This is a genomic window from Paenibacillus sp. JGP012 (assembly GCF_014203995.1).
Classification (GTDB): domain Bacteria; phylum Bacillota; class Bacilli; order Paenibacillales; family Paenibacillaceae; genus Paenibacillus; species Paenibacillus silvae.
Map to the genome: position 1 here is coordinate 115,343 of NZ_JACHKG010000011.1, position 57,671 is coordinate 173,013.

At 48.0% G+C, this 57,671-nt stretch carries 59 protein-coding genes (2 of these 59 running past the window's edge); 48 read left to right on the forward strand and 11 right to left on the reverse strand.

All coding sequences use genetic code 11. From position 1 onward, the window contains the following. The 5 genes from pulA to HNR77_RS15325 form a co-directional block, all read left to right on the forward strand. Positions 1-965, forward strand: partial view of a type I pullulanase gene (gene pulA, locus HNR77_RS15305; RefSeq protein WP_184185862.1) — the final stretch only. It extends 1,915 nt beyond the left edge of the window; the window shows 965 of its 2,880 coding nt (coding positions 1,916-2,880); the start codon falls outside the window, past its left edge; it ends in the stop codon at positions 963-965. Positions 966-1,201: 236 nt separating this feature from the next. Then, positions 1,202-1,837, forward strand: coding sequence for a 50S ribosomal protein L25 (locus HNR77_RS15310; protein WP_111270097.1), 636 nt, complete (start codon positions 1,202-1,204; stop codon positions 1,835-1,837). Positions 1,838-2,067: 230 nt separating this feature from the next. Beyond that, positions 2,068-2,589, forward strand: coding sequence for a hypothetical protein (locus tag HNR77_RS15315; RefSeq protein WP_184185865.1), 522 nt, complete (start codon positions 2,068-2,070; stop codon positions 2,587-2,589). A gap of 313 nt (positions 2,590-2,902) precedes the next feature. Continuing rightward, complete coding sequence (locus HNR77_RS15320) at positions 2,903-3,874, forward strand: helix-turn-helix transcriptional regulator (RefSeq protein WP_184185868.1); 972 nt, start codon at positions 2,903-2,905, stop codon at positions 3,872-3,874. Between the two features lie 37 nt (positions 3,875-3,911). Next, positions 3,912-4,274 carry an HIRAN domain-containing protein gene (locus HNR77_RS15325; protein WP_184185871.1) on the forward strand — a complete coding sequence of 121 codons (363 nt, stop codon included), beginning with the start codon at positions 3,912-3,914 and terminating at the stop codon, positions 4,272-4,274. 24 nt (positions 4,275-4,298) lie between these two features. Here the strand turns inward: HNR77_RS15325 and HNR77_RS15330 are convergent, their stop codons facing one another. After that, positions 4,299-5,402, reverse strand: a complete 1,104-nt coding sequence (locus tag HNR77_RS15330; protein ID WP_184185874.1) for a glycosyltransferase family 4 protein — start codon at positions 5,400-5,402, stop codon at positions 4,299-4,301. Between the two features lie 221 nt (positions 5,403-5,623). Here HNR77_RS15330 and HNR77_RS15335 point away from each other — a divergent pair, with 221 nt between their 5' ends. The 7 genes from HNR77_RS15335 to msrA all read left to right on the forward strand — a co-directional run bounded on the left by HNR77_RS15335 (position 5,624) and on the right by msrA (position 11,735). Continuing rightward, positions 5,624-5,938 carry a DUF3817 domain-containing protein gene (locus HNR77_RS15335; protein ID WP_184185877.1) on the forward strand — a complete coding sequence of 105 codons (315 nt, stop codon included), beginning with the start codon at positions 5,624-5,626 and terminating at the stop codon, positions 5,936-5,938. Between the two features lie 274 nt (positions 5,939-6,212). Continuing rightward, entirely contained in the window at positions 6,213-7,031 is an 819-nt protein-coding gene (locus tag HNR77_RS15340; RefSeq protein WP_145406174.1) for a TerC family protein, read from the forward strand. 594 nt (positions 7,032-7,625) lie between these two features. Next, on the forward strand, positions 7,626-9,089 hold the full coding sequence (locus tag HNR77_RS15345) for an RtcB family protein (RefSeq protein ID WP_184185879.1): 1,464 nt from the start codon (positions 7,626-7,628) through the stop codon (positions 9,087-9,089). Then, positions 9,089-10,402 carry an AAA family ATPase gene (locus HNR77_RS15350; RefSeq protein ID WP_184185882.1) on the forward strand — a complete coding sequence of 438 codons (1,314 nt, stop codon included), beginning with the start codon at positions 9,089-9,091 and terminating at the stop codon, positions 10,400-10,402. Before HNR77_RS15345 ends, HNR77_RS15350 begins: the two co-directional genes overlap by 1 nt. Positions 10,403-10,715: 313 nt before the next feature. Beyond that, the gene (locus tag HNR77_RS15355) at positions 10,716-10,973 is read left to right on the forward strand and encodes a GlsB/YeaQ/YmgE family stress response membrane protein (protein ID WP_145406117.1); all 258 of its coding nucleotides are present in this window, start codon (positions 10,716-10,718) and stop codon (positions 10,971-10,973) included. A 25-nt stretch (positions 10,974-10,998) separates the two neighbouring features. Next, positions 10,999-11,193: a hypothetical protein gene (locus tag HNR77_RS15360; RefSeq protein ID WP_184185884.1), complete on the forward strand. Its 195-nt coding sequence runs from the start codon at positions 10,999-11,001 to the stop codon at positions 11,191-11,193. Between the two features lie 5 nt (positions 11,194-11,198). Beyond that, a complete protein-coding gene (msrA, locus tag HNR77_RS15365; RefSeq protein ID WP_260410585.1) occupies positions 11,199-11,735 on the forward strand; it encodes a peptide-methionine (S)-S-oxide reductase MsrA in 537 nt (178 codons plus the stop codon). 77 nt (positions 11,736-11,812) lie between these two features. Here msrA and HNR77_RS15370 read toward each other — a convergent pair whose 3' ends face one another. Next, entirely contained in the window at positions 11,813-13,084 is a 1,272-nt protein-coding gene (locus HNR77_RS15370) for a hypothetical protein (protein WP_184185890.1), read from the reverse strand. Between the two features lie 249 nt (positions 13,085-13,333). Between HNR77_RS15370 and HNR77_RS15375 the strand changes: the two genes are divergently transcribed. Beyond that, positions 13,334-13,924: a restriction endonuclease gene (locus HNR77_RS15375; RefSeq protein ID WP_184185893.1), complete on the forward strand. Its 591-nt coding sequence runs from the start codon at positions 13,334-13,336 to the stop codon at positions 13,922-13,924. A 153-nt stretch (positions 13,925-14,077) separates the two neighbouring features. Continuing rightward, positions 14,078-14,323, forward strand: a complete 246-nt coding sequence (locus HNR77_RS15380) for a hypothetical protein (protein WP_184185896.1) — start codon at positions 14,078-14,080, stop codon at positions 14,321-14,323. 102 nt (positions 14,324-14,425) lie between these two features. Here HNR77_RS15380 and fabV read toward each other — a convergent pair whose 3' ends face one another. Further along, the gene (gene fabV / locus HNR77_RS15385) at positions 14,426-15,622 is read right to left on the reverse strand and encodes an enoyl-ACP reductase FabV (RefSeq protein ID WP_184185899.1); all 1,197 of its coding nucleotides are present in this window, start codon (positions 15,620-15,622) and stop codon (positions 14,426-14,428) included. 353 nt (positions 15,623-15,975) lie between these two features. Here fabV and HNR77_RS15390 point away from each other — a divergent pair, with 353 nt between their 5' ends. The 3 genes from HNR77_RS15390 to HNR77_RS15400 all read left to right on the forward strand — a co-directional run bounded on the left by HNR77_RS15390 (position 15,976) and on the right by HNR77_RS15400 (position 19,683). Then, positions 15,976-17,259 carry an XRE family transcriptional regulator gene (locus tag HNR77_RS15390; protein WP_184185902.1) on the forward strand — a complete coding sequence of 428 codons (1,284 nt, stop codon included), beginning with the start codon at positions 15,976-15,978 and terminating at the stop codon, positions 17,257-17,259. A gap of 1,004 nt (positions 17,260-18,263) precedes the next feature. Next, positions 18,264-18,683 carry a hypothetical protein gene (locus tag HNR77_RS15395; RefSeq protein ID WP_184185905.1) on the forward strand — a complete coding sequence of 140 codons (420 nt, stop codon included), beginning with the start codon at positions 18,264-18,266 and terminating at the stop codon, positions 18,681-18,683. A gap of 205 nt (positions 18,684-18,888) precedes the next feature. After that, on the forward strand, positions 18,889-19,683 hold the full coding sequence (locus HNR77_RS15400; RefSeq protein ID WP_184185908.1) for a hypothetical protein: 795 nt from the start codon (positions 18,889-18,891) through the stop codon (positions 19,681-19,683). Between the two features lie 105 nt (positions 19,684-19,788). On the opposite strand, the gene HNR77_RS15405 is transcribed toward HNR77_RS15400, so the two are convergent. The 3 genes from HNR77_RS15405 to HNR77_RS15415 all read right to left on the reverse strand — a co-directional run bounded on the left by HNR77_RS15405 (position 19,789) and on the right by HNR77_RS15415 (position 22,485). Continuing rightward, positions 19,789-20,466: a hypothetical protein gene (locus tag HNR77_RS15405; RefSeq protein ID WP_184185911.1), complete on the reverse strand. Its 678-nt coding sequence runs from the start codon at positions 20,464-20,466 to the stop codon at positions 19,789-19,791. 32 nt (positions 20,467-20,498) lie between these two features. Then, positions 20,499-21,317, reverse strand: coding sequence for a class I SAM-dependent methyltransferase (locus tag HNR77_RS15410; protein WP_184185914.1), 819 nt, complete (start codon positions 21,315-21,317; stop codon positions 20,499-20,501). 175 nt (positions 21,318-21,492) lie between these two features. After that, positions 21,493-22,485, reverse strand: a complete 993-nt coding sequence (locus HNR77_RS15415; RefSeq protein ID WP_221443860.1) for a helix-turn-helix transcriptional regulator — start codon at positions 22,483-22,485, stop codon at positions 21,493-21,495. A gap of 133 nt (positions 22,486-22,618) precedes the next feature. Between HNR77_RS15415 and HNR77_RS15420 the strand changes: the two genes are divergently transcribed. Then, positions 22,619-24,052 (forward strand): glycoside hydrolase family 1 protein, encoded by a 1,434-nt coding sequence (locus HNR77_RS15420; RefSeq protein ID WP_184185916.1) that lies wholly within the window; start codon positions 22,619-22,621, stop codon positions 24,050-24,052. A gap of 171 nt (positions 24,053-24,223) precedes the next feature. On the opposite strand, the gene HNR77_RS15425 is transcribed toward HNR77_RS15420, so the two are convergent. Next, on the reverse strand, positions 24,224-24,892 hold the full coding sequence (locus HNR77_RS15425; protein WP_397366886.1) for a phosphatase PAP2 family protein: 669 nt from the start codon (positions 24,890-24,892) through the stop codon (positions 24,224-24,226). A 170-nt stretch (positions 24,893-25,062) separates the two neighbouring features. Between HNR77_RS15425 and HNR77_RS15430 the strand changes: the two genes are divergently transcribed. After that, complete coding sequence (locus HNR77_RS15430) at positions 25,063-25,647, forward strand: LPXTG cell wall anchor domain-containing protein (protein ID WP_184185919.1); 585 nt, start codon at positions 25,063-25,065, stop codon at positions 25,645-25,647. A 234-nt stretch (positions 25,648-25,881) separates the two neighbouring features. Here HNR77_RS15430 and HNR77_RS15435 read toward each other — a convergent pair whose 3' ends face one another. Continuing rightward, on the reverse strand, positions 25,882-26,661 hold the full coding sequence (locus HNR77_RS15435) for an AraC family transcriptional regulator (RefSeq protein WP_184185922.1): 780 nt from the start codon (positions 26,659-26,661) through the stop codon (positions 25,882-25,884). A gap of 27 nt (positions 26,662-26,688) precedes the next feature. Continuing rightward, complete coding sequence (locus HNR77_RS15440) at positions 26,689-27,276, reverse strand: LysE family translocator (RefSeq protein ID WP_184185925.1); 588 nt, start codon at positions 27,274-27,276, stop codon at positions 26,689-26,691. A 181-nt stretch (positions 27,277-27,457) separates the two neighbouring features. Between HNR77_RS15440 and HNR77_RS15445 the strand changes: the two genes are divergently transcribed. From HNR77_RS15445 to mmsB, 6 genes are all read left to right on the forward strand, one after another. Then, a complete protein-coding gene (locus HNR77_RS15445) occupies positions 27,458-28,465 on the forward strand; it encodes a substrate-binding domain-containing protein (RefSeq protein WP_184185928.1) in 1,008 nt (335 codons plus the stop codon). 88 nt (positions 28,466-28,553) lie between these two features. Continuing rightward, complete coding sequence (locus HNR77_RS15450; protein ID WP_184186079.1) at positions 28,554-30,431, forward strand: cache domain-containing sensor histidine kinase; 1,878 nt, start codon at positions 28,554-28,556, stop codon at positions 30,429-30,431. A 17-nt stretch (positions 30,432-30,448) separates the two neighbouring features. Next, the gene (locus tag HNR77_RS15455; protein ID WP_311768632.1) at positions 30,449-31,708 is read left to right on the forward strand and encodes a response regulator; all 1,260 of its coding nucleotides are present in this window, start codon (positions 30,449-30,451) and stop codon (positions 31,706-31,708) included. 228 nt (positions 31,709-31,936) lie between these two features. Further along, positions 31,937-33,022, forward strand: coding sequence for a multiple monosaccharide ABC transporter substrate-binding protein (chvE, locus tag HNR77_RS15460; RefSeq protein WP_111270778.1), 1,086 nt, complete (start codon positions 31,937-31,939; stop codon positions 33,020-33,022). Positions 33,023-33,078: 56 nt separating this feature from the next. Then, positions 33,079-34,629 carry a multiple monosaccharide ABC transporter ATP-binding protein gene (gene mmsA, locus HNR77_RS15465; RefSeq protein ID WP_184185931.1) on the forward strand — a complete coding sequence of 517 codons (1,551 nt, stop codon included), beginning with the start codon at positions 33,079-33,081 and terminating at the stop codon, positions 34,627-34,629. Continuing rightward, positions 34,613-35,776: a multiple monosaccharide ABC transporter permease gene (gene mmsB, locus HNR77_RS15470; RefSeq protein ID WP_111270776.1), complete on the forward strand. Its 1,164-nt coding sequence runs from the start codon at positions 34,613-34,615 to the stop codon at positions 35,774-35,776. Before mmsA ends, mmsB begins: the two co-directional genes overlap by 17 nt. A 47-nt stretch (positions 35,777-35,823) precedes the next feature. Here mmsB and HNR77_RS15475 read toward each other — a convergent pair whose 3' ends face one another. Next, the gene (locus tag HNR77_RS15475; protein ID WP_184186082.1) at positions 35,824-36,603 is read right to left on the reverse strand and encodes a class I SAM-dependent methyltransferase; all 780 of its coding nucleotides are present in this window, start codon (positions 36,601-36,603) and stop codon (positions 35,824-35,826) included. Positions 36,604-36,791: 188 nt separating this feature from the next. After that, a complete protein-coding gene (mgtE, locus tag HNR77_RS15480) occupies positions 36,792-38,162 on the reverse strand; it encodes a magnesium transporter (RefSeq protein WP_184185934.1) in 1,371 nt (456 codons plus the stop codon). A 194-nt stretch (positions 38,163-38,356) separates the two neighbouring features. On the opposite strand from mgtE, the gene HNR77_RS15485 reads away from it, so the two are divergent. The 23 genes from HNR77_RS15485 to HNR77_RS15595 form a co-directional block, all read left to right on the forward strand. Beyond that, entirely contained in the window at positions 38,357-39,079 is a 723-nt protein-coding gene (locus tag HNR77_RS15485; protein ID WP_184185938.1) for a DNA alkylation repair protein, read from the forward strand. Between the two features lie 86 nt (positions 39,080-39,165). Continuing rightward, on the forward strand, positions 39,166-39,720 hold the full coding sequence (locus tag HNR77_RS15490) for a methylated-DNA--[protein]-cysteine S-methyltransferase (RefSeq protein ID WP_184185941.1): 555 nt from the start codon (positions 39,166-39,168) through the stop codon (positions 39,718-39,720). Positions 39,721-39,740: 20 nt separating this feature from the next. Beyond that, positions 39,741-40,973 carry an amidohydrolase gene (locus tag HNR77_RS15495; protein ID WP_184185944.1) on the forward strand — a complete coding sequence of 411 codons (1,233 nt, stop codon included), beginning with the start codon at positions 39,741-39,743 and terminating at the stop codon, positions 40,971-40,973. 185 nt (positions 40,974-41,158) lie between these two features. Then, positions 41,159-41,563, forward strand: coding sequence for a GNAT family N-acetyltransferase (locus HNR77_RS15500; RefSeq protein ID WP_184185947.1), 405 nt, complete (start codon positions 41,159-41,161; stop codon positions 41,561-41,563). A 26-nt stretch (positions 41,564-41,589) separates the two neighbouring features. Then, positions 41,590-42,057, forward strand: a complete 468-nt coding sequence (locus HNR77_RS15505) for a GNAT family N-acetyltransferase (protein ID WP_184185950.1) — start codon at positions 41,590-41,592, stop codon at positions 42,055-42,057. Between the two features lie 13 nt (positions 42,058-42,070). Continuing rightward, positions 42,071-42,499, forward strand: coding sequence for a GNAT family N-acetyltransferase (locus HNR77_RS15510; protein ID WP_184185953.1), 429 nt, complete (start codon positions 42,071-42,073; stop codon positions 42,497-42,499). A gap of 23 nt (positions 42,500-42,522) precedes the next feature. Then, entirely contained in the window at positions 42,523-43,251 is a 729-nt protein-coding gene (locus tag HNR77_RS15515; RefSeq protein WP_184185956.1) for a DUF1361 domain-containing protein, read from the forward strand. Next, the gene (locus HNR77_RS15520; RefSeq protein ID WP_184185959.1) at positions 43,248-43,553 is read left to right on the forward strand and encodes a beta clamp domain-containing protein; all 306 of its coding nucleotides are present in this window, start codon (positions 43,248-43,250) and stop codon (positions 43,551-43,553) included. The genes HNR77_RS15515 and HNR77_RS15520 overlap by 4 nt, the downstream gene beginning before the upstream one ends. Before the next feature lie 59 nt (positions 43,554-43,612). Continuing rightward, positions 43,613-44,230 carry a hypothetical protein gene (locus HNR77_RS15525; RefSeq protein WP_184185962.1) on the forward strand — a complete coding sequence of 206 codons (618 nt, stop codon included), beginning with the start codon at positions 43,613-43,615 and terminating at the stop codon, positions 44,228-44,230. 12 nt (positions 44,231-44,242) lie between these two features. Further along, positions 44,243-45,187, forward strand: coding sequence for a GNAT family N-acetyltransferase (locus HNR77_RS15530; protein ID WP_184185964.1), 945 nt, complete (start codon positions 44,243-44,245; stop codon positions 45,185-45,187). Further along, positions 45,184-45,765 carry a metallophosphoesterase family protein gene (locus HNR77_RS15535; RefSeq protein ID WP_184185967.1) on the forward strand — a complete coding sequence of 194 codons (582 nt, stop codon included), beginning with the start codon at positions 45,184-45,186 and terminating at the stop codon, positions 45,763-45,765. The genes HNR77_RS15530 and HNR77_RS15535 overlap by 4 nt, the downstream gene beginning before the upstream one ends. A gap of 374 nt (positions 45,766-46,139) precedes the next feature. After that, the gene (locus tag HNR77_RS15540) at positions 46,140-46,664 is read left to right on the forward strand and encodes a cysteine hydrolase family protein (protein WP_184185970.1); all 525 of its coding nucleotides are present in this window, start codon (positions 46,140-46,142) and stop codon (positions 46,662-46,664) included. Positions 46,665-46,682: 18 nt separating this feature from the next. After that, positions 46,683-46,871, forward strand: coding sequence for a hypothetical protein (locus HNR77_RS15545; protein WP_184185973.1), 189 nt, complete (start codon positions 46,683-46,685; stop codon positions 46,869-46,871). Further along, positions 46,871-47,161 (forward strand): hypothetical protein, encoded by a 291-nt coding sequence (locus tag HNR77_RS15550; protein ID WP_184185976.1) that lies wholly within the window; start codon positions 46,871-46,873, stop codon positions 47,159-47,161. The genes HNR77_RS15545 and HNR77_RS15550 overlap by 1 nt, the downstream gene beginning before the upstream one ends. Positions 47,162-47,397: 236 nt before the next feature. Further along, positions 47,398-47,892, forward strand: coding sequence for a DinB family protein (locus HNR77_RS15555; RefSeq protein ID WP_184185979.1), 495 nt, complete (start codon positions 47,398-47,400; stop codon positions 47,890-47,892). Between the two features lie 5 nt (positions 47,893-47,897). After that, complete coding sequence (locus tag HNR77_RS15560; protein ID WP_260410589.1) at positions 47,898-48,764, forward strand: phosphotransferase family protein; 867 nt, start codon at positions 47,898-47,900, stop codon at positions 48,762-48,764. Between the two features lie 55 nt (positions 48,765-48,819). Beyond that, on the forward strand, positions 48,820-49,170 hold the full coding sequence (locus tag HNR77_RS15565; protein WP_311768633.1) for a hypothetical protein: 351 nt from the start codon (positions 48,820-48,822) through the stop codon (positions 49,168-49,170). Between the two features lie 133 nt (positions 49,171-49,303). After that, on the forward strand, positions 49,304-50,302 hold the full coding sequence (locus HNR77_RS15570; RefSeq protein WP_184185985.1) for an endo-1,4-beta-xylanase: 999 nt from the start codon (positions 49,304-49,306) through the stop codon (positions 50,300-50,302). 206 nt (positions 50,303-50,508) lie between these two features. Continuing rightward, the gene (locus HNR77_RS15575) at positions 50,509-51,627 is read left to right on the forward strand and encodes a helix-turn-helix domain-containing protein (protein WP_184186088.1); all 1,119 of its coding nucleotides are present in this window, start codon (positions 50,509-50,511) and stop codon (positions 51,625-51,627) included. Between the two features lie 76 nt (positions 51,628-51,703). After that, positions 51,704-53,380, forward strand: coding sequence for a sensor histidine kinase (locus HNR77_RS15580; protein WP_311768634.1), 1,677 nt, complete (start codon positions 51,704-51,706; stop codon positions 53,378-53,380). A 23-nt stretch (positions 53,381-53,403) separates the two neighbouring features. Next, entirely contained in the window at positions 53,404-54,957 is a 1,554-nt protein-coding gene (locus HNR77_RS15585) for a response regulator transcription factor (protein ID WP_184185988.1), read from the forward strand. A 143-nt stretch (positions 54,958-55,100) separates the two neighbouring features. Continuing rightward, positions 55,101-56,759 carry an ABC transporter substrate-binding protein gene (locus HNR77_RS15590; protein ID WP_184185991.1) on the forward strand — a complete coding sequence of 553 codons (1,659 nt, stop codon included), beginning with the start codon at positions 55,101-55,103 and terminating at the stop codon, positions 56,757-56,759. Between the two features lie 112 nt (positions 56,760-56,871). After that, positions 56,872-57,671, forward strand: partial view of an ABC transporter permease gene (locus HNR77_RS15595; protein ID WP_184185994.1) — the 5' portion only. The gene runs 166 nt beyond the window's last position; the window shows 800 of its 966 coding nt (coding positions 1-800); the start codon lies at positions 56,872-56,874; its stop codon lies beyond the right edge, outside the window.

Sequence of the window (57,671 nt, forward strand, 5' to 3'; positions counted from 1 at the left end):
AATGGAAGGTTGTTGTGAACCACCATACGGCTGGCACGGATGTACTGGAGACAGTCACAGGAGAGGTTCAGGTGGAACGATGGTCGCTTATGGTCCTGTATGATCAGGAGCATGCAATCGGGGCAGAACCTGCTGCGCTGGAGATTGGCATTCCGCGGCGGGTATTTGCACCACAGGAGATAACGCAGCTGCGAGCCGTTGTAAGAGACAGTACGGGAAATGTATTGGAAAATATGCACGTGCTGTGGAGTTCGTCCGACCCGGACATTGTGCATATGGATAACGACGGTACGATGCATACGAAGACCCGGGGGACCGCGACAATCACTGCCGTTTGCGGCCCGATCACAGCGTCCTGCACGGTGCAGGTCGAGGCCCGGTTTGCGGATCGAATCGAGATTGTAGGTGAACCGGTATTATACACAACCCGAATCAGTCGTTTTCGGGCACTGGTGCTGGATCAATACGGGCAGCCTCTGACAGATGCACATATCCGCTGGAGTTCTTCACATTCGGATATAGCGGCTGTGAGCCATGCTGGCCTTGTTAGAGGGGGGACGGCAGGCACGTCACATATTATCGCAGAAGCCGGGAATGTCCGGGCTGTATATAATGTAACGGTTCACAGACATCTGTCGCGAGTGATCACCATCCGATATGAACGAGAGGATCGCTGTTACGATGGCTGGGATGTCTGGGTATGGGGTACAGGCATGCAGGACGGTGCGTTTCGTTTGGAACGGGCAGGCAGTGGGGCTGAGGCGCGATTCCGTGTGGCTCCAGGTCTGCATCATTTGGGCTTTATCATTCGCCTGAATGAATGGGAGGCCAAGGATACGTGTGGAGACCGCTATGTGGATATCGCGCCTGAGGATGGGGATGTGCAGATTAACGTGCAGAGCGGATCAGATGAGATGCACATTATACGCGATTCGCGTGACAATGATGACCTGAATAGCGCTTGATTGATCTGACAGCTGGAAGCAATTCCAGCTGTTTTTTTGTGCATAAAAAAGAGCGAAATAACAAAAAAAAGGGTAAAAATCTTCGGTTTAATGTTTTAGATGCGAGGTCATTGGGGTAAATATAGATATGGCCCAACATACGGCCTCCGAAAAAAGGCCATTCTGGTCTATTAGAGAAGATGCAGAGCTTGCCAACAAAACCAAAGTAGGGAACCCTTGAAGGAGGATGTTCAATCATGAAATCCAACGGAAAAATGGCTCAACTTACAGCAACTCCAAGAACAGAAAAGAAGGGTGCAGCACTGCGCCTGTTAAGACAAGGTGGACGAGTTCCTGCCGTTGTATACGGACCGGGACAAGAAGGCGCCGCCATACATGTGGACGAAAAAGAAGTGCTTAAAGTAGCACGCACAGGCCGCTCCGAGATGTTTAACCTGAATGTGGAGGGCGGCAAAACGATTCCTGTGCTGATCAAGGATCAGCAGGAGCGCAACGGTCGTTTGCTGCACGTAGACTTTTTGCAGATTTCCAAAAACAAACCGATCACTGTAAGTGTATCGATTGATTTTCAGGGAACTGCTGCCGGCTCCAAAGCAGGCGGTGTATTCCAGACACAGGAAACGCAGCTGGAAGTGGAAGGTTTGCCAGCTGACCTGCCAACCTCCATTGAAGTTGACGTCAGCGGTCTGGAGATTGGTGACCGTCTTACCGCAGGTGAGATCAAGCTCGATAAGGGCCTGACTTTGGTTACGTCACCCGATTCTATTGTGGCTTCGGTGATGCCGCCGCAAGCTGCTGAAGAGGAGCCAACAGCTTCTGCTGATGAAGCGCAGCCGGAGGCCAAGGCAGAGGGCGAAGCTGCAGAAGAATAATTGAACGCTGCCTTCCTGCCAGATGCTCGTTGAACAGATCAAGCTCAGTCCACAATTTGTGGGCTGGGCTTTTTCTTCTTTTTACAGCAGGGTTCAGCTATCATTGGAATAACGGAGGGAATTGTGGTACAACGTGAAGACGGACGAAATTGAGAAAACGAAGCAAGCAAAGGAAAAAGAAATGGAAAAAGATAAAGATAAAGATAAAGAAAAGAAAGCAGGTTTGCTGTATGTTTGATCCTACTATCTACGATAATCTCAAAGTAGCCATTGAAAATTATATTTACGATCTGGACAATCTGGATGAACGCATTCACGTCACTCATCGAAGAGATCAGCTCGACATGGCCAGCATGTCCAGAGTGTTTACCCTGCAATTTTGTCTCAGAGAGCAAGCCGGCATTACTGCTGAACTGGTGCTGAAAAGTGCGCTGGAGGATACGGCTGCAGAAATTCTGGAGACACCAGGCAGCCAACCTGGTTGTGGTCTGGAGCTTCGCTTTGAACTTGTTACGACGAAGCAGCCGGATCTTCTTTGTCATGACATTCAGGCTATCCTGCAGGAAAATTGGCCGACTCAGCGGACCGTACAACAGATTCATTACGTGTTTGGCGAGACGCCGATAACATTCACCATCGCCTCAAGCGTGTATTTTGATCGCAAAGTGAATGAAGAGCAGATGCAGGATATCCCGGATCTATGTGATCACATGCTTCACGCGCTGCACAGTTTGGGTAAAATGGAAAAATAAAGAATCTTAAAGAAGATGAACAACAAAAATGAATCCAATAAATTGAACTTTTCAAAGCCCTGCCTCGTTTAGGATCAGGGCTTTTTGCATTATTTTTAGATTTTTGTATAGGCTTTCAGGCTTAGTTAAACTCGATTTTGGGTTATTAATTTACGCAAGCGAGTAAGAGAATGTATATTAAAAGGGGGGAAAAGTGCAACTGAACTAGCAATAAAAGGTGAATTTGCGAAAACTTATTTGGGACTAAAGATTTAGATATGAACTAAAGGAACTAGTTTTCCTTGCCGATAAAATATCGAAGGGGAGAAACTACATGACAGAGAAATTAATTCGTCTGCTGCGTATACTTCAGGCTATACAAGCTAATCCCGGAATCTCTGCTAAGGAATTGGCCCTGAAATGCGGTACAACTGTACGTACAATTTATCGTGATCTCCGGATTTTGGACAGGGTTGCTCCCATAATGAACGAAGGATATGGAAAGGGCTATCGATTTATTGGTGAATTCGCGATGTATCCGCTAGATTTTACCCAACAGGAGGCCATGCTTTTTTGCATGCTTCCGGCCTTGGTCGATACTTCTAAATTACCGGCTGAGTTTGATTCAGCTTTTGATAAAGTTATATCGGCACACACCAAACTTAAAACAAGGAACAGTGAAATTGTGGAAAATATTGCCGGCATCATCCGAATGGGAATACCTGCATACCGGGAGGAAGGGAAGGACCCCAACCTGTTAATCCCTATCATGGAGGCAATTATAGATGGGAGGACAATCCAGGCTCAATATCATACGCTCGCCGATAATGAGATTACATTTCGACATATTGACCCTTATTATCTGGTGCCGCGCGATCAACGTTTCTATCTGATAGGATATTGTCATCTGCAGCAGAGAGTTCGTTTGTTTCGCATCAGCCGTTTTCTGGATGTTACGAAAACCAATGCTGTATTTGATATGGGTGATTTCAACATAAATCAGTATATGAAAAATACCTGGTCCGTGGATCGGGGTGACGAACATATTCATTTTAAGGTGAGATTCTCTGAAAAAGTTGCCCCCTACATAAAAGAAGAAGAGATGTTTGTTCGTCCGCGCATGACAGATCTTGCGGATGGTGGATTGTTATTCGAGGTAACTCTGAATAGCAGTCGTGAATTTTTGAAGTGGTTATATCAGTTTGGTCCTGAGGCGGAGGTGCTTGAACCCCGCGAGTATCGAAAAGAGATTCGTAAACAACTTTTGGCATGGCTGGAACGATATGAAGATGAAGAGGCACTCTAGTCACCATAGGAAATAACGGAATAAAAGGAGTAGTTATATGAGTGTGAAAATATTTGCGGCAGTAAATGGCATGGATAATTATTATGGAGCTCAGGCATTTCAAGTAGGAGATACGCTGTATCTTGTAAAAGACCCCGATAATCGCCGGGATCACCAGGCAATTAAAGTGGTTGTTCCACCGATCGGAGAGGTAGGATATATTATCAACCATCCGGGCAAGGTCCCTCATGGCTGCTGGACCGGGGCAGGGTTCTATGATGCCTTCTATCAGCAAACCTGTGCAAAAGTGAGATTTATGATGAAGGATATGCTCATTATTGAACTGATCGAAATAACACATGTACCCGTGCCACAGATGGATTCAATGATCGCGGATTGGCAGTTTCGTGAGAAAGCCTGAGTATTGATGAAAATATAAAAAGGCTCATGGACGAATGAGCCTTGTGTAGGCAGCCTCCAGATGCATGGCTGTCCTTGCCCAGCTGAATTGGGCAGCAGCGGTTTCACGTCCGCATTCCCCAAGCGATTGTGCAAGAGCAGGGCTGCTTGCCAGCTGAGATAAAGCGGCTGCGAACGGCTGCGGCTTTCCGTAGCCGGATATCAAATATCCGTTCTTTCCTGATTGAATGATTTCACGAATCCCCCCATTATCGGAAGCAATTACGGGAATGCCGGAGGCCATCGCTTCTACATTCACGAGGCCAAAGGCTTCATGGTTCTGTGATGGGCATACGAGACAGTCCACGCTTCGGTAGAGCTGATCTATCTGCTCATGTCTCATCTGACCGAGAAAGTACGCCTGCACATTATATTTACGTGCCAATTTACGCAGATAGCGTATAAATTGCTGAGGTCCCTTACCTGCAATGACCAGCTGGACAGTCAGATGTTTCTGTAAGAGAGCAATGGCACGGATAAGAACATCGACCCCTTTGCCTGGAATGACTCTACCGGCATACAGCACAGTGAAACGATCGGTTAAGCCAACATTTTTGCGCAAACGAAGCTGTTCCTCTCTGTTGACTGCTGGTCTGAATCGCTCAACATCCGTACCTAGGGGAACAACATGCAGACGCGACTTGATAGCAGGAAAACGCTGAAAGAGTCTTCGCTTTAAGGATTGGCTGTTCACAGCAATGCAATCCGCTTTTTTGAGTGCGGCGACTTTCCCTGGGCCGGGTTGAACGAATGTAAGAGAGTGAAGATAGAGCACAACGGGGATGTGGGGAAATGCCTTTTTAATCGCTGCCATACTGTGAGGTCTGTTATCCACTTGAATAACGTCCACCTCCAGTGTATGCAGCAAACGAATAACAGATCGTGTATAGTCAGCTGCATTTGTACCGGAGACACGCCTGATGGTGATCTGGTCAATCTGCTCTATCGCCGGAGAACCTTTTACAGAACGACTTATAATGGTGACCTGATGACGACGGGCAAGCTCGCGTGCAATGCTCAAAATACAGATTTCGACTGAACCATTGCCGGGTAGAGGCAGTTTCTCTGGTGCTATCATGACGATTTGCATGTTTCGCTCCTCCTTGTCCGACCTGGGTAACAAACTTCGTTATGTATTGTATGTGTGAATCAGCAATTTGGCTCCTGTGTGGTGCTCGAACGCAGCAGGGGTCAACGTTTCATATATGGAATTTTCTGCTGTCGACCTGTGCTGCAGATCGGACGTGCTTTTGTGATATACTGTACAGGATATACTATGCGTTTTTTGCATATAGAAGCAGGGGGATAAAAATGTTACGTTCAATGCTGGGTCGTTTCCGGCTGCTGTTGTGGTTACAGGGAATTTCGTATCTGTTATTATTATTTGTTGCCTTTCCTCTCCGGGATGCAGGCATCATGTCTCAAGCCGTCACGTGGTTTGGCAATTTATACGGTTTTCTGTTTTTGATGTACCTTTTGTTTATGGTGTCCTTATACACTGTTCAGAAATGGCGATTGCGCCGTCCCATTGCGCTCTTCTTCGTGTCATTCGTACCACTGGGCAACATGATTTACGACTTTTTTGTTTTTCGAAAATTGTACCGTGAATCCGTAAATAAAGCTTGACTTTATTTTATGTTATGAAATATGATGTTTACATGTTATTCATCGGTTGTACTAAAACTACATATTCCTGTTAAAGGGGAGTAGCTTTTACAATAAAGTCGTCAATTCGGGATCACATCCCCGGCTTTATTGGCAGCATTTCGTTGTTAGCGAGACCTTTACCAAGTATACATGCTCGGTAAAGGTTTCTTTTTGTGGTAATAAAAGGACCTTGCCAGTAATGGTAAAGGTCCTTTTTTTTGTACATTATAAGGATATTAAGGAGGAGTCAATATTGGATGCAGCATTATTATTGGAATACGGGTGGGTGCTTCTGGTTCTAGTAGTCCTTGAAGGATTGCTTGCAGCAGATAATGCTTTGGTGCTTGCAATTATGGTCAAGCATTTGCCAGAGGAGAAGCGTAAAAAAGCGTTGTTTTATGGTTTGCTGGGCGCATTTATTTTCCGTCTTGGTTCTTTGTTCCTCATTTCGTTCCTGGTTGATGTATGGCAGGTCCAAGCGATTGGAGCACTTTATCTCCTGTACATCTCGATTAACCATATCGTTAAGAAGATTATGGGCAGCCGCAATAAAACGGATGAAGCTGTGGACGATACACCTAAAAAGCCGAAAAAACAATCCGGTTTCTGGATGACCGTGTTTAAGGTTGAAGTAGCGGATATTGCCTTTGCAGTGGACTCGATCCTGGCTGCTGTAGCGTTGGCAGTGGCTCTGCCTCCGAGTGGTTTGCCGCCAATAGGCGGATTGGATGGCGGTCAGTTTATCGTCATTTTCCTGGGTGGTTTTATCGGACTTGTGATTATGCGTTTTGCCGCTTCTTTTTTCGTAAAATTGCTTCATTCCCGTCCGGGTCTCGAAGTAGCTGCTTTTGTCATCGTAGGTTGGGTAGGGGTCAAGTTATCCGTAATTACGCTGGCTCACCCGGCACTCGGTGTTCTGGATGAGCATTTCCCCGAAAACAAAATATGGAAATTCGGATTTTATATTGTGTTAATTGCGATCGCTGTGTGTGGGTGGTTCCTGTCATCCAAGGTTCCAGCGAAGGAGAATGAAAACCCGGTTGAAGAACTGGAGAAGCAGACTGAATTGTAATGTTCTCCTGAAGAAAAATGGCTATGGAGGAGGCGTCTTCGGACGATCTCCTCTTTTTGCGCAGGTGCACACGGGTCTCACGTGTACATCAATATTTTCCAAGGAAAGGGTTGACAACCGAAAAGAAGTGCCCTTAATATAATACTATCAATGATGAAGGGAGGCCGAGAGACATGACGCTTGGTTATGATTTGAATTCGACACACCGTAACTTGGACACAACTGCATATCCGGCTCATCGTCTTTTTGGCCTCATACGGTCGACATAAAAGAAAAGGCATATTGATTATGGAGTGATCTGACATGACATTCTATGAGCAATATGTGTTCTTCGCGATATCAAGCGATGGATGACAGGTACAGACTCGATTTGTCCTGTTACCCATTATTGTCATGCAGTATAAGCCATGGACGACGAGTCCATGGTTTTTTATATTTTTTTTAAAAATTATTACACAAGTTGAATGATTCTTTTACACGTTAACAGCGATTGGAAGTTTATTCTGTCATTGGAGTGTAGCGTGTAAAGTCTTTAATTCAACTTGTATAACAGCAAATGGAATTTGCTGAACGTACAGGAAGGAATAAATTTTTATGAATAATGAGAACAATCCATTTACAAACTTGAGCGAGCCAGCGGAAGGCTTCCGCCATCAAGTTTATCTACCAGCGGGAGAACTCACAGTATATGCTGCTCAGCAGCTGTTCTCTTCTCTGGACTATAAAGTATTCGAGATGGCCAACAATAATCTGCAAATTCCCGGCATTTCTTATATGGGGTACACTCCGGATGTGCATGTCGGCGTAGGTACATGTATTGGCACAACGGCTGTCTGGGAGGCACAGGGTGGATATGTATCGCCTTCCATCGTAGGAAGTGACATTGGCTGCGGCATGCGTGTGCATCTGACGAATCTGCACAAGGATGATCTGAAAGAGGTCAAGCTGCGGCGCAAACTGGTCAAAGCCATTGAAAAGGTACTGCCGATGGAGGCAAACCAGCGGGGGCATTACTCGGATATCAGACTAGAGCACGTCGTACGTAAAGGACTGCATGGACTCCCGAAAAAATACATTCCCGACAGCTACACTCCCAAAAAGTCCACTTCACTTACACATGTGGAAAGAAGCAAGTTCACTTACGATGAAAATGTGTTAAACCTTGTCCCGGATATGACCTGGCATCGGTCTCATCGTCAGCTTGGCACATTGGGTGGCGGGAATCACTTTGCCGAGATTCAGGCGATTGAGATTGCTGAGGAAAATCGTGAAGTGGCCGAGGCTTGGGGACTGGTGGATGGACAGATCGTGATTATGATCCACTCAGGCTCCCGCGCATGGGGCGGGCATGTGAGCCAGACGAGCTCGGCTGCCATTGCCAAAGTGATGCAGCGGCTGGGACTTGGAACTTCTGATCCGAGACTGGTATTCGCCCCGCTGGAGCACGCCGAAGCACGACACTATGTAAACATGATGTACTCTGCGTTGAATTATGCTGTGGTGAATCGTCATCTGATTGCTTATTCCATTCGCGAAGCATTTCGTGATGTATTCGGGTCTAAATGTGAATTCCGAACCTTGTACGACCTGATGCATAATTATGCTTGGGAGGAATCCCATGCAGAGCGAGGCTCCGTGTTTGTACACCGCAAAGGGGCAACTCGCGCATTGCCTGCGGGTCATCCTGATAATCCCAAACCTTACATGGCTACAGGCCATCCGGCATTGATTCCGGGGTCTATGGGCACGGCCTCCTACATCATGGTGGGTCAGCCTGAAGGAGCAGACAACTATTATTCGATATGTCATGGTGCGGGCCGTGCCCGGTCTCGTACAGCGACCAAACGTCTGGTAACTGTTGAGGATTTTGCCGGAGCATTAGGGGTAGGTACAGCTGACGAGATTGTTGTAAATCAGAGGTCTCTGGAGTCGATTATTGATGAATCACCTCAGGCTTATAAAAATGTCGATGAAATTATAGATAGTGTTACTGGTGCCGGATTAGCACAAGTGGTAGCCAAATGCAAGCCGCTTGCTGCGGTAAAAGGAGCGAAATGATGAACCAAAATGAACTAAAGATAAAACAAGAAGAAGCATTGAAGGCCATCTACACTTATGACGAGCAGCATGATAACCGAATTCGGGTTGAAGGATATGCGGTTTATTCCAGACTGATCCGTGGCATCGGTGAAGCCCTGTTGAAGCGGTACGGCGTGGAATACAAGCTATATTCAAGCTCGGACCCGAATAACGAATATTGGGAGCTGCTGCGTGAGGATTTACAGAACGGCAGCGAAGAGGTGGAGCTGGTCGCTCGTATCTTCGAGGACCTTGAGCTTCAAACCCTGCATTATGATGACGATGGGGATGTGCCTAAGTATGGTGTGCATTACTCCATCCGCAACAACGTGTTTGCTTATCCGAAGTGGGGTGTAGCTTTGGTCCGTGTTCCTTTTTTTCGCGAGAACGGGATCTACAGTGAGGACTTTGTGTTTGCTATCGGCGATGAAGAGATGAAGCAGTTTCTCGGCAGTGTACGGGAACGGGAACGTCAGCAAAATATGAAAAAGGTCACGGTATATACGGATGCCCGCAACGGGAGTGACCGTCATGTGGAGTCCATCACACGTTCAGTAAGCAGGGAAGATGTAGTCCTTTCTGCACAGATCAAGCAGGATATATTCCGCTCGCTGGACCAGTTCTTTGAAGCGGATCGCTCCTTCTATCGTGATTATGATATACCTTATAAACGCGGCATACTGCTCTATGGTCACCCCGGAAACGGAAAGACCACACTGGTAAAATCAATCGCAGGCAGCATTCCCGGACCGGCTGCTTACTGGCAAATTACCGAATACACCAACAGCGAGTCGGTACGCGAAGTGTTTGACGCAGCCAAACGACTGGCACCGATGGTGCTGATTATCGAGGACATTGATTCGATGCCGGATGAGGTGCGTTCCTTTTTCCTGAATACATTGGATGGCGCGACGTCCAAGGAAGGTATTTTCCTCATTGGCACAACCAATTATCCTGAGAAAATCGATCCGGGCCTGATGAACCGTGCTGGTCGTTTCGACCGGGCTTATGAAATTCCATTGCCAGACGAGGCCTTGCGTCTGCAATATTTGCGTCAGCGAGGATTTAGCGCATTTGCGGGTGAAGAAGGCACCATAGAGGCGGCACGTCTGACAGATACGTTCTCGCTTGCACAACTCGGGGAATTGTATGTCAGTGCAGCGCTGGAGTGGCATCAAAATGGGCGCACAGACATTGTTCAGGTGATTCAGTCCATGCGTGGAGAACTGGACAAGAGCCATAAGCACAACTGGCTAGCTCAGCCGGGCAAGGGTCGAGCAGGATTTTATTGATCTTACGAAGATGAGGGGTCTTCGCCACAATTGTACCTGCCATAAATATAAATTCATCTGGTCTGGGTATACTAACCTTGTCTCTGATAACATAGAATGACTTTCGGGAGGTACCTATCGCAGCTATGTGCTGATGAAATGCCGGATACTGACACGGCCTGTTGCCATGCCTCAACGGAACGTCTGTTTAGCAGAGAAGGAAGCATTTGGACTATGGTAATATGCAACAATTTTTATGCCAATTGTTTAAATGCCTCTGGAGCGGTTAATAGTAGTCAGACGCAACAAAAACTTAAAATTAGAGGTGAATGATATGGGTTGGTTATGGTCATTAATTATCGGTGGTATCATTGGTTGGCTCGCAGGTCTGATTGTTGGTCGTGACATCCCAGGCGGTGTTATCGGTAATATCGTTGCCGGATTTATCGGTGGATGGTTAGGCGGAGTGATTCTGGGAGACATGGGACCGGAGATGGGTGGATTTCACATTGTACCTGCATTGATTGGTGCGATCGTGCTTGTAGCCATCGTCAGCTTGATCTTCCGTTCCATGGGACGCAGCCGCGGATAAACGGCGCAATGATTACAATGTTTTGATGAAGCAGCATATGAAACGTTTGCTGTGCAGCATGAAGCTGTACGAAACATACACATATGAGTGCTTCCAAACGAAGCCGAATGAAGAGATTGATGAAGAGGTTGATGAAGAGCTGCCTGCGGCGGCTTTCCATCAACCTCTTGTTTGTCTTACAATGGAAGTATGCAGGCATAGTCTGAACACAAGGAGATGAAGAGGTTGGGAACGGAAGAGATAAAATTAGAAAAGGCAACGTTTGCCGGTGGATGCTTCTGGTGTATGGTCACTCCGTTTGAGGAACAGCCAGGCATACACGGTATCATATCAGGATATACAGGTGGACATGTCGAAAACCCGACATATGAGCAGGTTAAGACCGGGGAAACCGGACATGTGGAAGTGGTCGAGATTATGTTTGATCCAGAGGTGTTCCCTTACGAGCGTTTGCTTGAGCTATACTGGCCTCAGATCGACCCGACGGACGACGGAGGGCAGTTTCAGGATCGGGGATCGCAGTATCGTACGGCTATCTTTGTACACAATGAACGTCAGCGGCAGCTGGCCGAGCAATCGAAGCAGGATGTGGCTGCCAGTGGTAGGTTCACCCAGCCGATCGTGACGGAGATTCGCGATGCAGTAACCTTTTACCCCGCAGAGGATTATCATCAGGACTATCACAAGAAAAACGAGAAGCATTATAAAGAAGACCGGGCGATGTCCGGCAGAGATGAGTTCATTCAAGCAAATTGGAAATAAAAGAAGCCGGAGCGGCTCCGCAAGGAGCTTTTCCGGCTTTTCTCATTCAATCACGAGTGTTAGGGACTCGATGGAAATTATTTGGCGGATGAAACCTTGAGTGTATATTTGGACAGCGCATCGCCCTTCATGGAATAGATGACATCGTTCGCGTAAGCCGATACACGATCCAGTGATGGAACAGCTGTGCTAACGGTGTATACGTGTATGTCTTCCAAGGTCTGCGGATCAAGAATATATCCTGTTTTGGCAAAATCCAGCTGATATAGTCCGTCCTGTGTCCGGTCCACATTCATGAGCACTGGCTTCGCATCCTGGAATAAACGTTCAGTTACCTTGCCGTTCATCGTGTACAGCTCCAGCTTTGGTCCAGTGAGTACGGTATAACCGTTCCCTGACGTCTGGATGAAGGCATTGCCAGCAATGGCGCGACCCCATGCAAGCTTGCCATCCGGGCCAAATCCCATCAGTCGGTTGCCTGTGCTTGCAAAGTTGGCCCGCATGATGATTGAGCCGTCCTCCAGTATGGCAAGCGATTCTCCACCGCCATCACCTTGCGTATTGGCATCTGCCGGGAATTGATAGAAGGACAGACGGGTGAACGAGGCATCGTAAATTTCAATTTTAGGGTTGGCAGCGGGCTGCCAGAAGCTGCCTGACTTCACCTGTTTGCTTGCATCTACGACAATTCGGTCTTGGCCTGCCTGAAGCACCGTGCCTGAGATCGTTTTCTCGCTCAGCAGTTTTCCTTTTTTGTCATACAGCGAGAGTGTGGAGCGTACAGAGCCGTTTGCCTGCACCCCCTGACTTGAAGCCACCAGCAGATTATCATTATTCATGAGAGAGATATTGGCTGAAGCATTTATATTTTTAACCCAATTGGTCTTACCCGAAGTGTTGAAGGAGTAAAGTTTTTTACTTTTATCCGAATACTCCATGTACACATAGGCTGTACCATTGTTTGTATACCAGGAATTGGAGTAGGTAGTATAAGGCCCGCTTTTCTCATGGAAAATGGTGCTCCATTTGACTTGACCTGTCTTGGCATCCAGTGCCTGCAGTGAATCAAGCTGCCAATCCAGTGTCGTTTTGCTGCTCGTTTTGATCACAGGCTGAGAGGAGTGAACGTACACCAGATTTTTGGATGGTACAGCGTAAATATTGTGGATCATCACGTCTTTCTCTGTATTGGCCTCTGTCAACATCAAGGAAGATGAGGTCCATGCTGGTTTTGGAATAGATTCTGTGGCTGCCGCCGCGTGTGCTGCTGTGTTCATGTTCAGGAAAAGCATGCTGCTGAGCAGCAGGGCAGCCCATGTTGTCGTCTTGTGTTTGTTCGTTGGATACAAGTGAGAAACCACCTTTCGTCTTCGGTCAAAATAGAACCGATGGAAGAATTCTACCATTATATTCTAGTATAATTCAACCAGGCACGTTGTAACCTTTTCGTACTTTTTATATGTAAATTCGTTGTTTAAAGAAGCCTAACAGTTACAGCGCATTCATCTTCTTCCGATGTGTTTCGAAGTTTGATATATTTAGTGCTGTAACATGAGCTGCACGGAAGGTACGGAGCAAGCTGGACAAGGAGAACAGACATGAATTGGAGTGAAAACCTGACTTTATCGATCATCGCAGGCATCGTCCTGTTATTACTGCTGACCTGGATTATAAGGCGGATAATATATCGCGGGCAGCGGATACGAAGCGAGGCCAATCCTCAGAAAATTACGATCAAGGATATTGATCAAATGGAAGATGGCTCCGAATTTGAATTATATCTCTACAATCTGTTAGAGCAGCTGGGCTACGACGAGGTTCACAAAACGACGGGCAGCCGGGATTTCGGAGCAGATCTCGTTTTTGTGGACAGACTGGGCAGAAGAAGTGTTGTGCAAGCGAAGCGTTATGGAGCAAATCATCCAGTGGGTCTGGGCGCGGTGCAGGAAATTTACACGTCGATGCGTTATTATGAGGCAGAACGTTCGATTGTACTGACTTCTGCCAGGTATACGGAGTCCTGCCGAATACTGGCTGCGGTGAACGGGGTAAAGCTGCTGGACCGCGAGGATTTGATGGAGCTGATCCGTCTCTTCAAATCGCGCAGGCTGGACGAGGCGCTGGAACTGATCGAAGAGGATGACCACGAGCCCATTGAAACGTGGCAGTCTCGGCGCAGGCGCACTTGATATCAGACAGGCGCGGTCTGGGGCGCGGGGGTGGAGGGGGTTCTTTTACATGAAAGGGATGTAGAACGGGTCTCAGGCTTAGCTGCACCTTCACTTGTAACGCTGCACATGATATATTGAACGTATATCAATTGAAGGAGTGTGTAATGGGTTATGGCACGTACACAGACACAAAAAGCGCTGCGCAAAGCAGTACGGTCAGGGCAGTGGTGTCCCGAGCAAAGCCGGAGAATCAATGGAGATTATGGGGCGTTATCCCAGCATGTTCGTCTGACGCCAACCAAACAGGAAAAATTGCAAAAGGTCAAACACAAGAAGCAGATCATCCAGGATGGTGGTGCTTCTTTTTATTTTGTTCTGGAGCGGAGGGTGTTAGGAGGCGTTCACCAGGAAGGCTGATTGTATGAGTGAATACTGCATAAAATACGGTATAAATACTGCATTAAAATGAAAAAAGAGAGAAGCTGTGCAGCTCCTCCCCATAATAAAACGATATCAACTTTATGACTGAACAAGATGTGGGATTTCCACGTTCGGATCTACGTCAGCTTCATAATCGACGCCATCGGTTTCGAAACCGAACAGCTGGAAAAACTCGCGGCGGTAGCCTTCCAGATCGGACAGGTCATAGATGTTCTCGGTTGTCAGCTCGTTCCAGATCTTCGCAACTTCCTCCTGAACGTCTGCTCTCATCTCCCAATCATCGATCCGAATACGTCCTTGCTCATCGGTCGGCACATCACCGCCCGCATACAGACGATCCGCAAACAGTCGCTGCAGCTGTTCGATGCAGCCTTCATGCAGTCCTTTTTCCTTCATCACTTTGTACAAAGCGGAAATATACAGCGGCACAACCGGTATTGCAGAGCTGGACTGGGTGACAAGCGCTTTGGCTACGGTAACGTAGGCACGTCCGCCTGTTGTACTCAGATGCTCATGCATTTTGCGTGCTGTTGCTTCCAGGTGATCCTTCGCCTGACCAATGGAGCCTTCACGATAGATCGCATGTGTCAGCTCAGGCCCGATGTAGGAGAAAGCAATGGTCGTAGCGTTGTCTGCAAGTACGCCGCCTTGCTGCAGTGCATCCATCCACAGCTCCCAGTCCTCGCCGCCCATCACGTTGACGGTCTGACGAATCTCTTCTTCTGTAGCAGGTTCAAGCGTGACCGAACTGATCTCACCTGTATGGAAGTTTACGGTTTTGTTCGTATAGGATTGTCCAATCGGCTTTAGCACCGAGTTGAACACTTCACCTGTATTTGGATCGGTACGGCGCGCGGAAGCAACGCTGTAAACGACCAGATCCACCTGACCGAATTCGCTGCGGATCAGCTCGACGGCTTTGTCGCGGGTTTCGTTGGCAAAAGCATCACCCGTGATGCTATAGGATTTCAGGCCTGCGGCGTCAGCAGCCTTCTCGAAGGCTGCAGAGTTATACCATCCGGCAGAAGCGGTACGCTTGTCCGTAGAGCTGGACGGGCGGTAGATACCGATTGTATTGGCTCCTGCTCCAAAAGCGGATACGATCCGTGAAGCCAAGCCATAACCTGTAGACGCACCAATGACAAGCACGTTGCGTGGGCCCTGGATGGCTGGCTGGGATTTTACATAATCAATCTGCTCCTGAACTTGTGCCGCACAGCCGACAGGATGGGACGTTGTGCAGATAAAACCACGTGTTCTTGGTTTAATAATCATTATTGTGACACCCTTTCGTGTTCAATTCATGTTTTAATCATGGTCAAAGCATAATCGTTTCATTGTGCTGCTGCTCGTCCTCATACTCCACATGTTCCATACTCTTCATGCTTTAATCGTTCCCGACTCTGCATGAATGCTCTAATGTGGGTATGCATCTTCCCTATTGTAAAACAATTATGTTCGAAACGGAAACCGTTTTGATCATTTTTACTGCAAGTCTGGCTATTGAGGGGTTATTTTGGGATGATAGGTTTTATCAGGATGATTAGACTTCTTGCGAAGCGAGAAGGTATCAGATTATTTTTATTGATGAAAAGGTTATAACGTGATGATGAAAGGATAGACTTGGCATGTTAAAAGAACGGATTGAGTATTTGAGCAAACGAAAACAAATTGCACGCAAAGACCTTGTAGAAGGTCTGGTTACGCAAGCTCATTTTGCCAACATTCTCGCAGAACGGTATCCGCTGCCCGAGGATCTGGCGGAGAGTATTGCCGGGCGTCTCGGTGTAAGTGCCTCCTATTTGCTGAGTGCCAATGCTCAAGACGGGCAGACGATGGCGCGGGCAGAGCAGATTTTTGCACAGATGTCTGTGCCGGCCACCATGATCCCTGAGGAAGAGGTGCATGCGCTGGAGGATCGACATGATTCACTCATGATCGAGTTAACAACGGCTCTCATGAAGGCAGTATATTATCAGCAATTAAATGATGCTGCGGCGCATGAATATATTCATACGTCGTATCTAAACTTTTATCTGGAGAAGCTTGGCCGCCCGGATGATGTACAGCTTCCCCGGCCGCTCAGCAAAGCGCTGCTTTTCTATAAAATTCAATATTATCGGTCCAAGCTGGCTTATGTGGATGTGCTGACTCACGTGACAAGACTGAGCAGCCTGACGGAGCCGGGCAGTGAACTGTGGCTGTCCATTCAGAATGTTCAGATGGAGGCATATATTCAGACCCGGCAGTACGAGGCGGCGAAAAACACGTTTGAACAGACGATGAAGCATGTCTATGATCAGCGTTTGTTTCACCGATTGTCCGGTCTGTATGTGGCCTACAGTGGCTATTGTTTTACGATGGGGCTTGTGCAGGAGGCGCTGTCAGCCTTGTCGATGGCAGAGGCGAATTTGGTATATGCCGGGAATCCGGGGGATCTGGTGACTGCGATTGCGAACAACCGGATTGTGATGTTAACGATGTCAGGTGAACTCGACCAGGCACAGGCGGAGATTGAGCGCTTCGAGAACCTGCTCCGTGCCGAAACGGAGGAGACCCAGCAGGCGATGAAGCCGCTGCTCTGGGTGTACCGCTGCGAGGTAGCCTCGGTCCGAAAAAGCTGGGGCGTGCTGGCGCAAGGGGTACAGCAGCTGTTAAGCTGTGCTGCCACAGAGGATCAGCGGATGAATGCCGTTTTCTATCAAAGCCAGCTGGCTCTGGCGCACGGTGAACAGGATGTATTTTTGACGCATGCGCAGGCATGTTTGCCTTATTTCGAGAATATCCGGCAGTCAATGCGTTTGGAGTCTTTATATGAAGGACTGGCTGTAGTGAGTGAGGATCAGCGGAGGTACAAGGAAGCAGCAGCGTATTATCGCAAACTGGTGTATTTGCTGCGCAAATCCCGCTAAAGGTCGGGCGAGGTGGCAAGGTGTGTTGAAATCTGGAGAAATAGTAAGGTCTGGAGGGCTAGTCGATGCGGTGAAGTGCTCGAAGGAAGGTGGGACATAAAGAAGGTAAAGCTGTGGACGGGTGAGGGAGGTAGGAGAGGATATGAAAGAAAAGTAAAGATATGGGCGTCGGGGGCGGAGAGATGGATATAGAGCAAGTAAGGATATGGGCAAGCATGATGGTAGGAGGGAGTGAAGGAAAGTAAACTAATAGATAGTGGGCGGCGAGTGGCAAAAGAGCATTAAAGAAAGTGAAGCGTGGCTCGATAAACTAAGTAAGGTAAAGTAAGTAGGGAAAGCGAAAGTGTAGTGGTAAGGCAAAGTAACTTTAAAGATTTCTATGGGGAGACTTTGGTTAGAATGCTATGGCAGTTTTGGTTTTATAATTCTAACGATTTCAGGAGACGTTATTTGACCGATATCACACGTTTTTATTTTCTAACGATTTGAGGAAGCTCTATTTAGGGTTTTTGATGTAAAAATGGGCAATTTTCTGGCGATTTCAGTGAAATAAGGTTTCTGGGAATCGTTACAATTATAGAAGGCCGTATATCGCTAAAATAAGCTTATCTGGATTCGTTAGAATCTTTAGGTGCGCCTGGCTCATGTTCAAATAAGGAGAGTGCATCTTAGGTTTCAGATTGAACCGCTCTGGGGCTTTTTTGCAGGTTACTTTTAAGGTTACATATGTATCAAAAAGAATCAAAAAGTGGGTGTCGGGCTGGATGAGCAACTGTAATTCAAGGTAATGTTACAAAAATAAACGCTTGAATGTTTATTAAGTCAGGCCGAATATTCATTTTTATTGGGGAAAGCAGGGCACAGGGGCAAATATCTCGATGAAGTTGTGTCTGTAACAGACGCATCTGCTCGGTTTTTTTGTATGTGCCCGGATGTGTGTTCAGGGCTGTAACGTTGTGTTTATAATTAAGCATACCCAATAAAAAACAAATGAGGTGTTCGATATGATGGGATGGTTTACACGTAAAAATAAACAGGAAGATGCGATTGCCAAAGCGGATCGCACGATAAATAGCGGGCTTACGGGTTTGCTGATGAAAGGTTTTGTCCCTAAAGAACATCGGGATGCCATCAATCAAAGTTTGGACTCGGCTAAGCAGGCACAATTGGCTGCCAGCGGTTCGCTGCCCCTGACGGCAACCGGGACCGTGCTCAGTGTATCGGATACGGGGAAATTAATTAATTTTGATCCGATTGTGGTACTTGTGCTTGAAGTGACTGAAACGAACGGCCTCACCTATCAGCGCACGATGGAAACATTGGTGTCCAAACTGCAGATTCCGCGTACCGGTGATCGTGTTGGTTTGGGGCAGAATCCGGCAAATCCGTCTGAACTGATCTACATGGGGCTGCTGTCGGTGTAGGAAGAGCGGCATGAAGGAGTTTCGAGATTGGATCAAGTTTATCTAGAATCAGGTCGATACTGTTGCAGCACTTGTAAACTCATATCGAGAAGAGATGTAACAGGGTGTAGCGTTTCATGGGCAAGAATATAGGTGAAATAAGAGAAGATTATTAAATTGTTACAGATAACAACGTTAAATAGACATAAAAAGGGTGGTTGTTGACATGAGTCGTTTTTTCAGAATAATAGGCCTGCTTATGGTGTTGGGGGCGGGATTTTCTCCCGTGGTTGCGCAGTGGCTCTGGGATGATCCGTTTATGGTCATGCAGGCGTGGTGGTTTAAACCGATGATTTTTGGCGGAATTGGGCTGATGGTGTTGACATCTATATTGGGTACAAGTCTGGGACAGCGCAAGATCAAATCAGGACAACCAGCGCTTGGCGTCATTCAAAGTATACAGCAGACGGGCATCTATATTAATGAGCAGCCTGAGGTGCGAATGACGCTGAAGGTATCTCGTCAGGGACGGGAAACATATGATGCTGAACTGAGAAGTGTCATTCCGTTGACCTCGTTGTCCCAATTTCAGCCGGGCAGTGTTATTCCACTTGTCGTGTCCGAGAAGGATGAGCGCAAGGTCGGGCTGGATCGGCATGGAACGGTATCACAAGAACATATGCAGGAGCTGTTGAATGAAAAGATGATGCAGCAGGGCATCGCACCCGAGGTGGTGGATATTGCCCGCACAGGAGAGAAAGGGCTGGCTAAAATTGTGGAGGTTACTCCCCTTGGTAACGGAAGCAACGGCAACATCAAGCTGCAGCTTAAATTAAGTATTACGAAGCCGAACGGGGAAACCTTTGAGGTGACCACGCAAAAGGAAATTGTTCCCTCTGCGCTGTCTCAGGTCCAGCAGGGACATATCATTAACGTCTTTTATTCCAGACAGGACCCTTCCAAGGTCGCCCTCGCACTTCAAGTGCAGGAGCAGCAGTTGAATCAGCTGTTCTCGTCCTGAACGTGCAAGTCATGAAAGCTATGCCTGCCCTGAGTCAGAATGAGGACCGGAGCAGGCTTTTTATTTTTCCAACGGTCTCTTATAGGAGGTTAGAAACGTGAAACGTCATCTCGAAGCGGACTGCATCAGCATTTCCCGAAATGAGGAGAAAAGAGGCTGCGCATGCTGTTCAAGCTTCTCCCGGCTGTGCTGCTGTTCATCCAATAATGATTCGTGATCAAACCACACGACAGCATAGTCGTGCTCTTGATCAGGATTATTCGTATCCCAACACACAGGTCCCGCTCCATCTTCATAGGAAGCAAATGGAACATATCCCGCCTCAATCAGTATTGGCCATGCGGACCAAAGCTTGCAAATTTCCTCCAGAGGGGAGTCCGAAGGCAGGTTGGGCAATGCAATTGTACATCCATCGTAACGGAGATATACGTTAAGAACGTATCTAGTGCTCAGATAAGCCGCGTACAGCGGCGGCACAGAAAAAGCGGGAGCGCACGCATCAGAGCGAGGTCTGATCCAAGCATCAGCCAATTCGTCAATCTGCTCCCCGGTAACTGCTGAATCCAGCATTCTCCAGCGAACCCAGCCCTCTTCGTCGACCTCACCATCCTGCATCTCCACAGGCACGCCCGCGTCATTTTCATCCATTTTGGCTGGAAGGGACATCAGTATATCCCGGTGGGGGGAATCAAAGTATGCATCAAGCCAGCTTTGGATGAAAAGCCGCTCCTCCTTCAGTATCTGTGTGTCACCCAACGTGTTCACAGCCTTTCTGTTTTCCATTTTTCACTTCATCAAATGCATTACAATGCACGTTAAACGATACCTATCCGCATGCGATAAGAGAATAACACTTCCTTGGAGGCTCCATCAAAAACAAGCTCAGCCTGGCGTCTGAAGTCATCCGCAAGCTCATTCAATTCTGCTGCACCGAGCTTCAGCGCCGTTTGCAGACCACCTTGGCTGAGCGCCAGATTGGCATAACGGTCAGCGGTAAACGGCTCGTAATGATGGAATACGATCTCGCGGCTGTAGCGGAACAGACCTGACTGCCGGATCTGCTGCAGATGTCCCTCCTTGCTCCATTTATGTGCCTGCTGCTCTGCACTCGACAGACGTGAGGCAAGCTCGTCTGCAGTGCTTACCAACTGCTCATAGGCTGCTTCGAGCTGCCAGTCCAGCACTGGCGGCCAGTCACAATCGTAGGCGGCAAAAATGCCACCAGGACGCAGCACCCGTGCAAACTCACGCAGGGTGTATGCCGGTTCCATCCAGTGAAACGATTGGGAGCAGGTCAGGATATCCACGCTGTCATCTGGCAAGCCGAGGTCATGGGACATACCTGCCGCAAAGCGAAGCTGATCCGGCTTGCCTGTTGCTTCCCATTTGGCAATGCCCACACTGCGCATATCATCACTGGGCTCCACACCGATAATACGCTCGGCATCGTTCAGCCAGATCCAGGTGGATAATCCTGTGCCGCAGCCGACATCAGCGACGAAGCGAGGTTTGCTTCCCAGATAATTCGTAAGTATATCGACAATTTCTCGGGGAGCAGAGGGCCTGTTTTGATCATAGAGTGTGCCGAATCCTTTAAAGCGTTCCACATTATTACGCCTGATTTGCTGATTCATCGTTATGCCTCCCAACATCGTTTAACGGCTATCCATATTTCCTGGATACCTCAGTACCTCGACAGTTCATATCCCTGAGAAGCTGAACAGCTCAATATCTGAGCAACTCAACAGCTCAAAACCTCAAAACATGAACATGCTATTTCCCTTAATAGCTTTATGATATAGCCATATACTATATTGTATCATCATGCGCAGCTTCGTGCCCATCATCTTCCAGCAAGAGTGAATGAGACACTGCATCCTGATGTCTGCGGCGCAGCTCCTGTCGCACTGCCGAAGGCTTGATTACAGTTACTTTTGAGCCAAAGGAGAGCAGAAACGAATATAATCGCTCACCCTCTTCAATCTGAAGCGAAACGCGCAGCTTACCATTTGTTTCTTGCTGAATCAAAGCAGGGTCGAGCAGATCATAGACGCGGTAGGCGACGGATTGCTCAAACAACAGCTCCAGTTGAATCAGCTCAGGCTGCTCCTCGGCGGGTTTGTCCTCAGCGGGTGTTCTTCCTGCGTCTATATTCTCTTCTTTCATCGGCGCTGACAGTGTACGTTCATATCCACCGGGTACGAATCGAAGTTCTGTTATACGCTTGATTTTATAAGTCAGTAGATTGTCTGTCTTATGCTGATCGCGTTTCAGACCTTTGAAGTACCACGTATTGTTCTTAAAAATAAGCTTGATCGGTAAAGCAGTCTCTTCGCTCTCCTCCCCGTTCGAGTCCACATAATGGAATGAAAGCAGCTGGCTGGCGAATATCGCCTGTTTTACTTGATTAAACTGCTGCACCTCCTGCTCGGGAATGCTGCCCCAGGGAGAATACTCAAATTCAATCCAGTCCAGTTTATGATTAAAAAGGGTCGTTAATCGCCCTAACATCCGGGCGCTGTTCAGATGAGGAATAGCACTGACGCTGTACAATCCCAGCAAAATTTCATTTTGCTCATCCTCACTCAGCAGTGACTTGTCCATGACATAGTGGTCCATCAGATGAATGCCGCCATGTTTGCCTGTTGTCGTATAAACGGGAATACCTGCCGCACTCAGGCGGTCAATGTCCCGATATACGGTACGAACGGAAATTTCGAACAGGCGGGCAAGCTCCGGTGCGGTCGTTTTCTTTTTTTCCAGCAACAGCAGCAGCATTTGAAATAATCGGTTATGTTCCATAACAAAATTATATCATGACAGCCCTTGTCAGGGTATAGGTGCTAGACTTGGGGTATAACGTTATATTTCACAGTGAAGCTAAGAAACAAAGACTTGCTCCAGCAGGAGTTAACTTAAAGAGGAGGAACGCAGCATGAAAATGAAGGACGGATTTTTCTGGGGCGGCGCAACGGCGGCCAATCAGTTTGAAGGCGGATGGAACCGGGATGGCAAAGGGCCGAGCACAGCGGATATGATGACAGGCGGCACACACACGACACCGCGCCGGATTACGCCTGTACTGGAAGAGGGCACGTATTATCCAAGCCATGAAGCAGTGGATTTTTACGGGCATTACAAAGAAGACATTGCCATGATGGCGGAGATGGGTTTCAAAATGTTCCGCATGTCAATCAACTGGTCCCGAATTTACCCGAACGGTGACGACCTGGAGCCGAATGAAGAGGGCTTGAAATTTTATGATAACGTCTTTGCCGAGTTGAAAAAATACAACATTGAACCTTTGGTAACGATCTCCCACTATGAGACTCCATTTGGATTGACGCAAAAGTATAACGGCTGGGCTTCCCGTGAAGTGATCGACTTTTATATCCGCTATTGCACTACCTTGTTCAATCGGTATAAGGATCAGGTGAAATACTGGCTGACCTTTAATGAAATCAACTGTCTGACGATGCCACTGGGGGCATATATGGCAGGTGGATTGTTGTTCGAAGGAAAAGAAACATTGACCGATGGGGTAGATCAGCCGCAGACCCGCTTTCAGGCGCTGCATCATCAATTTGTCGCTAGTGCCAAAGCGGTGAAGCTGGGGCATGAGATCAACCCGGATTTCAAGATCGGCTGTATGGTTGCGTTCATGACCACGTATCCAAACACATGTAACCCTGACGATATTTTGCTTGCGCAGAAAAAGGACCAGCTGTCCAATATGATCTGCGGCGACGTGCAGGTTCGGGGTGCCTATCCGGGCTTTGCGAAACGTTTCTTTGCAGAAGAAGGCATCGAGATTCAGATGCAGCCGGAAGACGAGCAGACGCTGCGCGAAGGCTGTGTAGATTTCTATTCCTTCAGTTATTACATGACTCTGGTGGAAAGTGCAGATGCATCGCTGGAGAGAGCGGAGGGCAATCTGCTGGGCGGCATCAAAAATCCGTATCTCGAAGCCTCCGACTGGGGCTGGCAGATCGATCCCAAGGGACTTCGCTATACGCTGAACCATCTTTATGACCGTTATCAAATTCCGCTCATGGTTGTTGAAAATGGTCTCGGTGCGGTAGATGTCATTGAAGAGGATGGCTCGATTCAGGATGACTACCGGATTGATTACCTCAAAGGTCACATTGAGCAGATGAAAGAAGCGGTTGCGGACGGCGTAGATCTCATCGCGTATACGATGTGGGGCTGCATCGACCTTGTGAGTGCATCCACCGGAGAGATGAAGAAACGTTACGGCTTTATTCACGTCGACAAAGATAATGATGGCAACGGTGATCTAAGCCGCACGCCGAAGAAGAGCTTCTATTGGTACAAAAATGTGATTGCATCCAACGGTGAGGAATTGTAAAGCCGGAAGGTGACATAGGAAAAACCTCTTTCCATTACAAAGCACCCGCCCATTCCTGTATTCAGGAACGTGCGGGTGCTTTGCTGTGTTTTAGGCCAGACAGAGTGATCAGAACAGATTGCTATTAAAAGGCTTGTCTTCCTTGCAGGCAAGCATCAGGCGGACACGCGGCTAGACGAGACTGCTGGTTTGTAATCCGGACAGCCGCTGCAGATAACGCCTGTAGAACCAGATGCAGGTAAATAGCCAGCATCCGCTAATAAAGTAGCCACCAACAACATCACTGGGATAATGCACACCCAGATAGATACGGCTCATACCGATGGTCAGAATAAAGGCTGCACTGGCTACCATCATGAATACCCGTCCCGTAAAGCTGGGGATATGCTTCCAGATCAGAAAAGCCAGTCCGCCGTATAGACTGAATGAGGCCATAGAATGTCCGCTGGGGAAGCTGTATCCACTGATTTCGATAATGCGGTGAATGGTGGGGCGAGCCCGCCCAAATGCAACTTTGAGCAGCGCATTTAACAAGGTAGAGCCGACAAGCACACTGGCAAGAAACAGCAGCTCGCGTCTGTGCCCCAGGTAGAGATAGAGCACCAGCATAGCAAGAATCGTGATGATGACGACTTGCCGCCCGCTGCCAATCCAGGTGAAGAATTGCATCCATCGGGTCATACCGGGGGACTCCATCCCTTGAATCCAGCTGATCAGCACATCATCAAAGCGATGGATCTGGTTGTCGCTGATCGATAGCGCAATGCCGATAAAAGCGCATAAACTTAACGCTGCAGCGAGCAGCGAAAATGAAATTTTTGACGTCCAATGGTTCTTCAATAATTCAAATCCTCCGTGATATATGATTCCTATAATTGTAGCTATTCAGAAGATCATGTATATACTGATGATCCTGAACATAGTGTTAACCATTTTACAATAAAACAAACAAAAATCAAATGGAGGTGTTTTTAAAGATAAGGCAGCGTATAAGAGGGGGGAGATTGAAGATGAGGAAGAAGAGGAAGGTTGTCACAGTTGTTCTGATTCTGATGGTGTGTGCAGCAAGCTTGTTCGTTTGGTCGGGGGAAAGAGCATATGCATGCAGCTGCGTGAATTCCACGGCCAAGGAGAGACTGGAGACGCACAGTGCGGTGTTTACGGGGAAAGTCGTAGAAATTGGCGGTAACTTCATGTCGATAGTTAACAGTCAACAATACAAGACATACACGCTGGATGTGGATACGGCATGGAAGGGTGTGGATTCAAAACGGATGAAGGTCCTGATCAGTGATATGGATGAGGCCGCGTGTGGAACAACATTGGAGAAGGATCAGCTGTATCTGATCTTTGCTAGTAAGGATGAGAGGGATGGCAAGCTGTACAGCAGCTTGTGCAGCTTCAACATCCGGCTGGAAAAAGCCGAAGATGCGGCAAAAATATTAGGAAAGGGGACTTCTGTCAGCTCCGATGATTTCAGATTCAGCAGCGGGTACCGCAGCCCCTGGATGATTGCTCTTTATGCTGGAGGCACAATTGCATTGCTTGGACTGGCAGGCGGCTGGCTGTGGAGAAGGAAGAAAAGGCAGGTTTAATCTGCTCAAGTATTAAAGGTATAACGTGTTGCGGCACACTAAAGGATAATCTGCTCAATCATTGTGGCTGATTGTTCAAGTAACCCCCTTATGGACGTATATACCTTCTGTAAGGGGGGTGATATGATGAGCCTGTTTTTCTGCATGTCTCTAGTCTGTCTGTGTATCTCTAAGTCTCTACGTCTGTAAGTGTTCTGGTTGAGCATTTATTTAATCCTGTGTCCAACCTTCATGTCAGCGCTGCAGCTGCAGCATGTATTCATATGCGGTAACGCCGAATACCCGCTTGAAATGTCTGTTCAGATGTGTCAGATCCACGAAGCCGCAGTCGGCTACAGCGGCGTAGAGGTCCTTTTGCTTTTCCAGGGCTTGTCTAGCGTGTTCAACCTTGCAGTTCAGGAAAAACTGGTAGGGTGAAATCCCGGCACAGGCTTTGAATTCTCGAATGAATTGAAACTTGGATATGCCGAATTCCGCAGAAAGATCGTCCAGCTTGAGCACGTCTGCGGTGCTGCAGAACATGATTTCTTTAGCTTTACGAACGAGGCTGTCCTGAGGCTTCCAGAGCTTGGCCGGCTGTTCTTCCCGGGCAAGCATCTGCACCAGATCATAGAGCCGGGTGCTGCACTCGGCTTCGTTTTGTCTGTGCTGCACGGCATCGTTCAGCATCAGAATGCTGCGGGCAAGCTTCGGATCATAGACGATAGGAGTGGAGAAGCGAAGTTCTTTTTTACCCATAATCTCTTCAACGAGTTCGGGCTTCAGGTAGAGCATGACATAGTCAATGCCCTCTTTATCATAGGAGCTTCCGTCATGGAGCTGCTCCCGGTTAAACAGCATGACACCGTTCGGATGCGAAGCCTGGTAGTGACCGTCCAGATTATACTGCTGGATACCGCGCAGCGTTACCCCTACAGCATATTCCTCATGGCAGTGCTTTTTATAGGTGAAATCGGTGAAGCTGGCGGACAGGGCCAGCACGTCTTGTGATCTTCTGTAACTAAACTGTTCCATGCCGCACACCTCCGCAGATTTGTTCATTCATGAGATAAGACCTGATACTATAATGGCTGAGTATATCAAAAAAAGAGCCATCAGCACACTGCATGTCCGCTGGTACCGATTCAGCAAGGAGCGAAAAACGGTGCCGAACACAACCCAGCTCGAATACGCCAAAAATCCGATACATGTAATCAGCATAACATATGCAAACGCAGACCACGATTCTGCAGCGACATAAGGAAGTACATAGGCCGGAATGACGGTAAACGTAAACAGCACCACCTTGGGATTCACAAACTGCATCATCAAACCGTTCCAGAAGCCTAAAATGGCCTGTGGAGCAGCCTCGGTAGAGCCCATGCGATAGACCTGATAAGCGAGATACAGCATGTAGATGCTGCCAATGACCTGCATGAACCGTAATATTCCCGGCAGAATGTCTGCGAGTAACTGATTCAGAAAAGCAGAAGCGGCCAGCAGCAGACCAAACGCCAGCGTAGCTCCCCATACATAGGGCATGGTACGGCGTGCGCCTACCTTCTGTGTGGAAGAGAGAATGACAATATTGGCGGGGCCTGGGGTGAAGGTGACAACGATACAGTAGATTAAAAAAGATAGTATATTCATCTTGAGCTCCTTCTTGGATGATAGATTTTAAATTTCACGATCATTGTCGTAATCATACGGCGAAGCAGGCGCTCGTTTATAGTACATTATTGCAGAGTGGTTCCCTTTTTGAATGATTGCGTTTACAATCTATAACGAAGTGAGGGGTGGTAGACATAGAACACTTGAGGAAGTGAACGAGATGAAAAAAATGCTGCTGGTCTATATAGTACTGATTGCGGCGTTTGCTCTGTATGTATTGAGGTTTGAATATACCAGTCAGGTGAACAGCTCGTGGGAGAATCGTGGCCTGCGCGGTGATCTGGGCGAGACGTACATGATGATTACGTTCCAGTCGGGGCTGGAATATTGGAAAAGTCCCTTGAAGGGGTTTGAGGATGCTGCGGATGCGCTTGGAGTAACCGTCGAATATCGCGGGGCTACACGATATGACGCGAAGGAGCAGACAACGGTGATTGAGCAGGCGATTGCACGTAAACCTGCGGGTATAGCCATATCAGCGATTGACCCGAAGTCGTTAATTCCAGCCATTAACAAAGCGGTGGAAGCAGATATTCCTGTAATTCTGTTCGATTCCGATGCCCCGGGCAGTCAGGCGTATTCTTTTCTCGGAACAGACAATTACAAGGCGGGGGTAACGGCAGCGGATAAAATGGCCGAGCTGCTGGGCCGTGAAGGAGAAGTGGGTGTATTAACGTCGCCGGGACAGCAAAATCATGAGGAACGCACAAAAGGATTCCGCGAAACCATTCAGCAGCGGTACCCTTTGATGCATGTTGTTCAAGTCGCAGATGGACATGGCGATACACTGAAATCCCGGGACGAGACGCTGCGTATGATGAAGGCGCATCCGAAGCTGGCGGGCATATTTGTAACCGAGGCAACGGGAGGGGCCGGAGCTGGCGAAGCTGTGCAGAATGCAGGAAATGTACAGAAGCTGCATATTATTACTTTTGACACCAACAAAGCAACGCTGGATCTCATCAAAAACGGGACGATATCCGCCACGATTGCTCAGGGAACCTGGAATATGGGATATTGGTCGCTTCAATACCTGTTCCATCTGCACCATCACTTGACCGTGCCTGCGCCATCGTCTTCCGGGGAAAACGCGCCGCTGCCAGTTACGGTGGATACGGGAATTTCCGTTGTGACAAGCTCGAATGTGGATGATTATTATGCCAAATAACGATCATGAAGTTGAGAATAACCTCGGAAATCGCAGAACATGGCGATCTGTAGCCGGAGAGTATGTCCGCCGTTTGCGTTTACGCAATATGCCGTTGCGGTATCAGCTGATGCTGCTGTTTTTGCTTTTTGCGATCGTGCCATCTGTAGGGTTGGGCCTGCTCGTCAACTGGACGGTAGAACGGGTAGTGGAGCGGCAGGTCGAGGGACATACGATGCAGCTGATTGGCAAGGTTAATGAAGCGTTGAACACCAAGATGGAAAACTTGCAAAATATGACCTATTTGATTGCGTTTGAACCCGATGTGGATGCTTTTATGGATGAGAAGCTTGCCGGAGACGGGGATCGGCTCAACAGCAACAACAGCAAAAAAACATTCATGGGTCAAGGGGATGCAGAGTCTGATCAGAATCGCCTGTATGGCATGAAGCAGACTTTGCAGGGCTTCACAACGTTATATCCTGAAATTGCTGGCATCGTGCTGGTGAACGGGAAAGGGGATTACGTCAGTAATGATATGTATCCGCGAACCGCGGTCAATCTGACCCGGGAGGAATGGTATCAACGGGCCGCGGCACAACCAGGTATTTTTACGGTGCTGGGTCAGCCGCGGGAGCGTAATATGACAACACATGTGCGATATAAGGAGGATGAGATTGTATCCGTTGCCCGCTCGATTACGGATGAGACGACCGGACTGGTGAAGGGCGCTGTGCTGATTGATCTCAAGCTCAGGTCTGTGTCGCAGGCAGCACGTAATGTGACTCTCGGGAAATCCGGTTATGTTATGGTTACAGATGCTGCGGGAAGGAGTGTGTACAAGCCGGAACATCCGCTAATTGATCATATCCCGACAAACTGGTTTGCGGCGGGAGAGAGCGGAACATTTACTCAGGTGGTGAAGGGCGAGACGTTATTGTTCATGTACCAGTCATCCACCTTTACGGGCTGGAGAACAGTCGGGGTATTTCCAACCAAAGATTCGATAACCGAGGTGAGGCAGATTCAGTTTTACGTGGTCAGCTTTGTCTTCGTTGTATGTTTGTTTGGTCTGAGCGCATCCTTATGGTTCTCCCGCTCGATTGCCCAGCCGATTTTCCGACTGATGTCATATATGCGCAGAGCGGAGACAGGCAACCTCAGTGCAGGCCGCTGGAGTGATCGTACGGATGAGATCGGTATGCTGGGAAACAGCTTTAACCGCATGCTCAGCCAGATTCGTCAGCTGATCTCGCTGAATGAGCTGCGTGAACGGCAGAAGCGTGATGCGGAGATGCGCAGCTTGCAGGAGCATATCAAGCCTCATTTTCTATATAATACGCTGGATACCATTCACTGGATGGCTCGGAAGGAAGGGGCAGACGGTGTGTCGGATATGGTTGCTGCGTTGTCCCGCCTGTTCCGAATCGGACTCAGCAAGGGACAGGACTATATTCCGCTCCGCTCTGAACTGGAGCATATCCACAGTTATTTGCAGATCCAGCAGACAAGATATCGTGACCGTCTTCAATATACGTTAAACGTGCCTGAAGAAATACAGGGCCTGTATGTACTGAAGCTGCTGCTCCAGCCGCTGGTGGAAAATTCCATATACCATGGCATCAAGGGTAGACGAGGCCCGGGCCATATCGGGATAGAGGGAAAAATAGAGCATGGCAGGCTGCATCTGACGATTCAGGATGATGGTGCGGGCATGAGCAGCGAACGGCTGACCGAGATGCTGCAGCTGCTGGATATGCCCATGGAAAGCCTGGAATCGAGTTCGCCGGAATGGACGGGGAAAAGTTACGGCATGCTGAATGTGCAGGCACGGTTAAGGCTGGCGTTTGGAAGGGATTACGGTATTACGCTGCATAGCAGCCCTGGGGTGGGAACCCGTGTTACGATTGTTCATCCCCTCATGCGGGAGCAGCCAGCAGTTGTGCTTCCCCCAGCTAAGCCAGAAGATAACCAAGAGCGACAGTAAAAGGAGTGAACAAGGTCGTGGATGATATAAAAACACCCGCAAATGCAGCGGATACGCTGTATCGTGTGCTGATTGCAGACGATGAGCCGATTATTCGGGAAGGCATACGGGAGGCCATGGATTGGGCTGCGCTTGGTATGCAGGTGGTCGGCGAAGCCGAGGATGGTGAAGAGGCACTCGAACGAGCGGTTGAGCTGAACGTTCATGTCGTGCTGGTGGATATGAATATGCCGTTCCTGAATGGGATCGGGCTGATTCGTGCTTTACAGGAGCAGTGCCCGGGGGTGAGATATTTGATCATATCAGGCCATGATGAATTTGCTTACGCGCAGGAAGCAGTGCGTCTCGGCGTAGAGGATTATATCCTGAAGCCTGTTCAGGCAGAGCAGCTGAAGGCTGCACTGGAGCGGCTTCGTCAGCGGCTGGATGAAGAGCATCAGCGGACAGCGTATGTTAGACAGGCCGCGCAGCAGATAGAGCGTAACATCCCGCTGCTGCGCCAGCGATTTTGTCAGGAATGGATGGAGGGCGAGCTTGGCGAGAAAAACCTCACAGAGCAGCTTGCCTTTCTGCAACTGCCCTCTGTGTCACCCGTTCAAGTTGGTGTTGTGCGCTGGCCTGCCGCGGAAGCACGTCAGACTATTTTGCGAGAGAATGATCGCCAGCTGTTTCTGTTTGCCGTAGAAAATATTATTACAGAGCTGCTCGAGAAACGTCCGCATGTGCTCTTTCGCGAGGGGAGCGGTCTCATCGGCATCTGTCTGTGGCAGGAGGCTGGAGAGGAAATAGCATCTCTGCTGGAGCAGCAGATCAGTGCCTGCCTGAATATTGCAGTACATGCCTATGTCGAGTCTCATACGGGAACGCTCGAAGAGGTGCCGGAGACGTACAGGCACTGCCGTGCACAGGTATACGAGGAAGTGAAGCTCTCCCCGCTTGTGCGCAGGGCACGGCAGTTAATTCAGGAGGAATATGCGGAGCGGGAGCTGACGCTGGAATCACTCGCATCCCGTCTGCAAGTGTCGGCAGTGTATCTCAGCCGTGTGTTAAAAAAAGAGCTGAACGATTCCTTTGTTACACTGGTTACACGCGCCCGCATTCGTAAGGCTGCTCAGCTTCTGGACTCTACTGCGCTCCCGATCCACACGATTGCTGAACGAGTAGGGTATGATACACAGCATTATTTCAGCACAGCCTTCAAAAAAACGATGGGCATCTCTCCTGCTCAATATCGCAAAAATGGAGGGACGGGCAGTTCATCTGCCGGCCCGATTTAAAGTAAACCCACCGCTAAAGCTTCATTGCTGCGGTGGGTTTTTCGTTGCCTGCTTCCATCAAAAGTTAAATTTTTATAAAAAAGGTTCAAAACCTGCAAAGACCACACGTAGTTGAAATGCTACGATAGGAGGCAGAAAGGCATAATGACTGCGTGATACTCGCCCGGTTGTAAGCGTTATCTCGGTAATGAATCGGAACGTAAAGACGTGAAGAAAGGGGAACTTCATATGAAAAAAGGAGCAATACTTATCTGGCTTCTGATAATGGCCTTGATGCTCTCGGCCTGTAATCTGGCTGAAAGTGATGTAGGCAGCAAGGAAAAAGGATATGTCGGTATATCCATGCCTACCAAATCATCGGAACGCTGGGTGGGAGACGGGGAGAACATGGTTCGTCTGTTCCAGGAGCAAGGATACAAAACCGATCTGCAGTACGCAGAGGATGTCGTCGAAAATCAGATCTCCCAGATTGAGAACATGATTACCAAGGGTGTGGATGTGATGGTAATCGCATCGGTGGATGGCAACACGCTGACAGATGTGATCAAGAAGGCTCATGACGAAGGCATACAGGTCATCTCGTATGACAGGCTCATCCGCAATACACCTTATCTGACGTATTACGCTACGTTTGACAACTTTAAAGTGGGCGTGCTGCAAGCCTCCTACATTGAACAGAAGCTGGGACTCAAAGAAGGCAAGGGACCATTTAACATCGAGCTGTTCGGTGGATCACCGGATGACAATAACGCTTACTTTTTCTTTGACGGAGCAATGTCTGTGCTGAAGCCTTATATTGATTCCGGCAAGCTGGTCGTACGAAGCAAACAGATGACGATGGCACAAATCGCTACATTGCGCTGGGACGGGGCACTGGCTCAGGCACGGATGGATAACCTGCTGAGTGCCTACTATTCGGGCGATAATCTGGATGCGGTGTTATCCCCATATGATGGCATCAGTATCGGGATCATCTCATCTCTGAAAGGCATCGGCTACGGCAAGCCGAACAAACCACTACCGGTTATTACCGGACAGGATGCGGAGCTTGCCTCGATCAAATCTATTGTGGCCGGGGAACAGACACAGACGGTCTTCAAGGACACACGTAAGCTTGCAGAGAAAACGGTGGAGATGGCCAATAGCATTTTGCAGGGAAAACAAGCAGAAGTGAATGATACGAAATCATATAACAACGGATTAATGGTGGTTCCAGCTTACCTGCTCGACCCAATCTCTGTAGATCGAACCAATGTCGAAAAAGATATTGTGGGCAGCAAGTATTACACGAAACAGGAGATTGGTTTGCCATGAGGTAGATCAAGAAATAGGGCTGCCGTAACGCATAATCCAGGAAAGGAGCACATGCCATGACGGACATCATTCTTGAAATGAAGAACATTACCAAAACATTTCCCGGTGTCAAAGCGCTGGAAAACGTCAATCTGAAGGTGCGGGAAGGCGAGATTCATTCGATATGCGGTGAGAATGGCGCAGGCAAGTCTACGCTGATGAAGGTGCTGAGCGGGGTATACCCCCATGGAAGCTATGAAGGAGATATTTTGTTCCGCGGCAAAACGTGTGAATTCAAGGACATTAAACAGAGCGAGGAACTGGGCATTGTCATTATCCATCAGGAACTGGCGCTGATCCCGTATCTTTCGATTGCAGAAAATATATTTCTCGGCAACGAACGTGCCAGCAAAGGCATCGTGAACTGGAAGGAAACCTTTGTAGGAACGCGTGAACTGCTGGGCAAGGTGGGCTTGAACGAAAATCCGAACACCCTTGTATCCAGCATCGGGGTAGGTAAGCAGCAATTGGTTGAAATTGCGAAAGCGCTCTCCAAAAAAGTGCGTCTGCTCATTCTCGATGAGCCAACTGCAGCCCTGAATGAGGATGACAGCGAAAATCTGCTGCAGCTGATGCTGGAGTTCAAAAAGCAGGGCATCGCCTGCATCCTGATCTCCCATAAGCTGAACGAGGTGTCCAAGGTTTCGGATGCGGTGACGATTTTACGGGACGGCAAAACGATTGAAACGCTCGATATGAAAAAGGACAACGTCACCGAGGATCGCATCATCAGCGGAATGGTTGGACGGGACCTGACGAATCGTTATCCTGAACGTCATGCCACCATTGGTGACGTGGTGCTGGAAGTGAAGGATTGGACGGTGTATCACGAGCATCAGGCGGAGCGCAAGGTGCTGGATCAGATCAACATGAACATCAGACGCGGTGAGATCGTAGGGATCGCGGGACTGATGGGTGCAGGACGTACAGAGCTGGCGATGAGCATTTTCGGCAAATCGTATGGTCGCAACATCTCGGGACAGCTGATCAAGGACGGCAAGCCGATTCAGAACAACAGTGTGACAGAGGCAATTCAGAACGGTTTCGCTTATGTGACAGAGGATCGCAAGGAATATGGACTTATTTTAATGGATGATATCAAACGCAACATTTCACTCACCGGACTTGGCAAACTGACCCGTAATGCCGTTGTGAACGAACACGAGGAAGTGCTGGTTGCGGAAGAGATGAAAAAAAGCATGAACATTAAAGCGCCTAACATTCTGCAGAAAACAGGCAATCTGAGCGGAGGCAACCAGCAGAAGGTGGTGCTGAGCAAATGGATTTTTGCCGGGCCCGATATTCTGATACTGGATGAGCCGACGCGTGGAATCGACGTAGGTGCCAAGTTCGAAATTTATACGATTATCCATAAGCTTGCTGCCGAAGGCAAGGGTGTGCTGGTAATTTCCTCCGAGTTGCCGGAGGTTCTGGGTCTGTGTGACCGGATTTATGTGATGAATGCCGGACGAATCACGGGTGAAGTCAGCCGGGAGCAGGCATCGCAGGAAACATTGATGAGATATATGACCAAGTCTGGAGGCGGTAAGCATGGAAACGGTAACTAAACTGTTCAAAAATAATATACGTCAATATGGCATGATCATTGCCCTCGTTGTCATTATGCTTCTGTTTGAAGTGCTGACGAGTGGGCTGCTGCTCAAGCCAATTAATATTACGAATCTGATTTTGCAAAACAGCTACATTCTGGTCCTCGCCATCGGCATGGTGCTGGTTATTATTACAGGTCATATCGACTTGTCTGTCGGTTCGATCGCAGCCTTTGTCGGCGCCGTAGCCGCCATCATGATGGTGGATTGGCAGCTGCCAGCGTGGCTTGCAGTTATTGCATCCCTGCTGGTCGGTGCACTGATTGGTGCATGGCAGGGCTTCTGGATCGCATATGTACGGATACCGGCCTTCATTGTGACGCTGGCAGGAATGCTGCTGTTCCGTGGTTTGACGATGATTGTGCTTGAAGGGCAGTCCATCTCTCCTTTCCCTGCCGGATTCCAGAAAATAAGCTCCGGTTTCCTGCCGGACGTTCAATTCTCCGGTCTGGGTCTGGTGTCCATTATTGTGGGGATTGCACTTACGATCTGGTACATCATTAATGAACTGCGGGAACGCGCATCCCAGCGCAAGTATGGCTTTGAGGTTGTATCTCAAGGGCTGTTCCTGCTCAAACTGATTGTGGTCGCTGCGGTCACGAACCTGTTTACATTTGTACTGGCAAGTTATGCAGGTATTCCAAACATTCTGGTGCTGCTGTTTGTGCTGATCGTAGTGTATTCCTTTGTCATGAATCGTACCGTCATGGGACGACATGTATATGCACTTGGAGGCAATGAGAAGGCGGCAGGACTATCCGGGGTGAAAACGAAAAAAGTAACCTTCTGGGTGTTCGTGAACATGGGTACACTGGCTGCGGTATCAGGTCTGATCTTTGCCGCACGTCTCAATGCGGCTACACCGAGAGCAGGTACGAACTTTGAGCTGGATGCCATCGCGGCCTGCTTCATCGGTGGAGCGTCGGCTTCAGGCGGGATCGGAACGGTGTTTGGTGCCATCATCGGTGGTCTGGTTATGGGTGTGCTGAACAACGGGATGTCGTTGATCGGTCTCGGTATCGACTGGCAGCAGGGAATCAAGGGTCTGGTGCTGCTCCTGGCGGTAGCCTTTGATATCTATAACAAAAATAAAAGAGCGGCATAATATGAACTTAGCGAAAAGGCTTGGCAAACGCCAAGCCCTTTTTGACTTTATTTTGGAACGGCAATCCATAATGTCCATGAATCTTTTTCAATAATCGGAGCTGTATTGTTTTTAAGTTTGCTGTTAATAAACACAATCAGCTCGCCAAGCTCATGGTCTGTTAATTCATGAAGAATCGAGCGTCCGGTCCGCTGCGCCAGATCTATATTTAATGCAGCCAGGTCCTGATGAACACACCTGGTTTCCCAAAGCTGCACTGTTTTAACGATCACGAATCCATTGGAATCAAGCGATCTTTGGACTTCATGGGCTTCGTGCCGACGGGAGCGTTCCATGTCAATCAATTCAGGATACTTTTCGAAGAAGTAACCCCTAATATGATGTTCATCCCCTGGCAATAAACAATCTTCTGGTGTTCTGTCTTGAATGATGAATACACCATCTCTTTTCAGGATACGCTTAGCTTCTTGAAAACAGCTGTCTAAATCTTGCAGATGATGAATGAGCGCTCTTTCCAGGACGATATCGAATGTATTGTCTGGAAGTCCCGAGCTGTAGGCATTGCCTTGTCTGAATGTGACATTGCTCAAATTCTCACAATGCTTGGCAGCACCTTTTAACATCTCTTCCGAAAAATCTATTCCAGTGACATGCTTCGCTCCTGAATTTGCTAAAGCTTGGGTATAAATGCCCCCGCCGCAGCCGATATCAACAATTTCTTTACCAGCTATGCCTGCATGCTCCTCAATCAAAGAGAGCCAAGATGCATCCGCAGTTCTGGTCGTATACGTCATTCTGTTGCGTTGATCGTGAAAATCGATTGGCACAATAACCACCTCTTGTTTCATTGTGTGAAACTAAGTTTCGTTTTATGATATATTTTAACGATACCATATTTTTCTTTATGGTCAAGAGGTTCAAGCTTATACCCGTCCCAACGATATAAGTCGTGAACTATTCAATTACACGTTAACGGAGAGAACAGAAGAAACTGATCCTGACCTCGGATCATCTACTACATCAACGCACCTATGAAACGAGTGGCGATACCAAAGTAGATAAACAGTGACAAAATATCGTTCAATGTTGTAATTAGCGGGCCGGAAGCTACAGCAGGATCGACCTTGAAGCGGCTGAGAAGGAGCGGAATGCAGGTGCCTGTCAGTGTGCCGATGATCAATGTAAAGAACAGGGAAACACCGATGATCATACCGAGCAGCCAGTCACCTTGCCAGATATATGCGATCACAGTAATCAGCACGCCGCAGACCAGACCAATCATCATGCCGACTTTAATCTCTCGTATAATCAGAGCAAGCACCGTTGTTCTGTCCAGCTTGCGTCCAATCAGTCCGCGTACCACAACAGCGAGCGACTGCGTTCCCGTATTTCCTGTCATTCCGGCAATCATGGGCATGAAAAATGCGAGCGCGACAACCTGATTCAATGTATCCTCAAAAAAATCCACAATGCTCCCCGAGATCAGACCGATCAATAGCAGCAAAATAAGCCAGGGCAACCTGCGTCTGACCGCAACGAGTGGTTTGGTATCAAAATCAATATCCTTGCCGCCGCCGCCCATCTTGGCGAGGTCTTCACTGGCCTCATCCATAATAATGTCAATGACATCATCCATCTGGATGATTCCGCACAGACGGTTGTTCTCATCTACAACGGGCAGAGCCATGAATTCGTAGCGCTGCAGCAGCTGGGCTGCTTCCTCCTGGTCCATATCTACGGTGGCGTGGATGACCCGTCTGGTCATCAATTCCTCTACCTTGGTTTTGTCATCGGCCAGGGCGAGAGAACGATAACTGACAACACCAGCCAGCTTGCCTTCATCGTCGGTGACATAGAGGTAGCTGGAAGCGGAGAGGTGCAATGTACCCTGCGATTGTCGCAGTGCTTCCTTCGCTGTATCGTGAGTGAACAGGGTACGATAACGGTCTGTCATAATTCGTCCGGCCGTTTCCGGCGGATAACTGAGTACAGACCGGATGATGGCGGAGTGATCCAGGTTCATGCTGGACAGCAATTCTTCCCTGCGCTTTGCAGGCAGATCGTGCATGAAGCGGATGAGGTCACTTTTATCCATCTGCTGCATGACTTCCAGTGTACGTTCTGGCCCGAGTCGTTCAAAAAGTTCAGCCTGCTCGTGCAGCTTCAGGTTCTCGGCCAGATCGGCCAGCGTATCCGGCTTGAATAAAAGAAGAAAGCGATTTTTGTCGTCTTCCGGGAACTTTTTATAGATGAGTGAAAGATCATAGGGACGCAGTTCCTTCACAAGTTTATAGAATTCCGGCAGATTCCGGGATTGTACATGCTGCGTAAGCTGCAAGGTGATTTCCTCAAGAGAAAGCTCTTTGGTCGTCTGTGACCTTTTCATATCGACACTCCTTTTCTAATGCTGGGTTTCATATTTTTAAACGAAAAGGCGCTAGTGTTAAACAACGCTGCATCCACAATGGACAGGATATTGTAATCTTGCTTAAACATTCGAGACAGGCTTACAAACGGAAGCGCTCAGGATATAATTGTTCTACAGCTTTTACAATAAAACCGATGTGGAGGTCGTCCGTCTTGGAAAGAGATATTCGAACACAATTGCTCAGTCTGGCTGAGCCGGAATACCAGAAATTCGCGGCTTCCCTTATCCCGAATATATCCAATGTAATGGGTGTGCGCTTACCCGCAGTCCGCAAAATAGCCAAACAGATCGCCGCGGGAGACTGGCGGACGTACCTGGATACGGCAAAGGACGAATATTTTGAAGAAGTGATGCTGCAGGGCATGGTCATCGGGCATGTGCAGGCAGAGCTGGATGAGCTGCTGACTCGTATTGCGGCTTTTGTTCCCAAGATTGACAACTGGTCCGTGTGCGACAGCTTCTGTGCCGGACTGAAATATACGAAAGTGCATACGGATGCGATGTGGAACTTTATTCAGCCTTATCTGAAATCCGAGAAGGAATATGACATCCGCTTTGGCGTGGTTATGCTGCTGAACTTTTATCTGGAGCAGCCTTATATTCATCAGGTGTTACCGTTGCTTGATCAGATTAAACATGAGGCCTATTATGTGAAAATGGCGGTGGCCTGGGCAGTTTCGATCGCTTATGTGAAGCAGCCTGAAGCTACCATGCCGTATTTGAGGCACAACACGCTTGATGATTTTACGTACAACAAGGCACTGCAGAAAATTACGGAATCATACCGGGTAACGCCGGAGGACAAGCAAGTGATCCGCAGCATGAAGCGTAAGGTGAACAAACAGACAATTGCGCCAAAACAGACAAGCTCCTGACTCAGATGATGGCAAAGGGGTTCTGACTCAGGTTATTGTAAAAGGGATTCTGACTCAGACAATGCTAAAGAGAGGGTGAATATGGAATGCGACAAAAGATAATGTATACCACGATGCAGCTGGACGGTCGTCCTTGGAGTCTGCTTGCAACCGAGAAGGGGCTGTGCAGGATCGTTATGCCGAATGAAACGCTGGAGGACTGGCACGGCTGGATTGGCAAAATTGCACCTGGCGCCGAGCTGGAGGAGAATGAGCAAGCGTTAAAGCAGACCGGTATGATGGACTGGCTGATATCCTATTTTGCAGGAGAAAGGACAGCTTACACAGAGGACATCCCGTTTGACCTGATCGGTACCGAATTTCAGCAGCAGGTATGGAAAGCGCTCGGGCGTGTGCCATACGGTGAGACACGTACCTATGGCGATATCGCTGCCGTGATCGGACGGCCTTCGGCTGTGCGGGCTGTAGGTGCAGCGAACGGAGCGAATCCGATTCCTTTGCTGCTCCCGTGTCACCGCGTTATTGGCGCGAACCGCAAGCTGACGGGCTTTCGCGGTGGTCTGGAGTTGAAGCGCAGGCTGCTGGATATCGAGCAGATTCAAGGCGTTGAAGCTGGAGGGCATGCAAGGTTTGAATTTTAATATCAAGAGGTGAATGATCTATGCAACAGACATATTGGCTGACAAACGTCATTTTGGAACAAGGGTACATTCGTGAAGGAACAGAGGTAACAGGCACACAAACAGGACTCTCGCATCTTCGGATTGAAAACGGAGTGATCGCAGCCGTTCTGGATGGTAGTGAACAGCTGACGGACAATTTGCCGCAAATAGATGGCAAAGGGCTGCTTCTGCTGCCTTCGTTTGAAGAAGCGCACATTCATCTGGATAAAACCTACTATGATGGGCCGTGGAGAGCGGTCAGACGTATCTCCAGTATCTTTGATCGCATGGAAGAGGAGAAGGTTCTGCTGCCTAAGCTGCTGCCCGAGGCCAGACGCCAGGCAGAAAGCCTGCTCGCTTTGATTCAATCCTATGGCTCCACACATGTTCGGGCACATTGCAACATTGAACCGGTCAGCGGGCTGCGGCGGTTAGAGGTTACGAGACAGGCACTTGATCGATATGCAGGCAGGCTATCTTCCGAGATTGTTGCGTTTCCGCAGCATGGGCTGTACCACTCAAACTCGGTGGAGCTTATGGGACAAGCTATGGCTGAAGGAGCAACTCATGTTGGGGGACTTGATCCTTATACTGTAGATAAGAATATGGAGAGATCGCTGCATACGATGGTTGAGCTGGCAGTGAAGCATCAGGCGGGGATTGATATGCATCTGCATGACAGCGGTGAAGCGGGCAAGCAGACATTGCTTGAACTTGTCAGGCTGACGGAAGAAGCAGGACTTCATGGTCAGGTTACGGTCAGTCATGCGTTCTGGTTTGCCAGTGCAGAACAACAAGAGGCTGAAGAAATAGCGGGTCGAATGGCATCGCTGGGCATGAGTGTGGCTTCAACCGTTCCGATTGGCAAGACGATGATGCCGCTGCCGATGCTGCGGCAAGCAGGTGTCAACGTGAAGCTGGCAACGGACAGTCTGACAGATCACTGGTCACCGTTTGGCAGCGGCGATATGCTGGAGAAGGCTGGCCGATTTGCTGAGCTGTATGGATACAGTGACGAGTTGTCTTTGTCACAGTCGCTGGCCCTGATCACAGGCGGAATGACACCGCTGAATGCAGCAGGGGAGAGGGTCTGGCCGAAGGCTGGTGACCCGGCGAGCTTTGTGCTGGTGCATGCGAGCTGTGCAGCCGAAGCCGTTGCACGGCGGGCGCAAAGAGAAGCCGTATGGTATCAAGGTCAAATGGTGAGCGGAAAAAACGAACAGCATCTCTGAAGTTAACTAGCTAAAGCTTGAATAGATAAATTGGGATTAAGCACAAAAGTGAGCCGCGGATACCGCGGCTTTTTTGCATGCCATGATATGAACGTAGTGATCAGAAGCAGAGGAAGAAATTATACGCAGATACCACATTTTGGGTTATGATAGATGAGATTCCAACATAAAGGAGAGTTACGCACATGAACATTGAATATGCCTTGCAGACCGACTACACCTACATCGTTGAAAAGGATCGGCATATTCATCAGGGGCTGGTCGAACCCAAGATAAAGGAGAAGGAAATCTACATCCTCTGGGAAGGCGAAGCAAGGATCGGGTGGATGAGATATGGCTATTTTTGGGATAACATGCCCTTTATGAATATGATCTGGATGGAAGAGCCGTATCGCGGTCACGGATTAGGGCGGCTGGTTGTACAGCATTGGGAAAATGAAATGAAACAAAAGGGTTTTGATATCGTCATGACCTCCACACAGTCGGATGAGCAAGCACAGCATTTTTATCGGAAAATGGGCTATGTTGATGCAGGCGCACTCCTGCTGGACACTCAGCCGCTGGAAGTCATACTGGTCAAAAGAATTTAGGCATTACAACTGGAGGAATGTTGAGTATGAATCATCACATGGAGAAACGAGTAACGTTACAACGGATAACAGAGGAAAATGAGGAGCAGTGCATCCGTCTTCAACCACGGGAAGATCAGCTGGCACTGGTAGCCAGCAACGCGGATTCATTAATTCATGCGACCAAGGAAGTCACTTCAAGACCTTACGGAATTTATGCGGGAGATGACATGGTCGGATTTGTTTTATTTGATAACGAGATGTATACGGACGGGTACTACTGGATTCTTCGTTTTATGATTGACAGGCAATATCAGGGGCGGGGTTATGGAAAAAGCGCTATTCAGGAGATTATTCACATGCTGCAAGCACGAAGCGACTGTAAACAGATCAGAGTATCTCATGTACCTCACAATATCGCAGCCAATACGCTGTACAAGCATTGTGGTTTTCAGGAAACAGATGAACGAGAGGATAACGGTGATATTATTTTGAGTTACCGTATAAGAGAATAGGGGGCAGCAAGTCATGATCAGAGAAGCGGAAGCCAGAGATGCAGCATGTATTGAAGGATTGTACAGAGAACTACTGCCCGATCATCCGGATACGATAGTGCTCGCTGAACGCATTGAAGAGATCAGATGCCACGAACACAGCTTTCTGTTTGTATACGAAGTGGAGGATCAGATAGTCGGTACCGCACATTTACATATTTGCTTGGATGCTCTCGCAGGAAATCGACCGTTTGGTGTGGTGGAGAGGGTTGTTATTTCTGACAAGGTGCGGAGCAAGGGATACGGTTCAGAATTGATGGAGTACCTTGAACAGGTGTGTGTACAGCTGAACGCTTCGAAGATGCTTCTTGCCAGTGGTGCCTCCAGGCACGGGGCCCATCAATTCTACACGAAGCTTGGGTACGATGGAGAGTCCAGTAAAGCATTTAAGAAATATCTATAACTTTAGGAGATACGTCCAACAAGATGAGACATAAAAACGATCGGCTCTTGAATAAAAGGTTCATTGCGGTGATGTTTACACTGTTGCTTATGACATTATGTTGTTTTTCTACTGCGGCATATCTGCGAGCGAAGTCGGATTCCAATATGTATGCTTTTCTTGGCTGGGACATGTTTCTGGCCTGGGTTCCACTCCTGATTTCATCGTTCATGGCTTATGTCTCCAGGCATATGTCCGCCAGCCCTCGTATGAACGGTATCGCTTTGACAGGCTTACTAGCTCTTGTATGGCTTTTCTTTCTGCCCAATGCGGCCTATCTGTTTACGGAGATGCTGCATACATTCCGATATTTTACGGCTCAGCGAGGAAATCCATTTTGGTACAGCATGGATTTCTGGTACAGTTTGAGCCTTACGTTTGGTGTAGCGATCACGGGTTTACTGCTTTCGACGTGTTCCATTATGCAGATTCAACAGATTCTTCATAAATGTATACATAGATTGGTCTGCTGGATAATTGTCGGGGGGATCTTGCTTCTAAGCAGCCTGGGTGTATATATCGGGAGGTTTAATCGCTGGAATTCATGGGATATCGTGTCCAGACCCGGGAAGATTGTCATGGATTTGGTGAATGATCTAGGGGCAGAAGACAGTATCCTGCTCGAATTTGTAACACTGCTGTTTGTGGTGCAGGCTTTTATATATGTCATTATTTCACTGCTTAATTTCCAAAGCAAGGAGCTGTCCCGATGAGAGTAGTTATAAACCGTGTTCGTTTGCTGGAGCAGTTAAGCAGAACGGTCCGTTTTGTGTCATCCAATGAGCATGTTCGAGTGCTTGAATGTGTGTATGTAGAGGCGTCTGCAGACCAAATCAGCATCATTGGTGGAGAGGGCACCACTTTTTTTATGACGGAGATGCATACAGAGCATGTTCAGATTCAGCAATCAGGCAGAGCTGTGGTGCAAGCCAAACTTCTGGCCGACATCGTGCGAAAGATGCAAGAGAAGGAAGGGGTACTGCAATTAATTATGACGGCCCGGACAGCTGGCTGAATTTTGTGCACATAAGAAGCAGCAGGATAGATTAATAACGACATTCAGGAGGTAAAGGCATGGGGAAAGCTTCTGGTTTTATCCAGCAACTGCCTAATATTCAAGAGTGCCAGCGGATGTTCAAGGCAGCAGCGATGCTGGATGCCATTTTGATGCCGGAATGGCAGTATAGATACTACTCATACAATGCGCATTGGGATGTGAATGAGCAGATGGCCTCGCTGAGAGATGGAGAGGGAGATCACTATTTTGCGCTGTTTGATTCCCGCGGTTTGATCGTGAAAGGTTACGACAAAGCCTATGCATCTCTTCATAAGGATCAGCTTGGTGACGTGTTGACGGGTGTGCCTGAGGTATTTGAAGCGTTTCTGAAAGAGCCCGCTTTTATGATGGATCAGACGACATTCTGCATCTGGAATGAAGCGGAGCGGAACGAGTGGGCCTCGAGTCAGCAGCTTGCGGATGAAGCCTATGCCTTGCTACAGTTGCTTACTGGAGGTGCAGCGTATTATCATGCCTGGGCTCAGGAGTATTATGAGATTGAACTGGAGCTGCAGTGGGTCCGGCATGTTTTTGCCATGAAGCCGCTGAATGAAGAGCTGCTGCAAGGGCTGAATGCGGAACTGGAGCTTGATGAGCTTCAGGAGGATATTACGGAGATTGGATACGCGGTCTAGGAGGAATGACATATGAGTTTAACAGAGTGGACTGCAGACACGCTTCAATATGATCTGTCAGATGAATACTCGCTCAGGCTTGCGGATGATCAGGAGTGGGGGATATTTTGCACCATTTATTATGATATGGGTTACGTTGGATTTTTCAGAGAAGAAGAGTTCAACTCCTCAAGGTGCAGCGCGTACTGGATCTATCAGAATGAGAGCAAAATAGGCGGTGTGCGAATGGAACCGAACAAGATGTATCATTTATTCTTGATTCCGCCATTCCAGCAAGGATATCAGGTCGTCAAGCTGCTGAAGCAAAAATTAATGCAATGGTCTGATCGCAGTAGACGTATCGTGACATTTGAGATTCTGCCGGGTCAGGTGGACTGGTTTGCCAGAGCCGGTTTCTGGCCGGCCGAGTTCAGGTGCCGCTGGATGCAGCGGCCTGTGGATCGTTATGAGATCGAATGGGAGGACAGATGGTCTGTACAAAGTCCCGAGATTATCGCAAACGGAACGGGCGGTTTGAAGTACATCAACGAAGAGCAGATCGCCCGGTGTGATCTGGAGAGTTTTGGCGGCAGTCTTGAAGCAACGCGAAGAAAGAAAAAATCCCTGGAAGATTTTACTCCAGACGAAGACCCTAATTATACGAACGAAATCCTGACCCGGGCCTCTACGCTTGTATATGATCAGGAGACGGGACAGTTGGTTGCCAACTGCCGCTTGTGTCTGCAGGACAATCAGGCTGCGGTATACAGTATCGGCGTCATTCCTTCGTATCGAGGAAGAGGGCTGGCTACCCGGATGTTAAAGAGAGCATTAACGATGCTCAAGGGTCACTATCCATTTTTGCGGCTGTATGTGATGGAAGGTAATGAAGCAGAGTCCGTATATGTGAATCTGGGCTTTGTACAGGGGATTCAGGAGATTCAGACGATGTATATTCCCGAGGAGGAATCGGAATGAAAGCGGCTATTCTAACCGATATTCATGGAAATGCTCCTGCACTTCAAGCTGTACTGCATCTGCTTGAGGGGAAAAGGCCGCTGGAAGGACACAAAGGCATGCAGCAGCATCATGAATGGATTGCGGAGCGGCTCAGCGAGGACTCCATCGAGCGAATACAGCTTTTACCCCAAGCAATCGAAGAGGAAGTTGAAGGACAGCATGTGCTTTTGACTCATTATCATATGACTGATGACAAGCTGGATGCAATTGAGAAGGAACCTGCCGGAATAAAGTGGGATGCAAAATACGAAGGAACCTCGTATGATCTGATCTGTTTTGGACACTATCATATTCTGCATTATTTCAGGACAGCGCGGCGTGTCTACCTGAATCCGGGAGCATTGGGTTGTAATGACCTGGCGGTGGCGAGATACGGAATTGTGGATTTTCAGAAGCATCAGCTGGATGTAAGATTTACGGCGGTGCCCTACGATAATAGACCATATTTGCAATCGTATGTGCGTCTGAACGTGCCTGGTCGGGATTTTATTTTGAAAGCCTTCCACGGGAATCAACTCGAAAAAGAAATGAATTAGCGACAAGGGCGATCTGGCAAGGTCGCCTTCTCTCGTGTATAAGGTCGCCTTTTTTCATTCATATTGTTCAAAATAGGGGGAGGTAACTATCATTTTTGTTGTCATTATTGGTGTACTTGTATTGCTGATTCTAGGTCAATATGTAGTTAAGGCAGCTATCGATACTTCGAAAAATAGTGAGCATACGCGCGAGATTTTGGAAGAGTTAAGGGAAATCAAAGCGTTATAAAAAGAGAAGCAATTAATCAGTTACGGAGGTGGTTCCAGTGCCATACCTCTGATGGAATAGAGGCAGGCCGCATTCCACAAGCGATGAAAAAGAACTAACCAAACTTTATTTCAGTGTGTTTATATCAGAAGAGGAGGCATATATAATGTCAGGTCATACCGCATTGGTCATTATCGATGTGCAGAGTGCTATGTTTGATGAGTCAGATCCGGTATATCAGGGTGAGCAATTGCTCGTAACCATCCAGAAGCTTATTGTGTCAGCTCGTGAAGCAGGGCAGCAAATCGTTTATATACAGCACAGTGAAGGGCCCGGGAGTCCATTGGAACGAGAAACATCGGGATGGGAGATTCATCCGTCCTTTGCACCGGTCACTGGCAATCTAATTTTTGAAAAAGAAACACCGGACTCGTTCCACGGAACGGATCTTCACGAGCAATTACAGTACTGTGGTATCTCTAGCCTTATTCTCGCAGGCATACAGTCGGAGATTTGTGTGGACACGACTTGTCGCAGAGCGTTTAGTCTGGGGTATAACGTACAGCTGATTCGAGTTGCACACAGTACATGGGACTCAAATGTGCTTCTGGCAGCACAGATTATTGAGCACCATAATTCTGTACTGAGCATGTTTGCTCACGTTGTGAATTCAGAAGACGCTATGAGGTGATTACGGATCGCTCTGAGATTGAAGCATAATGCTCAGGTTACGATACAATACAACGGCAAACAAATTTACGTTACGAAGAATGGGCGTTTTAACCAGGACTCGAGGTATGTGCTTTATCATCAGGCGTTGAAGGATTATCTGGATAAAGAATTGGAGGGAACATACTATGGAGGGAGTCCGATTAAGGAAGAACAGGAGGAGACGTGATGACGATTCATAAAAAAATATTCAATTGGTCTGCATGGCTTGCTCTACTATCTATCTTTTTCATTCCCGGTACATTGCAGACGGAAGACGGGCCGCTTCGAACGGAGTATGGATTCCCGCTTCGTTTTCTGACGGACTATCATATTTCAAACCCGGAGGCATCCATCTGGTTTATTTCAGGCATGCATATTAATTTGCTGGTGTACTTTGTCAATATTCTGCTTATTTATACCGGAATACATATAGTGTTGTATATCAAGAAGAGATTAACTGAGAAAGAAATAAGTTGACCTATCCATCTACACGTTAACGGAGAGGACAGAAAAAACCTGAAAAAGCGGAGCGGTCGCCTAAAAGCTTTCTGAAAGAAAGCTACTTCGGAAGCATAATCTTATCACCGGATTTTCCCCTTTATTTAAAGGGAATCAAAAAAATCTGGGGATAACAGCGATTGGAAGGTTGTTCTGTCATCGGAGTGGATGGTGTACAATCTTTAGTTCAATCCAACCTAGGAGCGTGAAGCTGTATGGAAACGTTTTTTCGATATAACTGGATGGTGCGTGAACAGTGGTACGCGTGGTGTGCAGAACTGCCGCCAGAAGAACTGCTTCGTCAACGTACAGGCGGGGTCGGGAGTATTCTGAGAACTTTCTTTCATGTCATTGATGTGGAGTGGAGCTGGCTGCAGGTGCTGCAAGGCAAACACGACGGTGCGGAGGACTTTGCGAACTATCAGACGCTTGAAGCGGTTCGTGAGTTTGACCGAAAACTGCATCCGGACGTTGAATCATTTGTACTGGCCTGGGAGCCGAGTATGGAAAAGAGACCTTACATCGACCGCCGAGCCGATGTGCGTGTAGATATAGACGCTTGGGGTGAAATCATGCGCCATGTGATTGCACACGAAATTCATCATATGGGGCAGTTATCGGTGTGGGCCAGAGAGCTGGGCAGGGAGCCTGTGTCAGCCAATGTTATAGGCAAGGGTTTGATTCGGCCTGATGGAAACGAAAGGTCGTGAGTATCATGATACAGCTTGACAGTATTAACTGGGTTCAACTGGATGAAGCAGTTCGGCAGGAGATGAAACAGGCGTATCGACTCATTCCATTGAAGCCAGGCTTAGAAGCCGAGGTTATGCGTGTCGAGCTGTCTGATCAGCTCTACGTGCTGAAGATTTGGAACAAGGAATCACGCCCGGATATTGGTAAACAGTATGAGTTACTATCTGCTCTTGCGCAGAGTGGGGTTCGAGTGTCCAGACCTTATGGTTGGGGGATGGATCAGCATCGGAATCAAGTGTTACTCATGAGTTACGATGGTGTCCCGGTTACCCGGCTGGGTCGGCATATATTAAGTCGGATGGCTCAGACTTTACACGAGATTCATCAATATTCTGTCAACGTTACAGATCATCGAGAGGAACTGGAAGCGTACTTGCCCCGATATGACTTTGTTGACTACTTTTTTCCTCAGGCTGCGGAACACGAGGATATTTATCCCATTGTTCATGATCTGACGAAGCGTGTACAGATCAGACAGGAGCATTTGATCCATGGCGATTATAACCTGGGAAATATGGTTGAGATGAACGGACAATATACGATTATTGACTGGACCAATGGACAGTACGGAGATCCGAGATACGATGCTGCATGGTCTGTTTTTCTAATCAGGATATACAACGGAGAAGAGTGGGGCCATTTTTATCAGACCGCGTTACAAGCTGTCTCCAATCATATGTTGGATGAGGAATCGGCTTTCGAAGCCTTGGCCTGGTTACGTTGGGTGCTGCTTTCACGCGGTGGCGGTGTTCCCAGAGATGCTGAAGTGACGCGGCGGGTCCTGAATATTGCTGCTCATAACCCGTATTTGCACGCAAACTTGCTGTGAGCCTGTCCTAAATTCACACCTTCTGCATACCAATAATAGTAGAGGAGTGTGATGGATGATGGAACAGAAGGTACAGGCGTATTTCGAGCTGAAGCAGCAGCAGAAGCAGATTGAACAGCAGTTATCTGTATTGAGAGATGAGATCGTGTCGTACTGTGAGCAGCAGGGAGTATACGAGACGGAATTAGGCTCTTATAAGGTGAAAACGGTGCTTCAGCAACGCAAGGAATATGACGATCAGAAACTGTTCGCCTCTCTGCCCGATCCAGAGATCTGGAAGCTGCTGTCCAAAGTAGACAACCATAAGCTTAAAAGCTTGATCAAGCTGAACATTCTCTCGGAGGAGCAGATTAGTCCGGCATGTACTGTGAAACAGGTGACCCTGCTGCAGGTGGAGAAGGTATAGCATGCAGATCTATTCCGTCTGCTCGCTGCTCAAATTGGTAGAATTTTAGGGGGCAAAACGTTTATTTTATACATGGAAAGCGCATTCATTTTTCGGTATGATAAAAAAAAGAACCTTGTGAGGAGGAACCAGGATGTCTACCGAAATTCCGTCCCTATCTGCATCTTATGCCAATTCATTCAAAATAGGTGCGGCAGTGCATACAAGAATGCTGAAGACTGAAGGGGAATTCATTGCGAAGCATTATAACAGTGTAACCGCGGAAAATCAGATGAAGTTTGAAGAGGTTCACCCGCGAGAGCATGAATATACGTTTGAGGCGGCAGATGAAATCGTTGATTTTGCTGTGGCTCGTGCAATCGGTGTACGCGGGCATTCCCTGGTATGGCACAATCAGACGCCGGCATGGGTATTCGAGGATGCTTCCGGAGGACCGGCTTCCAGAGAACTGATGCTGTCCCGGCTGAAGCAGCATATTGATACGGTTGTTGGCCGTTATAAAGGACAGATTTATGCCTGGGATGTCGTCAACGAAGCGATTGAAGATAAGACTGATCTGATTATGCGGGATACCAAATGGCTGCAGTTACTTGGGGAGGATTATCTGGTTCAGGCATTTAATATGGCTCATGAAGCAGACCCCGATGCGCTGCTGTTCTACAATGATTATAATGAGACGGACCCGGTCAAACGGGAGAAAATCTATAATCTGGTTCGTTCTTTACTGGATCAGGGCGCTCCTGTCCACGGTATTGGTATGCAGGGGCACTGGAATATTCACGGTCCATCTATCGAGGAGATTCGGCAAGCGATTGAACGTTACGCTTCATTGGATGTGCAGCTTCATGTGACTGAACTGGATTTGTCCGTGTTTGGTCACGAGGAGCGGCGTACCGATCTGACCGAACCAACGGCAGAGATGGCAGAGCTCCAGCAGAAGCGCTACGAGGACATTTTTGCGCTGTTCCGTGAATATCAATCCAATATCACTTCGGTGACGTTCTGGGGAGTTGCTGACAATTATACCTGGCTGGACAATTTCCCTGTACGTGGTCGCAAAAACTGGCCGTTTGTATTTGATACACAGCTTCAGCCAAAGGATTCCTTCTGGCGGATTATCGGGCGAGTCTAGGTTATGTAAGTCAAACTAAAGATGTTCTCACAGTCCGCTGGTTTTCCCGGATGTATAGCCTTGCATGCAGCCCTTGATAAAGGGATAGCCTGTAAGGCTTTTTGAAGTATCTTATAAATATAGCAGATATATTCTAATTTTAGCATTGTCACTTTGACTGTACGATGCCATACTTGAGAAAAAAAGGGGAAATGGCAGGTGAATCCATGTACAAGGTCATAGTAGCAGATGATGAGCCGTTTATGCTGGAAGGCTGGAGAACGATGATTGATTGGCAAGGCTGCGGATATGAGTTGTGTGGAACTGCAACGGATGGAGAAGAAGCGCTTGAGCTGATCGGCACGGTGAATCCGGATTTGGTCGTAACGGATATCCAGATGCCGGTGCTTGATGGACTGGGTCTGATCAGAACGATGCGTGAAGAGCTGAGATATGATTCCCAGATCGTGATTGTAACCGGTTATTCCGAGTTTGGATATGCACAGCAGGCGATACGTTATCGGGTGAATGAATATGTGCTTAAACCTCTGGTTCCTGAAGAGATTCATGAATTGTTACGCAGTATGATTGTTCCTTTGGATTTACAAAGACAGGAGATGGAGCAGCTATCTGCAGGCGAGCAGTTTGCAGCCGCGGAACTTCTGGACACACCTGCTGAAGTAAACGGCACACTTGAAGAGACTGATCTTGAGAAAATGACGTCTCATGCCAAGCAAATGCTTTCTTTTATGGAAGCTGGAGATGTGAAAGGCATTACACATGCGATCGACGAGATGCTGGAGGAAATGCAGACATCACGGTCTGGACTCAGCCTTGCTCAGAGCATTGTGTTGTATATTCACGGAGAGCTGCTGCGTAAATATCGAGTGCTCGGGGCAGATTCCATGCTGCTTCAAGAGCAGGCGTGGCACCAAACCGAGAGATGGATTACGGGAGATTTGAAAGAGCTTTTTGTTCAAATTACAGAAACCTTTGCTTCCGCTGGTCAGAGCGATCCAGGCTCCGGGGGACTGGTGACTGAAGCGGTTCAATATTTAAAGCAGCATTATCGGTCCAAAATCAAATTGCAGCAGCTCGCTAATCACATTCATGTGAATGCGGCTTATTTGGGGCAACAGTTCAAGCGTGAGATGGGTGTCAGCTTCAGCGAATATGTGCATCGCCTTCGGATAGAGGAAGCACGCAGACTGCTTCGGCGCACCAATATGAAAATTTCAGATATAGCATTTGAATTGGGCTATCACGATGCCGAGTATTTTACAGAGAAATTTAAAGCGCTTACAGGAGAGTTGCCTTCTCTATACAAAAACAACAGTCAAGGGTGATCATGTGCGCACAAAATGGAGGAACTTTCGTACCGTCAACGACATCCCCCTTCGATACAAGTTTTTACTGATTTACGTGCTCAGTATTTTGCTTCCGATCATTGCGATCAATCTGTTTTTTTATCAGCGAACTTCAGCAGATATCAAGGTGCGGGAGCAGGAGAATCTGCGCAAATCCATCGACCGGGCTACTGGTGAGCTGGTGGGTATGATTGATGAGAGCGTTGCATTGAGCCGGATGATTGCGGCAGACGATTCCTTGTATGAAGCTCTGGATCGTACCTATCAGTCACCTGTGGAATATTACAATGAGTACCATGTTTTTCTTCGAGATAAATTGACACGGTATATGTCGGCTAACATTCTTGAAGTCCGTATTTTTACAAATAATGATACGATCCAGACCGGCAGCCATTATATCGTCATGAAGGATAAGGGAACCACGCTGCCAGGGATCGAGCAGTTGAATCAAGCCAGCGGAGATATTCTGGTTATTGATTATGAAGAAGAGTCGGGGTTCAGTCGGGGGAAACGAATCAGCGTTATTGGGAAAATGAAGACGTTCACTTCTTACGCAAATTACGCGAAGTATTCCAAAATTGATCTGGAAGTCAACCGGATATACAGTATCCTGAATCGTGAGACGAACAGCCTGCAGCTGAGGCTGGTGGATGGCAACAATCGTCCCGTCGTGTCCAGCGCACGCTTCCCGGCAGATGGCGAGTGGTCCGGTGATGTAGATGCTGAATATGTGCTGGAAAAGTCTCTTGGCAATCTGGCTTATCTGGACGGCTGGAAGCTGATTGGGGTTGCGGATACGCGGCATGTCGATCAGCTGCTGAACGAGGCGCGGAATTCGATTTTGTGGCTGGCCGTCATCAGTGTTATTGTGCCCTCGGTGCTTATTTATTTTATTCTGCGTTCTTACCATTATCGTATCCGGAAGTTATCACGGCATATGGAGAAAGTACGGAATGAGCGTTTCGACCTGATTGAAATTCAGGAGGGCCGGGACGAGATCGGTGGATTAATTCGTACGTTTAATATGATGATCAGCAAAATTCATTCTCTGATTAACGATGTCTACAAATTGGAGATCAGGCATAAGGATCTGGAACTGGATCAAGTGCGCACAGAATTATCTATGCTTCAGAGCCAGATGAATCCGCATTTTCTGTTTAATACACTGAATGCGCTGCTGGTTGTGAGTACCAAAAATGGATATACGGAAGTGTCGGAAATTATCAAGAGTTTATCGCTGCTCATGAGGCAGCTGCTCAGTCGATCCGATAATCTGATCCCGCTGCAAGAGGAGCTGCAGTTTACTACCCTTTATCTTCAGATTGAGAAGTTCAGGTTCGGGGATTTGTTCGATTATACACTGGATATTGATCCGCAGGCTGCAGGCAAGCGGATTCCGAGAATGAGCATTCAGCCGCTTGTGGAGAATGCGTGCAAGCACGGTCTGCAGGCCCGTAAAACAGGTCGGTTGATTCATATAACGGCCCAGCTTGAGGAATCAGGGCTGACGATTGGTGTGATTGATAACGGCGTGGGTATGGAGCAGGACAGATTGCGCCAATTAATTCAGGATGTACGCTCGGATCAGGCGAAGGACGGCTCGCATGTGGGCATTCGCAATGTCTATCGACGTCTGGAGCTGTTCTATGAAGGGCATGCAACGTTTACGATTCGCAGTGAGAAAGGCAGCGGAACAGAGGCTGGATTTCATATTCCTGCAGATCGACTGTAACGCATGAAAAGGGGGGCAACGAGATGTATAAAGTGCTTCTGGTGGATGATGAGCCGTTTGCAATTGAAGGGCTGCAGCTTTTGATTGACTGGCGGAAATTTGGCTTCGAAATTAACGGTGTATGTGCCAACGGTGAAGAGGCTGTTGAGGCCATACGCACAAGCAAGCCTGATCTGGTTGTTACAGATATTCATATGCCCGCGATGAACGGACTTGAACTCATTGAAGAGGCTCGTCGCCAAGGGTATGATTCGACGATGTTTGTTATTACGAGCGGTTACAGCGATTTTAATTATGCAAGGCAGGCGATTCGGCTTGGTGTGAGCAATTATTTAACAAAACCGGTCGATACGGTAGAAGCGGATGATATGCTGGAGCGACTGGCACACGAATTGAAGCAGAAGCATGAGCGCGAGTCTGTACGTGAACAGGCCAAACATCAGGAAATCAGACAGGTTCTCTTCGCGCTCGTTACTGATCAGGAATATGAGAATAAAGATACAGCAGCTCATGTCATCTCAAGTTTGAAGGAGCAGGCCTGTCAATGGTCATATGTCAAAGTGAGATTTCAGCGAGCTGATTCGGGTCAGATCCGTTCTGCGATTCAAGGTGTTGTGACCCGTGAGCAATGCTGTTATGTGGTGGAGAATGAGCAGGATGTCTGCGGCATCGTACGGGGGGAATGTAGTCCATTACCGGAGACTCTGCAAGAAGGAAGTCATCGGGATTTTGCCGCGCGACTGTTATCTGCTTTAAACGAAGTGGTGCCACAAGGCGTGCAGCTCGCCGTTGGGCTGCCTGTGCAGCAGCTGGAGAACCTATCTCTGTCCAGAAGCATGGCTGCCCAAGCGGAGCGTTTTCTATTTTTACATGAGGGTGATCTGCTGTTCGCCGAAGATATTCAGGAACAACGTCTAATATTTAACCCGGAGTCTCTTCGTGAAGTAGATCTCATTATGGAGCATGTGGAGAACGGTTCGCCAGAACAGGTGAGCCAGTCGATCAGAGAAGCCTTCAGCCAATTGGTGAAAAGTAAGACGGCTCCTGAACTGGTTCATATCTTCATCACCCAGATTTTGTTTCGGGGGCTCTCCCTGTGCAAGGAGCTGGGAGGAGAACCAAAAGAGCTGCTGAAGAACACAGCTATCTATCCTGGGCATCAGGATTATCGGAATATTGAGGAGTCTGCCAATATGTTGGAGTCGTTTTGCTTAAAGTGCCGGGCACTGGCAAGCTCACTTCGTCAAAAGCAGCTCGGCGGGACACAGGCAATGGTGGCTGAATACTTGCAGGAGCATTTCAGAGAAACCTTTACAATCAAGGAGCTGGCAGAACGCTTTTATATGCATCCGGTGCATCTCGGGCAGTCTTTTATGCGCAAGTATGGTAAAGGTGTTCTGGACATGGTGCATGATCTGCGGATTGAGGAAGCGATAAGGCTGCTTGTAGCATCGGACGTAGCCTCATGTGCAATCGCAGAGCAGGTCGGATATAAGAGTTACCAGCATTTTTTGAAGCAGTTTGAGCGAAGAACAGGGTTGAAACCGGCGGAATATCGTCTGAAGTTTGCTCAGTGAAGAGGACTTGACGGGGGTATGAGCTGGTTCAATACCTCCTGAAATTAAGGGGGGCAGATGCTTAAATCTGTTTATTTTGTAACCGCATACATTTCCTCATAATAAAGACAGTAAGGCAAACCACTTCCAAGGAGGCGCAATACATGGGGGGATTGAAGAAAAAGAAACTTTGGGGTTCCATTTCTCTCGTTATGGCATTAACTCTGGCACTTGCAGGATGCAGCAGTGAAGAGGCCAAAACGACGACACCCGATGGCAAGGAAGTATTAAACATCTCGGCTTTTATCGGAACACCAAATCAGGCACCGGCAGCGGATAACCGCATCTACAAAAAGATCGAAGATGAGCTCGGTGTCAAACTGAACATGGAGTTTCTCGTAGGTGACTTGCAGCAAAAGCTGGGGGTTATGGTTGCAGGGGGAGATTATCCTGACCTGATTACAGCAGATACCAAGCTGGTTGCGGCCGATGCGGTTATTCCGCTGGAAGATCTGATCGAGCAGCATGCGCCAAACCTCAAAAAGCATTATGCAAAAGATTGGGAACGGATGAAGGATTCCAGTGACGGTCATATTTACTGGCTGCCGAACTATGGCGTATACACGGGTGAGTTCATCAGTAACTACTATTCCGGCCCTGCGTTCTGGATTCAGAAACAGGTACTGAAAGAGGCCGGATATCCAACTCCGAAAACGCTTGATGATTACATGAAGCTGATTCGTGATTACACAGCGAAGCATCCAACAACCGAAGATGGTCAGCCGACGATCGGTTTTACAACACTGGCTTCCGACTGGAGAACATTTCCGCTCCTGAATCCGCCAGAGCACTTGACAGGTCATCCAAATGACGGCGGCGTTGTCGTTGATGAAAACGGTGTTGCAAGCGTATTCGCGGATAAAGATATATCCAAACGTTATTATAAAGAGCTGAACAATCTCTATAACGATGGATTGCTGGACAAAGAAGCTTTTGTTCAGAACTATGACCAGTACTTGGCTAAAATCTCTTCTGGACGTGTTGTCGGTATGTTCGATCAGCACTGGAACTTCCAGCAAGGTGAAGATACGCTCGTAGCTCAGAACAAAATTGGTCAAACGTATGTAGGCTTCCCGCTTGTATATGACACAAGCATCAAGGATCACTACCTGGATCGTCCGGTTATCAACTTGAACAACGGTTTTGGTATCAGTAAAGATGCGAAAGATCCTGTAGCTATCCTGAAGTTCCTCGATGCACTGATGGATGAAAAGTATCAGAAGTTGTTGTCCTGGGGTGAAGAGGGCGTAGACTACATGGTCAACGAGGAAGGCAGATTCTATCGTACACCTGAACAACGTACTCAACAGGAAGACCCGGCATGGAAGCTGGCTAACAAAGCAGAAGGCTTCTATGGTGCAGCACCGAAAATGGAAGGTACATTCTCGGATGGAAACGCTATTGGTGCAACCAATCAGCCTGAGGAATTCTACGACAGCCTGAAAGCTGAGGATAAAGAGCTTCTGGATGCCTATGGTTTCAAAACATGGAGTGACTTCTTCTCTCCTGCACCTGAGAACCCGGTGTATTATCCAGCTTGGCAAGTGGATCTGAAGGAAGGCTCCGATGCTTCGGTAGCCAACAAACAAATGACAGATACATCCTTGAAATATTTGCCAAGAGCGATTATGTCCAAAGCAAATGAATTCGACTCCATCTGGAGCGAGTACGTGGATGCTTACAAGAAAATTAATGTGAAGGCGTATGAAGACCGAATCAATGAGCAATTGCAATGGCGGATTCAGAACTGGACCGTGAAATAAATAAAGGCGACCGAAGGATTGCATTGGAAGGCATAGGGAGCAGCATCTGCTCCTGTGCCTTCTGAACAATCGATCCCCGAGTACCGCTGTAAGTTGATAGGAGGAGTGAAAGATGGCGAACACGCCAGGAGCTATACAGGATAAATCTGCTCCAACCATAGTGACCAAGACGCCTCTTATGAAGCGCCTGCGCAGTCAAAAACAACTGATGTTTATGTCTCTGCCCATCGTTGCTTATATTCTGGTTTTCTCGTATTATCCGATCTGGGGCTGGGTGATGGCATTCCAGAATTACAGTCCAGCGAAGAAATTTTCGCAGCAGGAGTGGGTCGGACTTAAGCATTTCAAATTTCTGCTTACGGACGACGCGTTTCTGAACGTACTTCGCAATACGATCGCGATGAGTTTGATTAACATGATCCTTGGCTTTGTAACAGCCATTGTTTTTGCGATTTTGCTGAATGAAATCAAGAACAAGCTGTACAAACGTACGATTCAAACGATTTCGTATCTGCCTCACTTTCTGTCCTGGATCATCGTTACGGGCATTGTAGCCAGCTCGTTATCGGTAGACGGCGGGATTGTGAACGTGGTGCTAATGAAGCTTGGATTCATCGATGAACCCATTATGTGGCTTAGTGTTCCAGAGTATTTCTGGGGAATTGTCGGTGCGTCGCACGTCTGGAAAGAGGTCGGCTGGAATGCGATCATCTATCTGGCAGCAATCACCTCGATTGACCCTTCGCTGTATGAAGCAGCAGAGATTGATGGAGCTAACCGTTATCAGAAGATGCTGTATGTAACCCTGCCTGGAATCAAGTCCATCGTTATTATTTTGCTCATTATGAACATGGGATGGATTCTGGAAGCCGGATTCGAAGTACAGTATTTGCTAGGTAATGGTGTCGTGGT

Bases quoted from the DNA above. Each gene is read 5' to 3' on its own strand.
- HNR77_RS15310 (WP_111270097.1), top strand. From the start codon at position 1,202: ATGAAATCCAACGGAAAAATGGCTCAACTTACAGCAACTCCAAGAACA.
- HNR77_RS15315 (WP_184185865.1), top strand. From the start codon at position 2,068: ATGTTTGATCCTACTATCTACGATAATCTCAAAGTAGCCATTGAAAAT.
- HNR77_RS15320 (WP_184185868.1), top strand. From the start codon at position 2,903: ATGACAGAGAAATTAATTCGTCTGCTGCGTATACTTCAGGCTATACAA.
- HNR77_RS15325 (WP_184185871.1), top strand. From the start codon at position 3,912: ATGAGTGTGAAAATATTTGCGGCAGTAAATGGCATGGATAATTATTAT.
- HNR77_RS15330 (WP_184185874.1), bottom strand. From the start codon at position 5,402: ATGCAAATCGTCATGATAGCACCAGAGAAACTGCCTCTACCCGGCAAT.
- HNR77_RS15335 (WP_184185877.1), top strand. From the start codon at position 5,624: ATGTTACGTTCAATGCTGGGTCGTTTCCGGCTGCTGTTGTGGTTACAG.
- HNR77_RS15345 (WP_184185879.1), top strand. From the start codon at position 7,626: ATGAATAATGAGAACAATCCATTTACAAACTTGAGCGAGCCAGCGGAA.
- HNR77_RS15350 (WP_184185882.1), top strand. From the start codon at position 9,089: ATGAACCAAAATGAACTAAAGATAAAACAAGAAGAAGCATTGAAGGCC.
- HNR77_RS15355 (WP_145406117.1), top strand. From the start codon at position 10,716: ATGGGTTGGTTATGGTCATTAATTATCGGTGGTATCATTGGTTGGCTC.
- HNR77_RS15360 (WP_184185884.1), top strand. From the start codon at position 10,999: ATGAAGCAGCATATGAAACGTTTGCTGTGCAGCATGAAGCTGTACGAA.
- HNR77_RS15375 (WP_184185893.1), top strand. From the start codon at position 13,334: ATGAATTGGAGTGAAAACCTGACTTTATCGATCATCGCAGGCATCGTC.
- HNR77_RS15380 (WP_184185896.1), top strand. From the start codon at position 14,078: ATGGCACGTACACAGACACAAAAAGCGCTGCGCAAAGCAGTACGGTCA.
- fabV (WP_184185899.1), bottom strand. From the start codon at position 15,622: ATGATTATTAAACCAAGAACACGTGGTTTTATCTGCACAACGTCCCAT.
- HNR77_RS15390 (WP_184185902.1), top strand. From the start codon at position 15,976: ATGTTAAAAGAACGGATTGAGTATTTGAGCAAACGAAAACAAATTGCA.
- HNR77_RS15395 (WP_184185905.1), top strand. From the start codon at position 18,264: ATGATGGGATGGTTTACACGTAAAAATAAACAGGAAGATGCGATTGCC.
- HNR77_RS15400 (WP_184185908.1), top strand. From the start codon at position 18,889: ATGAGTCGTTTTTTCAGAATAATAGGCCTGCTTATGGTGTTGGGGGCG.
- HNR77_RS15405 (WP_184185911.1), bottom strand. From the start codon at position 20,466: ATGGAAAACAGAAAGGCTGTGAACACGTTGGGTGACACACAGATACTG.
- HNR77_RS15410 (WP_184185914.1), bottom strand. From the start codon at position 21,317: ATGAATCAGCAAATCAGGCGTAATAATGTGGAACGCTTTAAAGGATTC.
- HNR77_RS15415 (WP_221443860.1), bottom strand. From the start codon at position 22,485: ATGGAACATAACCGATTATTTCAAATGCTGCTGCTGTTGCTGGAAAAA.
- HNR77_RS15420 (WP_184185916.1), top strand. From the start codon at position 22,619: ATGAAAATGAAGGACGGATTTTTCTGGGGCGGCGCAACGGCGGCCAAT.
- HNR77_RS15430 (WP_184185919.1), top strand. From the start codon at position 25,063: ATGAGGAAGAAGAGGAAGGTTGTCACAGTTGTTCTGATTCTGATGGTG.
- HNR77_RS15435 (WP_184185922.1), bottom strand. From the start codon at position 26,661: ATGGAACAGTTTAGTTACAGAAGATCACAAGACGTGCTGGCCCTGTCC.
- HNR77_RS15440 (WP_184185925.1), bottom strand. From the start codon at position 27,276: ATGAATATACTATCTTTTTTAATCTACTGTATCGTTGTCACCTTCACC.
- HNR77_RS15445 (WP_184185928.1), top strand. From the start codon at position 27,458: ATGAAAAAAATGCTGCTGGTCTATATAGTACTGATTGCGGCGTTTGCT.
- HNR77_RS15450 (WP_184186079.1), top strand. From the start codon at position 28,554: ATGCCGTTGCGGTATCAGCTGATGCTGCTGTTTTTGCTTTTTGCGATC.
- chvE (WP_111270778.1), top strand. From the start codon at position 31,937: ATGAAAAAAGGAGCAATACTTATCTGGCTTCTGATAATGGCCTTGATG.
- mmsA (WP_184185931.1), top strand. From the start codon at position 33,079: ATGACGGACATCATTCTTGAAATGAAGAACATTACCAAAACATTTCCC.
- mmsB (WP_111270776.1), top strand. From the start codon at position 34,613: ATGGAAACGGTAACTAAACTGTTCAAAAATAATATACGTCAATATGGC.
- mgtE (WP_184185934.1), bottom strand. From the start codon at position 38,162: ATGAAAAGGTCACAGACGACCAAAGAGCTTTCTCTTGAGGAAATCACC.
- HNR77_RS15490 (WP_184185941.1), top strand. From the start codon at position 39,166: ATGCGACAAAAGATAATGTATACCACGATGCAGCTGGACGGTCGTCCT.
- HNR77_RS15495 (WP_184185944.1), top strand. From the start codon at position 39,741: ATGCAACAGACATATTGGCTGACAAACGTCATTTTGGAACAAGGGTAC.
- HNR77_RS15500 (WP_184185947.1), top strand. From the start codon at position 41,159: ATGAACATTGAATATGCCTTGCAGACCGACTACACCTACATCGTTGAA.
- HNR77_RS15505 (WP_184185950.1), top strand. From the start codon at position 41,590: ATGAATCATCACATGGAGAAACGAGTAACGTTACAACGGATAACAGAG.
- HNR77_RS15510 (WP_184185953.1), top strand. From the start codon at position 42,071: ATGATCAGAGAAGCGGAAGCCAGAGATGCAGCATGTATTGAAGGATTG.
- HNR77_RS15515 (WP_184185956.1), top strand. From the start codon at position 42,523: ATGAGACATAAAAACGATCGGCTCTTGAATAAAAGGTTCATTGCGGTG.
- HNR77_RS15520 (WP_184185959.1), top strand. From the start codon at position 43,248: ATGAGAGTAGTTATAAACCGTGTTCGTTTGCTGGAGCAGTTAAGCAGA.
- HNR77_RS15525 (WP_184185962.1), top strand. From the start codon at position 43,613: ATGGGGAAAGCTTCTGGTTTTATCCAGCAACTGCCTAATATTCAAGAG.
- HNR77_RS15530 (WP_184185964.1), top strand. From the start codon at position 44,243: ATGAGTTTAACAGAGTGGACTGCAGACACGCTTCAATATGATCTGTCA.
- HNR77_RS15535 (WP_184185967.1), top strand. From the start codon at position 45,184: ATGAAAGCGGCTATTCTAACCGATATTCATGGAAATGCTCCTGCACTT.
- HNR77_RS15540 (WP_184185970.1), top strand. From the start codon at position 46,140: ATGTCAGGTCATACCGCATTGGTCATTATCGATGTGCAGAGTGCTATG.
- HNR77_RS15550 (WP_184185976.1), top strand. From the start codon at position 46,871: ATGACGATTCATAAAAAAATATTCAATTGGTCTGCATGGCTTGCTCTA.
- HNR77_RS15555 (WP_184185979.1), top strand. From the start codon at position 47,398: ATGGAAACGTTTTTTCGATATAACTGGATGGTGCGTGAACAGTGGTAC.
- HNR77_RS15560 (WP_260410589.1), top strand. From the start codon at position 47,898: ATGATACAGCTTGACAGTATTAACTGGGTTCAACTGGATGAAGCAGTT.
- HNR77_RS15565 (WP_311768633.1), top strand. From the start codon at position 48,820: ATGATGGAACAGAAGGTACAGGCGTATTTCGAGCTGAAGCAGCAGCAG.
- HNR77_RS15570 (WP_184185985.1), top strand. From the start codon at position 49,304: ATGTCTACCGAAATTCCGTCCCTATCTGCATCTTATGCCAATTCATTC.
- HNR77_RS15575 (WP_184186088.1), top strand. From the start codon at position 50,509: ATGTACAAGGTCATAGTAGCAGATGATGAGCCGTTTATGCTGGAAGGC.
- HNR77_RS15585 (WP_184185988.1), top strand. From the start codon at position 53,404: ATGTATAAAGTGCTTCTGGTGGATGATGAGCCGTTTGCAATTGAAGGG.
- HNR77_RS15590 (WP_184185991.1), top strand. From the start codon at position 55,101: ATGGGGGGATTGAAGAAAAAGAAACTTTGGGGTTCCATTTCTCTCGTT.